The sequence below is a fragment of the Desulfotomaculum copahuensis genome, from assembly GCF_001655685.1.
Taxonomy (GTDB): Bacteria; Bacillota; Desulfotomaculia; order Desulfotomaculales; family Desulfovirgulaceae; genus Desulfotomaculum_G; species Desulfotomaculum_G copahuensis.
Genome location: NZ_LYVF01000167.1, coordinates 1 through 49,214 on the forward strand (window position 1 = coordinate 1; position 49,214 = coordinate 49,214).

Sequence of the window (49,214 nt, forward strand, 5' to 3'; positions counted from 1 at the left end):
ACCTCGGTGATCGAGTAGCGCTACGGCAGGGGGGCATTCCCGCCCTCCTGCCCGTCTTGTACCGGCGAAAGGAGGTAGACAGGTGAAAAACCAGAAAATCAGAATCAGGCTCAAAGCCTTTGATCACCATATGCTGGATCAGTCGGCGCAAAAGATCGTGGACACGGCCAGGCGGACGGGAGCCAGTGTGGCCGGGCCGATTCCCCTGCCGACGGAAAAAAACATTTACACCATTTTACGTTCACCGCATGTAAACAAGGATTCCCGGGAGCAGTTTGAAATGCGTACGCACAAGCGGTTGATTGATATTCTGGAACCCACGCCCAAGACGGTGGACGCCTTGATGCGTCTGGACCTGCCCGCGGGTGTGGACATTGAGATCAAGTTATAGGTGCAGTCAGGTGGAGGAGGTGTGATCAGTACGATGCCAAAGGGCATTATCGGCAAAAAAGTAGGCATGACGCAGATTTTCACCGAGGCCGGAAAAGCGGTGCCGGTGACTGTGGTCGAGGCGGGTCCCTGTTATGTAGTGCAGAAAAAAACCGCCGCCCAGGACGGGTATGCGGCCATTCAGCTGGGCTTCGGCGAAAAAAGGGAACGCCTGGTCAGCAAACCGGCAAAAGGCCACTTTACCCGGGCCGGTGTCAAGCCGTTGCGCTTTTTAAGGGAATTCCGGGTGGAAGATCCGGAAAGCTATCAGGTGGGCCAGGAAGTAAAGGCCGACATTTTTGCTCTCGGTGAAAAGGTGGATGTGGTCGGAACATCCAAAGGACGCGGATTTGCCGGCGGGATTAAAAGACACGGTTTTCACCGCGGACCGATGGCTCACGGTTCCAAATACCACCGCCGGCCAGGTTCCCTGGGGGCAAAAGGCCCGGCCCGGGTGTTCAAGGGCAGGAAACTGCCCGGACATTACGGAGTGGAAAGGGTAACGGTGCAGAACCTGGAAGTGGTGCGGGTGGATGCCGGACGCAACCTGCTGGCCATCAAGGGAGCCCTCCCCGGACCGCGGGGCGGCCTGGTGCTGGTGAAAAACACCACCAAGGCGCGTTGACAAGCAACGGAAGGAGGAAGCACGATGCCTAAGGTAGCGTTGTATAATATCAGCGGCGAGCAAGTTGGTGAGATTGAATTGAGTGACGGTGTTTTTGGTATTCCCGTGCACCGGCAGGCATTGCACGACGCTGTGGTGATGCAGCAGGCCAGCCGCCGGCAGGGCACCCATGATACCAAAACCCGGGGTGAAATACGGGGCGGCGGCCGCAAGCCATGGCGGCAGAAAGGTACCGGACGCGCCCGGCACGGCAGCACCCGCTCCCCGATCTGGCGGGGCGGCGGTACGGTTTTCGGCCCGCATCCGCGGGACTACAGCTACAAACTGCCCCGTAAAGTATACCGGTTGGCTCTGCGGTCGGCACTCTCGTCCAAGGTGGAGGACGGTAAAATCCTGGTCCTGGACGAGCTGAAACTGACCATGCCCCGGACCAGGGAAATGGTGCGCATCCTGGACAACCTCAGGGTTGACGGACCGGCGCTGGTGGTGATCTCCGGCCGGGACGAAAATGTGATTAAATCGGCGCGCAACATTCCCGGCATCAAGCCCGTGTCCACCGAGGGCCTGAATGTTTACGACCTGCTGGCACACGGTATGCTGGTCATTACCAGGGATGCGGTGTCCCGGGTGGAGGAGGCGCTGGCATGATGAAAAACCCGCGGGATATATTAAGACGCCCGGTGGTCACCGAAAAGAGCATGGCCCTGCAGGCTGAAAACAAATATACCTTTATCGTGGACCCGGGGGCGAACAAGGTTGAAATCAAGAAGGCGGTCGAAGACCTGTTCAAGGTCAAGGTGGAAAAGGTGCACACCCTGCGTGTAAAAGGCAAGCTCAAGCGGGTGCGCAATGTGTGGGGCCGCCGGCCGGACGTGAAAAAAGCCATTGTGACCCTCAAGGAAGGGAATAAGATCGAGCTTTTTGAAGGAGTATAAGGTTCCTTTCCCGGCGCCGCCGGGCAGGGGACTGCTTTAAGGAGGTAACCCGGGTGGCAGTCAAGAAATTCAAGCCGACGTCTCCGGGACGCCGGTTTGTTACCGTATCGACCTTTGAAGAAATCACCAGCACCGAGCCGGAAAAATCGTTGCTTCAACCATTGAAGAAAAAGGCCGGCCGTAACGACGGGGGCCGTCTGACCGTGCGTCACCGCGGCGGCGGTCATAAGCGCATGTACCGCGTCATTGATTTTAAACGGGAGAAGGATGGCATTCCGGCCAAAGTGGCCACTATTGAATACGACCCCAACCGTTCGGCGCGCATCGCGTTATTGCATTATGCGGACGGCGAAAAGCGCTACATCATCGCCCCGTTGGGCCTGGAAACGGGCATGACGGTGGTTTCCGGTCCGGATGCGGATATCAAGACGGGGAATACGCTGCCCCTGCGCAATATTCCGCTGGGCACCATGGTGCACAACATCGAACTGTATCCGGGCGGCGGCGCGCAGCTGGTCCGCTCGGCCGGAACGGCGGCGCAGGTGATGGCCAAGGAAGGGAAGTATGCCCACATCCGCATGCCGTCGGGGGAAATGAGGCTGCTGCTGCAGAATTGCCGGGCCACCATCGGCCAGGTCGGCAATGTGGAACACGAAAATATCACCATCGGTAAAGCGGGACGTTCCCGCTGGCTGGGCATCAGACCGACCGTACGCGGTGTAGTGATGAACCCGGTGGACCACCCGCACGGCGGTGGTGAGGGGCGTTCCCCGATCGGCCGCAACCCGGTCACTCCCTGGGGCAAACCGGCCCTGGGCGCCCGTACGCGGAAGAAGAAACCGAGCGATCGCCTGATCGTCAAGAGAAGAAGCAAGTAGCGTTGAGGGAGGTGTGCAAAGATTATGGGTCGTTCCTTGAAAAAAGGCCCTTACTGTGAAGAAAAACTATTAAAAAAGATTGAGGATATGGAGGCCAGGGGGGACAAGCGGGTGATCAAAACCTGGTCCCGCCGTTCCACCATCTTTCCTCAAATGATCGGCCACACCATTGCCGTTCATGACGGCCGCAAACATATCCCGGTTTATATTACCGAGGACATGGTCGGGCATAAGCTGGGTGAATTCGCCCCGACCAGGATGTTTCGCGGTCACGGCGCGCATACCGAACGGTCCACTTCGTTGAAGTAGTGTTTTTACCGGAGACTTGCCGGTATATGACGGCGGCAAAGGAGGTCTTGTAAATGGAAGCCAGGGCAATGGCCAAATATATCCGCATCTCGCCCCGTAAAGTGCGCCAGGTGGTCGATCTGATCCGGGGCAAGGATGTTTCGCAGGCGCTGGCCATCTTGAAGTTTTCACCCCAGCGTGCTTCGGTGCCGGTGGCCAAGGTGGTCAAATCAGCGGCGGCGAATGCCGAGCACAATTTTGAAATGAACCGGGATGATCTTTATGTTGCGGCGGCCTATGTAGATCAGGGGCCGACACTGAAGCGATTTCAGGCCAGAGCAATGGGGCGGGCGGATGTTTTGCGCAAAAGAACCAGCCACATTACCGTGGTGGTCAAGGAAAAAAACAGCTAAAGGAGGGATAATGTGGGCCAGAAAGTACACCCCAAGGGACTGCGTATCGGCATTATCAGGGACTGGGAAGGCAAGTGGTTTGCCGACAAAAAGAATTTTGCCGGCCTGTTGCATGAAGACGTCAGGATTCGTAAATATATCAAGCACAAGCTGTTTGCGGCCGGCATTTCCCGCATTCAGATCGAACGGGCGGCCAACCGCATCCGGATTGCCATTCATACCGCCAAGCCGGGCATTGTGATCGGACGCGGCGGCGCGGAAGTGGAAAACCTGCGCCGTGAGCTGGAAAAAACGACCGGCAAAAGCGTGCATATCAATATCGTGGAAATAAAGACGCCGGAAATCGACGCCCAACTGGTGGCGGAAAACGCCGCCGCCCAGTTGGAAAAAAGGGTTGCCTTCCGGCGGGCGATGAAGCAGATTATTTCCCGGGCAATGAAAATGGGCGCCAAGGGTGTGAAAATCTCCTGCAGCGGCCGGCTGGCCGGTGCGGAGATTGCGCGTACAGAATGGTACAGCGAGGGCAAAGTACCCCTGCACACCCTGCGGGCGGATATCGACTATGGATTTGCCGAGGCCAAAACCACCTACGGAAAAATCGGGGTTAAAGTTTGGATTTATAAAGGAGAAGTACTGCCGGAGGCGAAGCAAAAGGTTGCTGCCGGCCAAGGAGGCGAATAGGCGTTGCTCATTCCCAAGAGGGTAAAATACCGCAAGCAGCACCGGGTCAGAGATTTGAGCGGCCGGGCCAAGGGCGGCACCGAGGTGCATTTCGGCGAATTCGGACTGCAGGCGCTCGAACCGGCCTGGATTACCAACCGTCAGATTGAGGCGGCCCGTATTGCCATGACCCGTTACATCAAACGTGGCGGCAAGGTGTGGATCCGCATTTTCCCCGACCGGCCGGTGACGGCGAAACCAGCCGAGACACGTATGGGCAGCGGCAAGGGCGCACCGGAATACTGGGTGGCGGTGGTCAAACCGGGCCGGGTTATGTTTGAACTGGCCGGCATCAGCGAGGATATCGCCAGGGAGGCCATGCGCCTGGCGGCCCACAAGCTGCCCATCAAGACCAGATTTGTGAAACGCGGGGAAGTGGGTGAGGTTAATGAAGAGTAAGGAACTGTGGGAAATGACAAATGAGGAATTGCTCAAAAAACTGGACGATTCCAAGGATGAACTCTTCAAACTGAGATTCCGGCTGGCCACCAACCAGCTTGACAACCCCATGAAAATAAAGGAAACGCGCCGTGACATCGCCCGCGTGAAAACCATCATCCGGGAACGGGAACTGGGCATTAAACGGGCTTAGAGGAAGGGGGTAAAAAGGAATGGAGGAACGCAATCAACGCAAGGTACGCACGGGCCGGGTGGTAAGCGATAAAATGGATAAAACCGTGGTGGTGGCGGTCGAAACATTGGTCAGGCACCCCCTGTATCAGCGTACCATCCGCCAGACTAAAAAATTCAAAGCACATGACGAGGAAAATGCTTGCCGGACCGGCGATAAAGTGCGCATCATGGAGACCAGGCCCCTGTCCAAGGATAAACGCTGGCGGGTGCTGGAAATTCTGGAGCGGGCCGAGGAACTGTAAGCCGGCCCCCTTAAACGGATTGCCGTATTGGAGGTGTAGGGATTGATTCAGGAACAGACCATGCTCCGGGTGGCGGATAACACCGGTGCGCGCCGTCTGATGTGCATCCGGGTGCTGGGCGGCAGTCTGCGCCGTTATGCCAGTCTGGGCGATGAAATAGTTTGTTCGGTAAAAGAGGCCACGCCCGGCGGCGTTGTTAAGAAAGGCGATGTGGTCAAGGCGGTGGTGGTGCGCACAAACAAGGAGGTGCGCCGTCCCGACGGGTCGTATATCAAATTTGACGAAAATGCCGCAGTAATCATCAAGGATGACAAAAGCCCCCGGGGAACCCGTATTTTCGGACCGGTGGCCCGGGAACTGCGTGATCGGGACTACATGAAGATTGTTTCACTGGCTCCCGAGGTCATCTAGTCATTCGGAGGTGTTTTAGGATGCCCAAAGTACACGTGCGCAAAGGCGACACGGTGCTGGTACTGACCGGTAAAAACGCCGGCAAGCGGGGCAAGGTGCTGTCAGTGGAACCCGCCAAAAGCCGGCTGATCGTGGAAGGCGTCAATGTGGTCAAGCGGCACACAAAACCGACGCAGCGCATGCCCCAGGGGGGCATTGTGGAAAAGGAAGCGCCGGTGCACAGCTCAAATGTGATGCTGGTCTGCAACAAGTGCAGCAGCCCCACCCGGATCGCCAAAAAGGTCTTGGACGATGGCAAGAAGGTGCGGATTTGTAAAAAATGCGGGGAAACGCTTGGATAACCCGCCGGAAGGGAGGGAGCGGCAATGCCGAGGTTGAAAGACAGGTACAGGGATGAAATTATTTCTGCCATGATGCAGAAATTCGGCTATAAAAATGTGATGCAGGTGCCCCGCCTGGAAAAAGTAGTGCTCAGCATGGGTGTGGGCGAAGCCATTCAAAATAGTAAGGTCATGGATGCGGCGGTAAATGACATGATGTATATTTCCGGTCAGCGTCCGGTGGTTACCAAGGCTAAAAAATCCATCGCCGCCTTCAAGCTGCGTCAGGGGATGAGTATTGGATGCAAGGTGACCCTGCGCGGCGACCGGATGTATGAGTTCGTGGATAAGCTGTTCAATGTGGCCCTGCCACGGGTGCGCGATTTCCGCGGAGTCTCGCCCAGGTCTTTTGACGGCCGGGGCAATTATACGATGGGGATAAAAGAACAGCTCATCTTTCCCGAGATTGAATATGACAAGATCGACAAAGTGCGTGGCATGGACATTATTTTTGTCACCACCGCCCGTACGGATGAAGAAGCGCGGGAATTGTTGAGGCTGTTGGGCATGCCTTTCAAGGCGGCGTAAATGGCCTGCAGCGCAAAGGGCGCAGTTTTACCGGCCCGCTTTTCCGCGACGGGTTTCATGGCAAAGGGGGGAAAACAGTGGCCAAGAAATCGATGATTTATAAAGCCATGAGTGAGCCGAAGTTTAAAGTGCGCAAATACAACCGGTGTAAATTATGCGGGCGGCCGCATGCGTATATGCGCAAGTTTGGCATTTGCCGCATCTGCTTCCGGGAACTGTCCTACCGCGGTGAGATTCCCGGTGTACGCAAGGCCAGCTGGTAAAAGGGGGTAGTTTACATGGTCATGACGGATCCTGTGGCCGATTTCCTGACCCGTATTCGCAATGCCAATACGGTTTATCATGATACAGTGGAAGTTCCGGCGTCCAGGGTGAAAAAAGCCATTGCCGGCATTCTGAAAGAAGAAGGATTGATCCGGGATTACGAATTTGTGGAAGATGGTAAACAGGGTGTGGTACGCGTTTATCTTAAATACGGGTCGAACAAGGAACGGGTAATTACCGGACTGAAACGGATCAGCCGCCCGGGATTGCGTGTTTACGCCCGGAAGGATGCCATTCCGAAAGTGCTGGGCGGTTTGGGAATTGCCATCTTGTCCACCTCCCGGGGGATTGTATCGGATAAAAAGGCCAGAAAATTGGGTGTGGGCGGCGAGGTTATCTGTTACGTATGGTAGCGGCCCGCAAAAAACAACCGAACAGGACGTAAACAGGAGGTGTGAGGCATGTCCAGAATCGGCAGACAGCCAATTCCCCTGCCCCAGGGTGTTGAAGTGGAGGTTGACGGCGCGGCGGTAAGGGTTAAAGGTCCGAAAGGCCTGCTGGAGAGAGAACTGCACCGGGATATGAGCATCCGGGTGGAGGACGGCCGGATCGTGGTGGAACGCCCGTCGGATGACAAATTGCATCGTTCCCTGCACGGCCTCACCCGGACACTGATCAACAATATGGTGCTGGGTGTGACCCGGGGCTTTGAAAAATCACTGGAACTGACCGGAGTGGGTTACCGGGCCAGCAAACAGGGCAACAAACTGGTGTTGGCGGTCGGGTATTCGCATCCGGTGGAGATTGTTCCCCCGTCAGGGCTGGAAATTGACGTTCCCGCTCCGACCAAAGTGGTTGTCAAGGGTATGGACAAGGAAAAAGTGGGCGCGCTGGCGGCAAATATCCGGGCGGTTCGGGAACCGGAACCATACAAGGGCAAGGGAATAAAGTATGAAGGGGAACGGATCCGCCGCAAGGCCGGCAAAGCCGGCGGTAAGGGCAAGAAGTAGGGGAAAGGAGTTGAACGGCAAAGATGATCACCAAACCAGACCGGAAAAAAATACGGGCTAAGCGTCAGCTGCGCATACGCAACAAGATTGCCGGCTCGGCCGGCCGGCCGCGTCTCAACGTATTCCGCAGCCTGCAGCATATCTATGCCCAGCTTATTGACGATCAGCACGGCACTACGCTGGCCAGCGCTTCAACCCTTTCGCCCGAGTTGAAAGGACAGTTCAACGGCAACAGCAACCGGGCGGCGGCTGCGGCGGTAGGCAAACTGCTGGCCCAAAAGGCGCAGGAAAAAGGAATCAAAGCAGTTGTTTTCGACCGTGCCGGTTATGTCTATCACGGCCGGGTCAAAGCCCTGGCCGAAGCGGCCCGGGAAGGCGGGCTGGAATTTTAATTTGTGTCGAAAAAGGAGGGAAACATTTGTCCAGGATTGATGCCAACAAACTGGAATTATCCGAGAAAGTAGTATATATTAATCGTGTGGCCAAAGTGGTCAAAGGCGGCCGCCGGTTCAGCTTTTCAGCGCTGGTGGTGGTCGGCGACGGCAGCGGCCGGGTGGGGAGCGGCCTGGGCAAGGCGGGCGAGGTGCCCGAGGCCATTCGCAAAGGAGTTGAAGATGCCAAGAAAAACATGGTTCCGGTTCCTCTGGCGGGAACAACCATTCCGCATGAGGTGATTGGTGTGTTCGGCGCCGGCAAGGTGTTGCTGCGTCCAGCCGCCCCCGGTACCGGCGTGATTGCCGGCGGACCGGTACGTGCCATTCTGGAACTGGCCGGCATCCGGGATATCCTGACCAAATCGCTGGGTTCCAATAATGCCAACAATATGGTGCACGCCACCATGGTGGCCCTGAAGAGCCTGAAAACACCGCAGGAAGTGGCCCGCTTGCGGGGCAAGACGGTGGAAGAATTGCTGGGATAGGGGGAATGGTTATGGCCAAGTTGAAAATTACTCTGGTGAAAAGCCTGATCGGCCGTCCCGCGAACCAGCGGATTACCGTGCGCACGCTCGGCCTGGGTAAACTGAACAGTTCGGTGATTCAGGCCGATACACCGCAGATCAGGGGTATGATCAACAAGGTTTCTCACCTGCTTAAAGTTGAAGAGGCATAACGGTTCGGGGGAAAATGCAAAAGAACATAGCAGGAGGTGTTAATGTGGTCCAACTTCATGAACTGAAACCAAACAAAGGGGCGCGTAAGAAGCCCACCCGCAAGGGGCAGGGGGTCGGTTCCGGCCTTGGAAAAACCGCCGGGCGGGGGCAAAAGGGACAGAAGGCGCGATCCGGCGGCGGAGTGCGGCCGGGCTTTGAAGGCGGCCAGATGCCGTTGCAGCGCCGTTTGCCCAAACGCGGTTTCTCCAATGCCCCGTTCAAAAAAGAGATCATTGCCATCAACCTGGATATGCTGAACCGTTTTGATAACGGCGCGGTTATTACACCTGAAACGTTGCTGGAAGCCCGGGTAATCAAGAAAACCGGTGACGGGGTGAAGATCCTCGGCCAGGGGGAACTGGAAAAATCGCTTACCGTTCAGGCGCATGCTTTCAGTAAAGCGGCGGCGGAGAAGATCGTGGCCGCCGGCGGCAAAGCCGAGGTGATCTAGTTGCTGGAAAGCATGAAAAACGCCGTCAAGGTGGATGAACTGAGGAAGAAATTGCTTTTCACCGTGCTCATGCTGCTGGTTTTTCGCATCGGGGCGCATATTCCAGTGCCCGGGGTGAACGCGAAAGTATTTGCGGATCTGGTCAATAAGGGCGTACTTTTTGGTTTCTTTGACACCATCTCCGGCGGGGCGTTCAAAAACTTTTCCGTTTTCGCCATGAGCATCATGCCCTACATTAACGCCTCGATTATCATTCAGCTCCTGACGGTGGTCATACCCACACTGGAGCGTCTGGCCAAGGAAGGGGAAGAAGGACGGAAAAAGATCACCCAGTACACCCGTTATTTGACGGTGGTACTGGCCTTTATCCAGGCTTTCGGCATGACCGTCGGTTTGCGGAACCAGCACGTGCTGATTTCGCCTAATGTATTTTCTTATATTCTGGTGGCGCTCACCCTGACCGCCGGTACGGCCTTCCTGATGTGGATCGGTGAACAGATTACTGAAAAAGGAATTGGCAACGGCATTTCGTTGCTCATCTTCGCCGGTATTGTATCCCGCATACCGGCCGGCATCGTGCGTACGGTACAGTACCTGCAGGCGGGGACAATCAACGTGGTCAGTATTTTGTTGTTGTTGATCATCGGTGCCGTGGTAATTGCCGCCATTGTCACCGTGCAGGAAGGACAACGGCGCATACCGGTGCAGTACGCCAAACGGGTGGTCGGCCGGCGGGTCTACGGCGGACAGAGCACCCACCTGCCGCTGCGGGTGAACCAGGCCGGTGTGATTCCGGTGATTTTCGCCGCATCGATTATGATGTTTCCCCAGCAAATCGCCACCTGGTTTCCCAACAACTGGTTCGCCACCTGGTACCTGAACTACTTTGCCTGGGGAACGGCGTTGCATAGCATCTTATATGCCCTGCTGGTGATAGGCTTTACCTATTTTTACACCGCCGTGATTATGAATCCGGTGGATATAGCCGACAACATCAAGAAATACGGCGGCTTCATTCCCGGCATCCGTCCCGGGCGTCCGACGGCGGAGTACATCAGCCGGGTGATGAGCCGGGTGACACTGGCCGGAGCCGTCTTCCTGGCGCTGATCGCCGTATTGCCGAACTTTGTGCTGGTGGCCACCCGGATTCCGAATGTATATTTCGGCGGCACATCACTGCTCATTGTGGTTGGTGTGGCCCTGGACACGATGAAACAAATGGAGTCCCACATGCTGATGCGCAGTTACCAGGGATTTATCAAATAGATGGAGATGGCCCTGATGATTACCGTAAAATCACCGCGCGAACTTTCCTATATGCGTGACGCCGGGCATATAGTGGCAGGAGTGCTGGATGAACTTTCCCGGGCCGTTAAACCGGGAGTAACTACCGGCGAACTGGATCGCCTGGCCGAGGACTTTATCGTCGCCAGGGGGGCCAAACCGGCGTTTAAAGGCCTGTACGGCTTTCCGGCCACGATCTGCGCCTCGGTCAACGAGCAGGTGGTGCACGGCATTCCCGGTTTAAGAGCGCTGGAAAATGGAGATATTATCAGTATTGATGTCGGAGCGGAAATAAATGGCTATTTTGGTGATGCAGCGGCGACTTTTCCAGCCGGCGAGATCAGCCCGGAGGCCGGGAACCTGTTAAAAGTAACCGAGGAATCGCTTTTTGCCGGCATTGCCCGGGCGCGGGAGGGGAACCGGCTTTCCGACATCTCGCATGCCGTGCAAAGTTTTGCGGAAAGCCGGGGTTATTCCGTGGTCCGGGATTATGTCGGGCACGGCATCGGCAGGAGCATGCACGAAGAACCACAGGTACCCAACTTCGGCAAGCCCGGGCGCGGACCAAGACTGAAGGCGGGAATGACATTAGCGGTTGAACCGATGGTCAATGCGGGCACTTATGAGGTGCGCACACTTGCGGATAATTGGACGGTGGTTACCAAAGACGCCCGGTTGTCGGCACACTTTGAGCATACAGTGGCTGTTACCGGCGGTAAACCCGAGATCCTGACCCGATTGTAGCCGGAGGTGGCCGGGATGAATACAAGGATTGCTCCCGGAAGGCTGGTTGTTTCCACCGCCGGCAGGGACAGCGGAAAATTCTACCTTATCCTGGATTTGGCCGGTGACAATATGGTCTGGTTGGTCAATGGCCGGGATCGCAAGCTGGCGGCGCCGAAAAAGAAAAATACCAGGCATATCAAAGTGTATCCCCGGTTGGCGGCAGAAGTGGCAGCCAAAATTGCATCCGGTCAGCGCGTAAATGATCAGGATATTCGCAAGGCGTTGACACATTTACTGAACGGTCCGGAACAAAATCCGGATCCGGAACCCGGCGGCCGGTAGCCCGGGTAACGCTGACCGGTTATTGCCCAGTAAGGAGGTTTGCCCAAACTAATGTCAAAGCAAGATGTGATTGAAGTTGAAGGTACCGTGATTGAGCCGCTTCCCAATGCCATGTTCCGGGTGGAGCTGCAGAACGGGCACCGGGTGCTGGCGCACGTATCCGGAAAAATCCGCATGAATTTTATCCGCATTTTATCCGGCGACCGGGTGATGGTGGAGTTGTCGCCATATGATTTGACCCGGGGCCGGATTGTGTACCGTTATAAATAATCATGCCCAAAAGAGGTGGGTTAAATGAAAGTCCGGCCCTCTGTAAAACCGATTTGTGAAAAGTGCAAGGTAATCAAGCGGAAAGGTAGAGTTATGATCATTTGTGAAAATCCCAAACACAAGCAAAAACAGGGTTAAATATGTTTGCCGGAGAATTATCAGGAGGTGTGTGTAAAAGGTGGCACGTATTGCAGGGGTGGACCTGCCCCGGGATAAGCGGGTGGAGGTCGCCCTGACCTATATTTTTGGCATTGGCCGGCCGACCTCCCGGAAAATTTTGACTCAAACCGGAGTCAACCCGGATACCCGGGTGCGGGACCTGACGGAGGAAGAAGTAACCCGGCTCAGGGAGAGTATTGAAAAGAACCACCACGTGGAAGGCGATCTGCGCCGGGAAATCGCCCTGAACATCAAGCGGTTGATTGAAATCGGCTGTTACCGCGGCCTGCGTCACCGCCGCGGCATGCCTGTACGTGGCCAGCGCACCAAGACCAACGCCCGTACACGCAAAGGACCGCGTAAAACGGTGGGCGTCAGACGTAAGAAATAAGGAGGCTTGTGGATAAATATGGCACGCAGACCTGTGCGTACGAAGCGCCGCGAACGTAAGAACATTGAACACGGGGTGGCACACATCCGGTCCACCTTCAACAATACCATTGTAACCATCACCGACACCCGGGGCAACGCCCTTTCCTGGGCCAGCGCCGGCACGGTCGGCTTCAAGGGTTCCCGTAAAAGCACCCCTTTTGCGGCCCAGATGGCTGCTGAAACTGCGGCCAAAGAAGCCATGGAACACGGTTTGAAACAGGTGGAAGTAATGGTCAAAGGGCCAGGCGCGGGCCGGGAGGCGGCGATCAGATCCCTGCAGGCCGCCGGTCTGGAAGTAAACATGATCAAGGATGTTACTCCCATTCCCCATAACGGGTGCCGGCCGCCGAAACGCCGCCGGGTATAATGTTTACAATAAAAAGGAGGTTTTGATTATTTAGATGGCCAGATATACAGGTGCGCAATGCCGGCTCTGCCGTCGTGAAGGCGCTAAACTCTATCTGAAGGGCGACCGTTGTTATACGGGCAAATGCGCCATCGACCGGCGTTCTTACGGACCGGGCATGCACGGCCAGTCCCGCAAGAAGGTCAGTGAATACGGCGTGCAGCTCAGGGAAAAGCAAAAGACCCGCCGTATTTACGGGGTACTGGAAAAGCAGTTTAGCAATTATTTTGAACGGGCCGAGCGTCAGAGCGGGGTAACCGGTGAAAACCTGCTCCGTCTTTTGGAACGGCGCCTGGACAATGTGATCTACCGTTTGGGACTGGCCAGTTCCCGTACGGAAGCCAGGCAACTGGTCCGGCACGGCCATTATACCGTAAACGGACGAAGAGTGAGTATTCCTTCCTTCTTGGTCCGGGTTGGGGACGTCATCACAGTGCATGAAGGCAGCAAGGAATCCCCGCGCATTAAAGAGTTGCTGGAGCGGGCGGCCGACAAAACCCCGCCGGCCTGGCTGGAGTATTCAGCCGGGCAGGCCACGGGGACAGTGGTAGCTCTCCCGGCGCGTGACCAGATCGATGCCCCGGTGCAGGAACACCTGATTGTGGAGCTGTATTCGAGGTAAGCCGGCCTTTTACAATGAGTCGGCAAAAACCGGTCTGTCCGGGCGCGGTCCGGCTAAAGGGGGTTACCATGTATGCTGGAAATTGAAAAACCCAGGATCGAATGTGTGGAAGCCAACGATGAGGAGCATTACGCCAAATTTGTAGTGGAACCGCTGGAAAGGGGATACGGCATTACCCTGGGCAATTCGCTGCGGCGTATTTTGCTGTCATCCCTGCCGGGGGCGGCTGTTACCTCAGTGAAGATTGAAGGGGTGCTGCACGAGTTTTCCACCGTACCGGGAGTCAGGGAAGACGTCACCGATATTATTCTCAACCTGAAAAACCTGTGCCTGAAAATGTACAGTGACGAGGATAAAATTGTGCGTGTGGAGTCCCGGGGAGAGGGTGCTGTAAGAGCGGGTGATATTATCCACGACTCCGATGTGGAAATTTTAAACCCGGATTTGCATATCGCCACCTTGTCCAGCAATGCCCGCCTGTTTATGGAAATAACCGTAGCCAAAGGGCGGGGCTATGTTTCCGCCGAGCGGAATAAAAAGGGAGATCATATTATCGGCGTTATTCCGGTGGACTCGGCCTTTACGCCCATCCGCAAGGTCAATTTTACAGTGGAAAACACCCGGGTGGGCCAGCGCACTGACTATGACAAGCTGACCCTGGAAGTTTGGACCAACGGCAGCATCCGCCCCGACGAGGCGGTCAGCCTGTCGGCCAAAATCCTGGGCGAGCATTTGCGGCTGTTCGTCGGACTTACCGAGGCCGTGGACGACGTGGAGATTATGGTCGAAAAAGAAGAAGAGAAAAAAGACAAGATCCTCGAAATGAGCATCGAAGAACTGGATCTATCCGTACGCTCCTATAATTGTCTTAAACGGGCCGGGATCAATACAGTGGAAGAGCTGATTCAACGCAACGAAAATGAAATGATGAAAGTACGGAATTTGGGCAAGAAATCGCTGGAAGAGGTCATAAACAAGCTGCATGAATTGGGTGTGGACCTGCGCAACACTGATGATTGAGGAGGGATGGAGATGGGATATCAAAAGCTGGGCCGGAACACCGGTCACCGGCGGGCCATGTTACGCAACCTGGTTACTTCCCTGTTCCGGGACGACCGCATTCACACCACGGAAACCCGGGCCAAGGAAGTGAAAAGCGTTGCCGATAAAATGGTCACGCTGGCCAAAAGGGGTGATCTGGCCGCGCGCCGCCAGGCATTGGAATATATCTATGACGAACGGGTGGTACGCAAGCTGTTCAATGATCTGGGGCCGAAATTTGCCGAGCGCCCGGGCGGTTATACACGCATAGTCAAAATGGGTTACCGGCGGGGTGACGCGGCGCCGCTGGTAATCCTGGAGCTTGTCTGATCCGGTTGTCACCGGGCAACTGCCGCCGGCCGGGGAGCCATTGATTGAAATCCGCGGCCTGCACTTTGTTTATAACCAAAGCGCTGCCGGATCCGGGGCGGCATTAAAAGATATTCACGGCGATATCCGCCGGGGCGAGTTTCTGGCCGTAATCGGTCCGAACGGTTCGGGTAAATCCACCCTGGCCAGGCAGCTCAATGGACTGCTATTGCCCACTGCCGGAACTGTGAAAGTGGCCGGCATGTATACCAACGATCCGGCCCGCTGCTGGGAAATCCGCCGCCGGGTGGGGATGGTTTTTCAAAACCCGGACAACCAGCTGGTGGCGGCCGTAGCAGAGGAGGATGTGGCCTTCGGTCCGGAGAATCTCGGCCTGCCGCCACCGGAAATTCGCCGCCGGGTTGACGGGGCGCTGCGTTTGACCGGTCTGGGCGCTCAACGGCTGCAGGCGCCGCACCTGTTGTCCGGCGGCCAGAAACAGCGTCTGGCTATTGCCGGTGTGCTGGCTATGCGCCCCTGCTGCCTGGTGCTGGATGAGCCGACGGCCATGCTGGATCCGGCCGGCCGGCGGGAAGTGCTTCAGACCCTGCGCGGTTTGAACCGTGAGGAAGGCATCACGGTGGTGCTGATCACCCACTTTATGGAGGAAGTGCTGTTCGCCCACCGGGTTTGGGTTTTGTCGGACGGACGGCTGGTCATGGAGGGAACACCGCAGGATGTTTTTGACCGGCGGGAAAAACTGCAGGCAGTTAATCTGGCCCTGCCGGGGGCGGTGGAATTGGCCCGCCGGTTGAGAAACGCCGGTTATCCGGTGCCGGCAAATGTTTTGACGGCGGATGAACTGGTTGAAGCGCTGGCCGGTCTGGCCGCCGGGCGGTAGTTGGCCGCTCCGGAACCCGGACGCCGGCAACCGGTGCAATGAGGTTGCGGTGCCTTCAGCGCTCCAGTTGCCCGACGATTACCGGCTTGCATTTGCCTTTCCCGTGACCGCGGCCGGCGGACGGGCGGTGTTGACGGAGGCGTAAGGCGTGATAACGGTAAACAATCTGACGCATATCTATGCGCCGGGAACGCCCCTGGAAACAATTTCGCTGCGAAATATCAACCTGCAGATCAGCCGGGGGGAGTTTGTTGCCCTGGCCGGACCCACCGGTTCGGGTAAATCCACCCTGGCACAGCATTTTAACGGGCTGCTGCTTCCCTCGGCCGGCTGTGTGCTGGTCAATGGCATGGATACCCGGGATAAGAAGAAACGCCGCGAATTATGGCGGACGGTGGGACTGGTTTTCCAGTATCCCGAACAGCAACTCTTTGAAGAAAATGTTTTTGCCGAGGTGGCCTTCGGACCGCGCAACATGGGCCTGGACAGGCGGGAAGTGGAACGGCGGGTGCGGCGGGCGCTGGAAATGACCGGGCTTGAATATGATACCGTCAAAAGTATGTCCCCGTTTATGCTTAGCGGCGGCCAGCAGCGCCGGGTGGCCCTGGCCGGCATTCTGGCTGTTGAACCGCCGGTGCTTGTTCTGGATGAACCGGCGGCCGGTCTGGACCCGGCCGGACGCCGGCACTTGCTGGAACAAATCAAGGCGTGGCAACTGTCCCGCGGCACAACAGTTATTTTAATTACTCACAATATGGAGGACGCAGCCCGCTATGCCGACCGGATGGTGGTGCTGCTCAAGGGGGAAAAATGGCGGGAGGGCACACCGCGGCAAATTTTCGGCCAACCGGAAGGGTTGCACGAGGCCGGCCTTGATTTACCCCTGCCGGCCGGGGTGATGTTCGGTTTGAAAGAAAAAGGACTGGCCGTGCGCTGCGACACCCTCACCCTGGATGAAGCGGAGCAGGAGATTAAAACCGTGCTGCCCGGCGGGAAGTGAGAGCATGTTTGACGGCCTGACGATCGGACAATTTATACCGGGTGATTCATTAATTCACCGCCTGGACCCGCGGACCAAAATTGTCACTACCATTTTGCTTGTCGCCGCAGTCATGCTGGCCGGAAGCTGGCCCGCTTACCTCGTTCTGAGCATCCTGCTCCTGGCTGTGTTTACACTGGCCGGTATTCCGCCCGGCATGCTGTGGCAAAACCTGCGCCCGTTCTGGTTTATCCTGGGAATCACTTTTTTGCTGCAGATTTTTTTTACGCCCGGGGAAGTTGTTTTTACCGCCGGGCCACTGCACGTGACCAGGCCTGGTCTCGCACTGGGCGGGCAAATATTGTGGCGTTTGACGGTTTTGATCCTGGCCGGTTTCCTGCTTACGGCAACCACTTCGCCGTTAAAGCTGACCGCCGGTCTGGAGTGCCTGCTTGCCCCGGGTAAGCGTTTTGGTGTGCCGGCGCATGAACTGGCCATGATGATGACCATCGCCCTGCGTTTTATACCCACCCTGTTCAGTGAAGCGCAAACAATCATGAAAGCACAGCAGTCCCGGGGGGCGGATTTCATGCAAGGCGGACTGTGGGGGCGGGTCAGGGGCATTGTGCCCCTGCTGCTGCCACTTTTTGCCGGCGCCTTCCGGCGGGCGGAGGATCTGGCCACGGCCATGGAGTCCCGCTGCTACCGGGGGGGCGCGGGACGCACCAGGATGGAGGAGCTGTCCCTGAGGGGTATTGATTTTGGTGCGCTGATCCTGTGCGTGGCGTTGTTCTCACTCATTTTGGGATTGCGCTGGCGGGGCTGGTAACGGTGCGTAATATCAAGTTGATCATAGCATATGACGGCACCGGATATCACGGCTTTCAGGAGCAGCGGGGCAGCGGGCTGAAAACAGTGCAGGAAGTGCTTGAAAAGTCCCTGTCCCGTCTGGCCGGCCGGTCCGTGCGCGTGATCGGTGCCGGACGCACCGATGCCGGAGTGCATGCCCGGGGCCAGGTGGTCAACTTTGACGCGGCAGGTTGGAACATACCGCTGGAACGCGTGGCGCTGGCCGTAAACGGACTGCTGCCGCCGGACATAGCGGTTTTAAAGGCGGCCGAAGTGGAAGAAGGTTTTCACGCCCGTTTTTCTTCTACAGCCAAGACGTATTGTTATACGTTGTACAACAGCCGCGTGCCGTCACCTTTTTATCACCGTTACAGCCTGTTTGTACCCCGGCCGCTGGATTTGGCCGCCATGCAGGCGGCCGCCGGACAACTGGTGGGGGAACATGACTTTGCTTCCTTTCAGGCGGTGGGCACGCCGGTCAAAACCACCGTACGCACATTGTACAATGCGGAGGTGGGTGCGGAAGCGGATCTGGTCCGCCTGATCTTCCGGGGAAACGGTTTTCTTTACAATATGGTGCGGATAATGGCGGGCACATTGCTGGAAGTAGGCCTGGGAAAACGGCCGTCCGGAGAAATAGCGGCCATTCTTGCCGCCCGTGACCGCACCCGGGCCGGGCCGACGGTACCCCCCCGGGGGCTGTGCCTGGAGGAAGTGGAGTATGGGCGGGAAGGCAACCGGCTTGACAGAGCGGGTCGGCGGTATTAAAATACTAACATGTGGTTTTTTGCGATTTTGACCGGCCTTTAGCCCCGGGGCCGCGCGCCGCAACAGCACACCAAAACGGACAGTACCGGCCCGGCGGGCCGTCGTACCGAGGAGGAAGTCGGAAGTGAAAACATTTATGGCCAAGCCAGGAGAAATAGAACGCAAATGGTTTATCATTGACGCCGAGGGCAAACCGCTCGGCCGGCTGGCCGCCGAGGCGGCACGCATTCTGCGCGGCAAGCACCGGCCGCAGTTTACTCCCCATGTAGATACCGGCGATCATGTAATTGTGATTAATGCGGAAAAAGTGGTGCTCACCGGCAACAAGCTGCAGCATAAAAAGTATATCCATCATTCGGGCTATCCCGGCGGCTTGAAAGTGACGGGCTATGACAAGCTGATGCAAACCCGTCCGGAACTGGCCGTGCAAAAAGCAGTCACCGGCATGCTGCCGCACAATAGCCTGGGTGCGGATATGGCCAAAAAACTGCGGGTTTACCGTGGGACGGAACACCCGCATCAGGCCCAAAAACCGGAAGTCTGGTCCCGGTAACCGTTTAACAAGGAGGAAAGAAAGTGGCTCAAGCAAAATTCTACGGCACCGGGCGGCGCAAAAATGCCATCGCCCGCGTTTATCTGGTCCCGGGCGAAGGGAAGATGCTCGTCAACCGGCGGGAAGTGGCCAATTATTTCGGCCGCAAGGTACTTGAAATGTCCGTGCGCCAGCCGCTGGAATTAACCGGTACGGGCGGCCGTTTTGACGTCATCGTGAACGTATCCGGCGGAGGGGTCAGCGGCCAGGCCGGCGCGGTCAGACTGGGCATCGCGCGGGCGCTGGTTCAGGCCGATCCCGGCCTGCGCCCGTCGCTTAAAAAGGCCGGTTTTCTCACCCGTGACCCGCGGATGAAGGAAAGAAGAAAATACGGCCTCAAAAAGGCCCGGCGTGCGCCGCAATACTCCAAGCGTTAAATCAAGGAAGGGCAACCTTCCTTTTTTCTTGCAGAAAAATACCGGTTATCAAGAGCTTGCGGAATCAAGGGGCCGCAACCGGCTTCCGGCGGCATGACGGATATTGCCGGCAAGCCATATTGTGCCGCGCCCGGTGTGCAGCCGGCTGATATTGTGCGGAAGAAACGGTCCTGGTGGAAGCATTGGAACAAGGATGGATCTTCATGTTTGGATGGGAAACGGTTACCGGGAGGGATTGTCTTGCACAGGAATAAGAAAAAATATTTGGGTTTGCTCATGGCGCTGCTCTTGCTGGCGGCAACCATTGCCGGTTGTGCCCGTAACGTGTCCGTACCTGGTTTGTCTCCAGCAACGGATAATACTGCCGCAAGCCGGCCGGTGGTCTATTTTCCGCGCGCCGGGCAGGATCCCGCCCCGGTGCTGGCCGGCATGTATGACGGTGCGAAGAAGAGTCTTGATGTGGCTGTGTACAGTTTAACCCACCCGCAAATTGTCAAAGCAATTATCAACGCTCATAAACGCGGTGTGCAGGTGAGAGTTATCACCGACCGCGAACAGGCCGCAGGTGCCAGCCAGAAGCATGCCATGGCGTCACTGCTGCTGGCCGGAGTGCCGGTTATGGTTAACGACCACAGCGGGCTGATGCATTTAAAAATGAGTATTATCGACGGGCGGGTGGCCACCACGGGCAGTTACAACTATACCCGGTCGGCCAGTGAACGCAACGACGAAATGTTCGTGGTATCTGCGGATCCGGCATTTGTAAATTCCTGCCGGACGGAGTTTGAGCACATGTGGGCGGATCAAAAGAAATTCGCCCGGTTGAAAGGCACCGGGTATTGAGAAACAACAGCCCGGGCGGTATCGTCCCGGGCTGTTAATTCAGCGTTTTCTTTTCCGGGCGAACAATGCCGATAATAAAACGGCGGCAACCACACCGGCTGCCATGCCCGGCGTATCAGCCATACCCAGTTTGAAGGTAGCCAGAAAATATACGCCCACCGCCCCGGCCGCAGTGATCATCATGGGGAAAAAGCTCCTGCTCAATGTTAGCCGATCCTTTCTGCACGGAAGAATATTGCCGCTGGTTGCCAGCAATCTATTTTCATTGCCTTGCCCGCGGCGGGTTTATCACATTGCAACCGTGCACAACCTGACGGGAAAGTCAAATCAGCCGGTTCACGCGGCTGTCTTTAGTAATATAACACCTTTGTCGCGGGCTGTAAATCATTTCCCGCGGAATGATAGACTTCCGGCCAAAAACCGGATCGCCAGCCACGCCTAATAACTAGGCGAACTTTTCACAAACGCTGCAGCCGCTGGTGAAAAACAGTTTTGTGAAACCGTCGACTATATATGCTTGAGCAACGGGGTACTGATCCGGCTTTTTGGCGGAAAGTCATTTAATTTACCTGCCTCCTCCGGCATAATAGGATCAGGTCCGGCAAGAGGGGGTTGAATAAATGCGGCATTTCATAGCCGGTTTGTACAACGAAACCGTGGAGGCGCTTTTTTCCGCACTGGTGTTGGCCGGTGGTTATCTGGCCGTTTGTTTTGTACTGGTCGACGTACTCAAGGCAAGGTGAAGCATTTTAAAACTCCAGACTGCCCGGGGATGGTTTTTCCGCCCGGCGGGCTGGAGTTTTTGGATTAAGCGGTAGCAAGGGGGGTGGGTTTGCTTGTCCCGCTGCGAAGAAGAAAAATACCTGCGTGCAGTACTGACAGCCGGGCATTGTTATTTACGAGCAGGCGCTTAAAAAGGCCATATGCCGGGCGGCATTCCGGGGTATTCCTATATGATTATACTGGTGTTCCTGGTCATGGTTTTTGTGCCCCTGTTTACCGGGGGAGCGGCGGAAGACAGTTTGCCTCCCCGGATGAAGCTGTATTCCAAACATATGCAATAATTGCCTATCTCCGCGAAAAAGCCGCTGGCATATAAAATGGCGCACCAATGCTCGCCGCTCAGCGGTTTGGTGCGCCACCCGCCTGTCATTTCTGTTTTGGTGCGGCAACAGCGTGCAGCCAGGTTTTTAACTCACGCACAAATCCACAAAACGGAAATTCACCGTGTCCACCAGTCCCCGGTTGGTCAGGCGCAGTTCCGGCAGTACGGGCAGAGACAAAAGGGCCATGGTCATAAAAGGCGAGACCAGCGTGCAGCCCAACTCCTTCCAGGCACGGTCCAGGGCACTCACCTTTTCCTGTACTTCCTCCACCGGCCGGTCGGACATCAGTCCGGCGATCGGCAGGGGCAAAAGGGCCAGCACCCGGCCGTCCTTTACGGCTGTCATGCCGCCGCCGCACCCGGCCAGGGTGTTTGCCGCCAGGGCCATGTCGGCGTCATTCATGCCCAGCACCAGCAGGTTGTGGCTGTCGTGGGCCACCGTGGAAGCCACGGCGCCGCTTTGCAAGCCGAATCCCCGGACCAGGCCCAGGCCCGTGTTGCCCGGGCCGCCGTGCCGTTCGATGCAGGCCGCCTTGGCCACGTCCCGCTCCCGGGAAGCATGCAGTTCCCCATTCTTGACAGGCAGATCCAGTTGGCGGTGCAAAGTACCGACCCTGGCTTCAATCACTTCGATCACCCTTACGGCGGCGTTTTTCACGCCGGACGGCGCGGCGATGACGAAGTCGCCGGCTTGTACCGGAGCACGCAGGCGGACGGAATGTCGGGCCGCCTCGGGATAATTTACCGGCGGCAGCTCAGGTAACATACGGCCCGCTTCGGCCACCACGACGCCGTCCACCATCACCCGGTCCACTTTCATCTGCGCTAGATCCGGGACGAACAATATGTCGGCGCAGCGTCCGGGGGCGATGCTGCCCAGGTTGCGGGCCACGCCGAAGTACTGTGCCGTGTTGATGGTGGCCATCTGAACGGCGCGCAGGGGATCCACCCCTTCCTGGATCGCCCGGTGTACCACGTGATTCATGTGTCCCAGGGTGAGCAGCGTTTCCGGGTGGGTGTCGTCGGAAACCAGCATGGCCAGGCGTGAATCCACCCGGCTTTCCGTGATGCACTTGATGGTGGCGTGCAGGTCATGCCAGGCCGAGCCCTCCCGTATCTGGGCGTACATGCCCAGGCGCATGCGCGCCAGGGCGTCTTCCGGCCGGGTGGACTCGTGACAGCAACTGATGCCGGCGGCAACGTAGGCGTTCAGCCCGGCACCGATATCCGGAACGGCATAGTGGCCGGTGACTACTTTGCCCGCGTCCAGGGCGGCCTTTAATTCCCCGTGTACCAATGGATCCCCGGCCAGCACGCCGGGGAAATTCATCATTTCCCCCAGGCCGGTCATACCGGGCCAGGTCATCGCTTCAGCCACCTCGGCCGGGCCGATGGATGCACCGGCGTCTTCAAAACACGGCGCGGCGGGGACGCAGGAGGGCATGGTGGTGAATACCTTCAAGGGCAGGTTTTCCCCTTCCTTCATCATCAGGCGGATACCCTCCGTACCCAGTACATTGGCGATTTCATGCGGATCCATGAAGATGGCGGTGGTGCCGTGGGGCACCACCGCCCGGGCGTACTGGGTGACGGTGACCATACTGCTTTCCACGTGAATGTGACCGTCCAGGAATCCCGGCACCAGATAGCAGCCGGCGGCGTCAATAACTTCCGTTTCCGGTCCGGTGGCATGCGTGGCGCTTCCAATGAGCACCACCCGGCCGTGTTTGATCGCTATGTCCCGGCCGGTCAGGATTTCGGCGGTGTGTACGTTGACCAGGCGGCCGTTTTTGATCACTGTATCGGCGGGTATCCCGCCCAGGGCGGCCCGGGCCAGATCGGCGGTAATTTCCGCCAGTGGGCGGCGGTTTGGCTGGTAAAGCAATTTTCTCCCCCCGTTAATTGAATCATTTCAATATAATTACCGCGCGGATGGGAATAATACCTGCATATAAGCACCCGGGGCGGCATTTTTTATCCCGGGGTGGGGAACTGTCTCCGGGCCGGTGATTTTCAGTTTAGCCAAGGAGGGGAAGCTTCTTTGCCGGAAAAAGAAGACGAGATGCTGCGGAAAAAGGTGCAGGCGGTGCTTGACGGCAATGTGCACACCCGGGAATACGGGTTGAAGGCCGACGTGGTTGACGGCAAGGCGCGGGTGACCGGGGTGGTGGACACCCTGGCGGAAAGGGAGCAGGTACGGCAACTGGTATCGCGCCTGAACGGTATCCGGGCGGTGGAGAACGGAGTGGCTGTCAGCACCGACGGCGCGATTACCGACGATGACGTGACTTTTGAAGTGGCGGAAGAACTGGCGGCGGATCCGGAAATCAACCACCGCGGGATAAGCGCCAAAAGCGTCAAGGGCGTGGTTTACCTGCAGGGTACGGTGGACAGCGAGGAGGAGCAGGAAGCGGCGCTGGCCGCGGCCACCCGTGCCCGGGGAGTGAAGGAGGTAATCAGCCGTCTAAAAGTATCCCGGCCGGGCGCTTATGATACGGATAACCTTGAGGAGATTTTCCATCACCAGGTGAATAATGATTACGAGGATGAAGACAGACCGGGAGTGTACTGAACAACCCGGGACGGCGGCCGCCGGATGGACGGCCGCCGTCCCGCTGTATACAGGTGCGGTCCGGCGAAGTGTGCATACTCCGTTCGCTTATTATATTTTCCCTGCGCCTGACCGGAAAAGCGTGATCAGTATTTAATCCGGAACAGGTGGAAAACTGTCCGTTTGTCCCAGCCCATATCCCAGGGGCAGTGATACCGGTCCACTGTGTGGGCGTTGACCAGGGGATAGCCGTGGCTGTCGGCGCCCACCACGACGGCAAAGTGCTCAATATGTCCTTTCTCCTCGTATCCGATGACATCCCCCTTTTGCAGTTCCCGCACCGCACCGCGGGGAAATTTGACGCCGGGCCGGTTTAATTCATTAAAGCCGCCCTGGGCCAGGCGTTCCGCCCGGCCGCTATAAAGCAGCCAGGAGGCGAAAGCCTCGGTCTGCACCCAGGCCCGGCTGCCCGATCCGCCCCGGCGGTCATGGCGGTAATACCATGTGCCGTCCATGGGCAGTTTGCCGCCCTCCCGATCGCCCAGGCATTGGGAAACAAAATTGGTGCAGTCGCCGCCGTTGCCGTTCAAATCGCGGTAATGCGGGTTGTACTGATGTCTGTTGCCCGCGCCCCAGGCCAGGCCGGCATACTTGTCGGCATATCCGGCGGCGCCCGGGCGATCATAAAGGCCGCTGCCGCCATTGACCGCACGGAGCGGCGGACCGGAGCGGGAAATACGGCCGGCGCAGGCGGGGCCGTCGGCCGGCGTGGGTTTGGGCACCAGCGTATCGTCACCCAGGCCGTCGGTGTAAAAGTCGCGCCGGATGAGCCAGCGGCCGTCTCTTTTGACCAGCTGCAGCCAGTGGCGGGTGCCGATGCCGAAATGATTGACCGTTTTTTCACCCGGATAGACATAACCCAGCTGCAAGGTTTGCTTGATCTGAAATTCGGCGGTGTTCCCGCGCACCTTTGACCAGGGGACGGATATGGTGGAAGCAGCCCCGGTAATCCGTACCCCCCGCTTTTGCGCCCAGGCCTGAATGAAACAGAGTTTGCTTTGTTCGTGGGAGTAGGCCCACTGCCCGTATTTGGAGCCGGTGTCGTAACCGGCCAGGGCCGGGCCGGGATCGGCGCCGGTAATGACGGCCCGGGCGCGGGTGTCAAAGATTTCCTTTACTCTGGCCGGCAGTTCATCTTCCGGTGCCGACAATACCGGCCTGCCGGGTGTGTTGGAAGCGATCACCAGAATTGTCGCGGCGATCACCGATAGAATCGCGATTTTGAACGGGTGCATGGTCATTTCCCCTTAAATGTTTTTTCGGGTATTATTTTTCCCCTTGCCGGCGGCGTGCTTTCAAGTTTTTAATTGGCATTACTGGTAGCGAAAAAAGCAAAAACCGCCGTCAAAAGCGGTCAAAGCAGCGGTTTGGACCATGCATCTTTTTTTTGGGGTGCACCCGTCAGGAGGCGGTAACTTCCTGCAACACACGGATCCAGGCGTCGGGACTTACCTCCCGGTATTTTTCCGCACCGATGAAAAGTTCCTGTCCCGGCAGCGCCTTTTTGCGTAAAATTTCCGGACCGTTGCCCCGGATGGCCTGGTAGAGGGATAAAACATTGCCTGTTCCCAGATTGGAATGTACCCGCGTACTGAAGAGCCAGGCCAGGTAAGGAACCTTCACCAGTACCGCCGGTTCAATCAGACGCGCGGCAAGGGTGCGTATTTCCAGTTGTAAATCCATGCGCTGACCGGCATAGCCGCCCTCGAACACATCCAGCAGGGAAGTCCTTTTACCGTTCATGATCACCGGTCCCAGGGCGCGGCTGACCTGTTCCAGGGCGTCCTGACTGATATCCACGTAATTTTCGATTGGTACGCTAAACCTGTCTTCCAAAAAGGCGGTGATGCCGTCCCGTCCCTGTTTACGGTAAAGATCGCTCAGGGTAATCAGCCGGCCGTTTGCTTCAATCCGGGTATTTACCGGAATGGCTACAATGCCCACCGGTTTTTGCCCGGGATGAACGGCCATTAATGTAACCGCTTTTAGCTCCGGGCCGTTGGTCCAGAAAACCAGGATATTTTCCGTCCGGCCGGCCGCCGGCTGTGTTCCTGGCTGACCGGCGCAAACCGGGCCGGCGAGCAGGTTGAGCAAGCATAAAACCAGGCAAAATCTGCGGCAAATAACCGGCATTCCTGTTTCCTCCTTTTTCACCAGGTTTATTCTGGAACAGCGGAATAATTTTTATACGCCGTTACCTATTGACAGATAAAAATAAGCTGCGTTATACTGTACCGGGGTTTTATATAGTGACATATCAGCATATTAAAGTACTGTAGCGGGAGGGCGTGCTAAATGATATTGCGTCTCGGTTTACCCAAAGGCAGCCTGCAGGAGTCGACTTTTGCCCTTTTTAAGCGGGCCGGTTTCAATCTGGCCATACGCAGCCGTTCTTATTTTCCCAAAGTGGACGATCCGGAGCTGGAAGTGGTGCTCATGCGGGCGCAGGAAATTCCCCGCTATGTCAATGAAGGCGTGCTGGATGCCGGGATCAGCGGCCTGGACTGGATCATGGAAAATGAGGCCGACGTGGTGGAAGTGGCCGAACTGGTTTATTCCAAACAAACCACCAACCCGATCCGCATGGTGCTGGCGGTGGCCAATGACAGTGACATCAAAACAGTGCGCGATCTGCAAAACAAGCGCATCGCCACGGAGCTGGTCCGGGTGACCAAAAATTTCCTGGCTGCACACGGGGTGCAGGCCACAGTGGAATATTCCTACGGGGCGACCGAGGTAAAAGTGCCCAACCTGGTGGATGCGATCGCCGATCTGACGGAAACGGGCAGCTCGCTCAAAGCCAATAATTTACGCGTGATTGCCACCATCCTTACATCCACTCCCCGGCTGCACGCCAACCGCGCCGCCTGGGAAGATCCCTGGAAACGGGAGAAGCTGCAAAACCTTTCCGTGTTGCTCGAGGGCGCCCTGCGCGCCGACGACAAGGTGGGCTTGAAGATGAACGTGCCCTGCCGGTTGCTGGACGATGTGCTGTCCGTACTGCCGGCGATGAAGCATCCGACTGTTTCCCGGTTGGTTAACAGCGACTGGGTGGCGGTGGAAGTAATTTTGGACGAAAAAAAAGTGCGTGATCTGATCCCGGCCTTAAAACGCGCCGGCGCCGAAGATTTGATTGAATACCCGCTGAACAAGGTAATTCCCTGAGGGTGGAAAGAAGGACAGCTGGTTGGCTGAAAATATTTTGTTTCCCCCGGCCGGGCCGGGGGATTTTTGTTTCCCGCCGCGGCAGGTTATTCTGAATCTTTGCAGAAATAAAAACAAAAGCTGCCCCGGCGGGTGTAATTTCCCCTGGCGGGGCGTCGATATCCAGTAAGAACCGGAGGGATGGAACACATTGCCGAATGATAAGCTGGCTATCCTGGACAGATTGTTTAACCCCGCCGGCGTGGCCGTAATCGGGGTGACCGGCGACCCCGACCGGGTGGGCTATTGCCTGCTGGAAAGCCTTGTTTACGCCGGTTTTAAAGGCCGGATTTACCCGGTGCACCCGCGTCTGGACAGCTTGTTGGGGTTGCCGGTCTACCGTTCCCTGGATGAGTTGCCCGGGCCGGTGGACCTGGCGGTGATCGGGGTCAATCAGTACGCCACGGTGGATATGGTGGAGCAGTGCGGTCAAAAAGGCATACCGGGCGTGGTCTGCATTGCCGGCGGTTACCGTGAAATGGGCGCTGCCGGGGAGGCGCTGGAGGAGCGGCTGATCGCCGCCGCCCGGCGTTACAACATGGCCCTGGTCGGACCGAATACTCTGGGGATAATCAATACGGCGGCCGGTTTGAACACCTCCTTTTATCCCATGCGCCTGCCGGTCGGGCGGGTCTCTTTGATCAGCCAGAGCGGCGGTGTCGGGCTGACCATCCTGCAAAAGGCGTCTGACGAAGGCCTGGGGATTAACAAGTGGGTTGGCGTGGGCAACCGTAGCACGCTTGAATTGAGCGATTACCTGGAGTATCTGGCCCGGGACAGGGAAACCGGGGTGATCGGCATATTTCTGGAAGGCACCGATGACGCCCGCCGCCTGGTCAAGACGGCCGCGGCGGCCGCCCGGCAAAAGCCGGTGGTGATCTACAAAGCGGGACGCTCGGAGGCGGTTAATTTTGCCGCCGTGAGCCATACCGGCAGTATGGCCGGCAGCTACCGGATATACCGCCAGATTTTCGCCCAGCACGGCCTGCTGGTGGCGGAAAGCGTGGCGGAACTGGTGGCCGCCTGCAAGGCGCTGGCCATAGCACCCCTGCCGGCGGGCAACCGGCTGGGTGTGATCACCCACACCGCCGGTCCGAGCATAGTCATGCTGGATGAAGTTGTCCGGCGTGAGGTGGAAATATCCTCCTTTCAGCCGGCGACGATAGAAACTATTAAAGCGGCGCTGGGCGAAAATCCGGCCGTGGTGATCAAAAACCCCCTTGATGCAGCCGGGCACGGCATGCTGGCTGCCTCCTTCGGCCGCCTGGCGGATGCGGTGGCGGGTGATCCGGGTGTTGATTTGGTGGCGGCCGTCTACTGCCTGCATTTGCACTGGCGTTTTCCCTCCCGGGAACTGCTGGCCGTACGCCGGCGTACGGGTAAGCCGTTGCTGGCCCTGTATGTCGGCACGCAGGCGGGGGTGCGGGAGGAAAGGGATTACCTGCAGGCCGGGGGCATACCGGTTTATCTGACGGCTGAGGAAGCGGCCTGGGGGGCGGCGGCGCTGGCTCATTACGGAATTCGCCGGAGGGGGGAGAATTAATGGAAGCCGGTAAGATTATTGCAACGGCCAGGGATGAAGGACGCCATTTTCTGTTTGAAGACGAGGCCAAAGCGCTGCTGGCCGCATCCGGCATTCCGGTCACCCCTTGCCGGCGGGCCGGAAGCGAAGAAGAAGCGGTCAGCCTGGCGGCGGAAATGGGTTATCCGGTGGTGCTCAAAGTGCGTTCGGCATTGATTCAGCACAAATCGGATCTGGGCGGGGTGGTCTTGAACCTGGCCGATGAACAGGCGGTGCGCCGTGCCTTTCAGGATATTTTACAAAGGGCGGCTGCTGTCGATGCGGCGGCTGCGGTGACGGTTCAGCCCATGGCCCCGCCGGGGATTGAGGTGATTACCGGCCTGGTCGCCGACCGGCAGTTCGGCCCGGTGCTCATGTTTGGCCTCGGGGGCGTGTTCACCGAAGTGCTCCGGGATGTTTGCTTCCGTCTGGTGCCGGTCACCCCGGCCGAAGCCCGGGAAATGACCACCGCGATCAAGGGTTCGCGCCTGCTGGACGGATTCCGGGGCGGTCCGCCGGCGGACCGGCAGGCGCTGGCAGACCTGTTGCTTGCGGTATCCAACCTGGCCGTGGCGGTTCCAGGAATCAAGGAAATGGATTTAAATCCGGTGACGGTTTACAGCAAAGGCTTGCTGGTATTGGACGCCCGGGTGTTGCTGGCGTAAGCCGCACGGAAGGCGGGTTCTTTGCACGCTTTATAAAGCCGGGACACTTGTCGCCCGGCTTTTGCGTATTATGTGAGAGGCTGGTTTCAGGTTATAATTTTACTGCCAGTCTTGTCAAATAAAATCGAAAAGGTTATATTCTAAAGGTACCAGGTACCCCACCCGTGGAAAGGAGCATGCCGATGATTCCCCTGCGCGACAGCGTGCGTCCCCGGCGTCCGCCCTATGTCAACTGGCTGCTGATTCTGATTAACTTTCTCGTTTTTTTTCAAGAACTTGGCCTGACCCAAAGTCAGCTCAACCGTGTCTTTTTCGCCCTGGGTGTGGTGCCGGCCAAGGTTTTTTACCTGCTCAAGACGGGGGCGCCGCTGGAGGTGCTGGCCCTGCCTTTCTTTACGGACATGTTTTTGCATGGCGGCTGGATACATATTTTGGGCAACATGCTTTTTCTGTGGGTGTTCGGGGACAATGTGGAGGACCGGCTGGGACATTTCCGTTACCTGTTGTTTTACCTGCTCACCGGTATAATCGGCAGCGTTGCCCATGTACTGGCCAACCCGGCTTCCACGGTGCCCATCATCGGCGCCAGCGGGGCTATCGCGGGCGTATTGGGCGCGTATCTGGTCAGTTTTCCGCGGGCCAAAGTGCTCACTCTGGTGCCGATATTCTTTTTCGTCACTCTGGTGGAAATACCGGCGGTAATTTTCCTGGTCATCTGGTTTGTCATCCAGGTATTCAACGGCGCCGCCTCCCTGGGCGGAGAGGCCAATCCGGTGGCCTGGTGGGCGCATATCGGCGGGTTTGCCTCCGGAATTTTGCTGGTCAAACTGATGGCGCCCCGGCCCGCTTTCCGCTGGTAAGGTGTGCATCATATGTGTTAAAAGGAAGGGGTTGGCATGGTTGCAGTCGCTTCCCGTAGTTGTGTGCTCCGGCAGATATGTAAAATGGGAAGGGGCGCCACCCTTCCCTGGTAAATCTACCGGGCAAAGACATGATTGCCGATCCGGGCGATGATCGGCCGCGACCAGATCCAGGGACTGGCGGCCTTGGCCGGATTCCAGTAATACAGCGCCCCGCCGGTCGGATCCTGACCGTCGATGGCGTCCCGGGCCGCCTGGACGGCGCCGGTCGTCAGGGGACGGTCATACTGACCGTTGCTGACGGCTTGAAAAGCATCGGACTGATAAATCACCCCGGCGATGGTGTGCGGGAATTGCGGACTCCTGGTACGGTTCATGATTACCGCACCGACCGCCACCTTGCCGGTAAAGGGCTCGTTGGCGGCTTCGCCTTCGATCACCCGGGCCATCAGATACACGTCATCCCGGTTTACGGTGCCGCCGCGGGATACCTCCGGTGCGGGGGAAGCGGCGTCATGTGCCGTGATCACAGCCGGCTTCCGGGTCGCCGCCTGCTCATTTCCGGTGGTCGCCCCCCAGGCGCCCGGCAGTACGGCCAGGCTGATCACCAGCAAGGCCAGGGCGGCCATGCCGGTCAGGAGGGCGGGTTTGTTTTCTTTTCGTTTGAACCAAAGGAAAAAAGCCATCGTTTCCACTCCTTTCGTTGTTTCACCGAGGCTCAGTAACAAGTATAACGTGCAGCGGGAGGACAATCAACCGTTAAATTTTGCCGGGTTGCCGGTTGAATCCGAAAACTGATTATTGAAGGGTAGGAGCAGATTTGGAACCGGAAGCTGTTACCATCGCCAGTGATTTCTTGGGCACCATGACCACATTAATCCTGACCGGAGTACTGGCGGCAAAATTAGCCCATTGGGTTAAGATTCCCGATGTAGTGCTGTTTCTGTTGGCCGGTATGGGCATTGGCCCTTCAATGTTGAAGTTGGTGAACTTACCCGCTGACAGTGTGGCCAGTCAAATCATTCTGATTTTCGGTTCGGCGTTAATCCTGTTTGACGGCGGTTTGAGCCTCGATTTTCAGGTGCTCAAAAAAGTCTGGCGGACCATTGTGCTGCTGGCCACACTGGGGGTGGTTGTCACCACTCTGATTACCGGCCTGGCCGCCCGTTTTTTACTCGGGTTGCCCGTACTTCCGGCGCTGCTGCTGGCCGCTGTAATCGCCTCTACCGATCCGGCCACGCTGGTGCCAATTTTTCAGCAGATTAAAATCCGGGAGCGGGTGGCGCAGACGGTTTTGAGCGAATCCGCATTCAACGACGCCACCGGCGCAATCTTGACCTTCAGCCTGCTCGGGGCGCTGACCACCGGTGCTTTTTCACCAGGTAAAAGCATCCTGATGTTCCTGGGTATGGCCGGCGGCGGATTGCTGGCAGGTATTGTGATCGGATTGCTGGTTGCCTACCTGGTTGCCCACCATAAAGTGGGCATACTGGGTCCTTATTCCGCCGTGATGGTCGTTCTGGCCGTGCTTGCCGCCTATCTGACTGCCGGCAGGATCGGCGGCAGCGGTTATATGGCCGTGTTTGTGACCGGCATTATTCTGGGCAACCTGCCCACTTTTAAATTGGAGCATCGTGATGCCTATGCCACCGAACAGCATTACGTTCTTATCAACCTGTCCCTGGTTATGCGCATGCTGATTTTTATTTTACTGGGTACGCAGGTGAACTTTACGGTGATCGGCAAATACTGGCTGGCCGGACTGCTGGTCATTGCGGTATTTATGCTGGTCGCCCGTCCGGCCACGGTGCTGGTTTCAGCCCTTCCTGACCGCGTTGCCCGCTGGGAGAAAAATGAACTGTTTTTTATGTTCTGGACACGGGAAACAGGTGTGATCCCGGCCGCATTGTCCGGCATCCTGATCGGGATGGGAGCACCCCATGCCGATGTAATCGCCGCGCTCACCTTTATAGCCATTCTGGCCACTTTGTTGATCCAGGCCGGCACGACCGGGTTGGTTGCCCGGAAACTGGGGTTGCTGCTGGAGGGGGCGAAAACGGGGGGGGGAAGGTAGTCGTCAAACCGGGGGCTTTCCGGACATACCGATATCCTGAAGGAATCATTTTGATCTTTAATCTTCCGGCGTGACCAACCGGGCGGGAAAGCACTCTCCCCTCAAATGAGCACAATTGTCATACCGGGCCGGCCAGCAGACGGTAAAACAAGGCGCCCAGGGCGGCCGACGCCGGCAGGGTGAGCAGCCAGGCCAGGACAATGCGGGAGACGGTGGCCCAGCGCACCAGGCCGCGCCCGCCGCCGGCGCCCACACCGGTGATGGAAGAGGAGACCACGTGGGTGGTGCTTACCGGCAACCGGCACGCGGTGGCCCCCAGAATCACCAGGACCGAGGCCAGGTCGGCGGCAAAGCCGGTCCGGGGGGTGAGCCTGGTGATACCGGTGCCCACTGTTTTAATGATCCGCCAGCCGCCCAGGGAGGTTCCCAGGGCCAGTGCCAGTGCTGAGGCCAGCCTGACCCACAGGGGCACATCGAAGGTGGCCTGCCGGCCGGCCGTCACCAGCGCCAGAGTAATCACGCCCATGGTTTTCTGGGCGTCGTTGGTGCCGTGGGCGAAGGCCTGCCCGGCGGCGGCCAGTCGCTGCAGGGCCAGCAGGCGGCGGGTGGACCGGGAGGTGCGGTATCCCGGTCTGGAAAGGCGCAACACCCCGCTCACCGTGAACCCGGCGGCGAAGGCCAGGGGAGGGGAAAAAAACAGGGCCTGCAAAATAATGCCAAAGCCACGGCCGCTGATGCCCTGCGGCCCGGCTGCCAGGCAGGCGGCGCCGGCCAGCGCTCCTATCAGGGCGTGGGAGGAACTGCCGGGCAGGCCGAAGAACCAGGTGAGCAGGTTCCAGACGGTGGCCGCCATCAGGGCGGCCATTATAATATTCAAATCGCCTGCCGGGCCGGCCGGATTGATAACGCCTCCGGCCACGGTACCGGCTACACCGGTAAAGGTAAGCGCACCCAGAAAATTCATGGCTACGGCAAGCAGAATTGCCGTGCGGGGATTTAGCGCGCCAGTGGCCAGGGAAGTGGCCACCGCGTTGGCCGTATCATGAAAGCCGTTGACAAAATCAAAAGCCAGGGCCAGTAAAACGGCCGTAAATAAAAGTGTATCCACATCCGGCACCGGTTTTTACCCCTTTTCCTTTTTGGCTAAATATATGAGCGCTGAGCAGAACACTTGCCTTTAAATGGAATTATTGGGGCCGCTTTCCTGCCGGTGGTCCCCAAATAGGAGTGGGATTTTGGGAACGGACTGTTTTTACCCGGCGGCAAAGCGGCTAAAAACCGCCCGCCGGTAAATAAAAGTGGCAGGCAAGGCAAATACTAGTACTGTCAGTCATATTAAAATGTTTGCGGGAAGAGGGGTTGGAAGTGATGGAACAGAATATTCATGTGGTCGGTATCGTGGTGGATCAGCGCGCCTCGCGGGCGCCGGATGTGCAGCAGGTGCTTACCCGCTACGGTTCGCGCATTATCAGCCGCTCCGGCGTGCCCGATCCCGGCCGGGAACGGGGTATTATCACCCTGACCGTACAGGCCGGTGATGATGAATGCCGGCAGCTGGAACAGGACCTGCAGCAAATCAGCGGGGTGCTGGCCAAATCCATCAACCTGGGACCGGCCTTGACAGCGGACTGCCGTTAAATGCCACTTGCCGGCCGGTCAAGAAAAGGTTATAATTTATTATTGCAGCGCGGCGAAATGACAAAAGCGCGGTGAGTGGTCGCTGTCCGGCAGGGCAGAGGAAAGTCGAGACACGCACACCGCAAGGTGTAGTATGGTGCCCGGCGCAAGCCGGGGCGGGGCGACCCGACGACGGCAAAAGAAACTCCCGCAGTTTCCAGTAGCCATAAAGTGCCACAGAAACCAGGGCACCGGGCGACCGGTGCGTGCAAGGGTAAACTCCACCAGCGTGCAACCCAAATAGGCGGGTTTCTTGTGGACCCGCGGGTAGGGGCGCTCCCTTTACGGGAGAGGAAGGGTGCAAATCCTTCTTAGAAAGATGACTGCTTGCAAAACAGAATCTCGCTTACAGCCGCACTTTTGTTTGCCGGCGTGCAATAATGGAAAAAAGGCTTCCGGTTTTAGACCGGAGGCCTTTTACTGTTCCGGCAGGAAAGAGACTGATTTTTGTGGAAACTAAATATCAAGCAAAGGGGGATGCGGACGTTGAAGGCAAAAAATATTCACCTGCCGGAAGATTTAAAACAAAAAATGTTGAATGATCCCTTTCCCGAGCATCTCGGGGTGGAGATACTGGAATTAAGGCCCGGATATTCACGGGTGGGCCTGCCGGTGGGCGCGCACATGGCCAATATTCACGGTATCGTGCATGGCGGGGTGATCTTTACCCTGGCCGACGTGGCTCTGGGTACGGCCAGCAATTCCCGGGGCGTACCGGCGGTGGCCATTAATATGAATATCAATTACCTGAAAAAGGGCGGTTTGGGGGATTACCTGGTGGCCACGGGGCAGGAGGAAAACCTGACCCGGCGCACCGGATTGTACCGGATTACAGTGGAAAACCGGCAGGGGGAACTGCTGGCCGTGGCTCACGGCCTGGTTTACCGTCAGGGGCGGTAGCCAGGTATACGGGCGGGCGGTTTGCCGGGCGGGCCGGTTGTAGCCGGCAGGTTGCGCGGAAATGAACAAAAAGCACCCGGGCGGCAATACCGGACGGCAGTATCCGCAACCAAACCGGGCGGGTTGTCTAAAGAACGGCGTTATTATCACTGGCGCTTGTGCTTGAGGGGAGAACCGGCGGGCGGCTTAAGTTTTGGGCAGGGTTTTTTCGGCCTCGAGCAGGTGCTTTCTGGTCTTTGCCTCGGTAAAGGTGAAAAAATCGCGCAAATCCGCTTCCACCAGCTCACCGGCGCGGCAGATGAGTGCAGCTGTCCGTTCGATATCAATATGGATGCGGTGCCGGTAAAACATTTGCACGTCAAATTTGACTGCCAGCGAACGGGCGGTGGGACTGGAAATTTCAATGTAGTGGGAAAAGTTGTGCATCCGCTGTTTCACTTGCTGCGGTTTTACCGCATAATAGGGCGCCAGCCGCCGGCTGATCTGTTCAATCAAGTCTTCGTTGCGGAAGGCCGCACTGATCGCACTGCCGTAATCACTGGTGCTGAAACGCAGCTCGATGCCCATTTCCACGATATTGTGGGATTTCCACCAGCCCATGCGGGGCGGCAGATTGCAGGCCCGGATGGTTTCCGCCACCAGCGGACGGCTTTTTTCAAAACAGTAGCCCCGTTCGTACTGCAGGTATTTTTCGTCGCCGTAGTAATCCAGTCCCGCCGGGTTGATGCCGTGTGTAATCACGCCCCGGGCGAAGTCGTAGAGCGATGGATCGTTCCCCAGGCCGGCCAGGAGTTCCCCGCCCTTGCCGTGGCTTTCCTGCCGGTTGGAGGTAAAGGCTGCCGCCATATCCGGAAAGATACTGCCCAGCACCAGGGCGTCGGATAATTCTCCACATACACGGTGAGTAAAATAAACATGAGTTTGTGGATACATATTTTATACCTCCGGCAGGAGCGCCGGTGGGATATTTCCGGCGCCGTAATCGACATCCGCAATTCTTTGCCCGGATTCCCCGGCGCGTTTTGCCGCACGGCTTGCAACGCGTGCCGTTGCTTTTGCCGGGAAGCGGCCGGCTATTAAACCGGTGCGCCATACCGGTGTCCGTTCCCCGGGCGCATACGGCCGGACGCCGGTGTTTCCGCGCCCGGGGATGGACTGCGGCTGCGGTTGTCATAAAATATGTTCTACACAGGTCCCTTTGTTCCTGCCGGCTGTTTGTCAGAATATTTTGCCGATCAGATACCCGGCGGCGGCGAGGGCCAGGGCGCAGGCCGCCAGGCCATAGCAGCAGTATTTCAGGCGTGTTAAATCCTTTTCCACCCGGGACAGCCGTGCGGATATCTCTTCATGACCGGCGCGGTTGCTCAGCCGTTCCCGGGTCATTTCCTCAAGCAGCCTGCTTTCCAGTTGACGGACTTTTTCTTCCCCGGGCGCCAGCAGATTGTCCCGGATCGCCCCGGCCAGGGAGTCCACCAGCGCGGTTTCAACGGCACCGGACTGACTGGACATGCCTGCTCACTCCCGTTCGGCCCGCTGTATGGCATCGCGCAGGGCGGCAAGCACCAGCAGGGGGTTTTCCCGGATTTGACCCGCCAAACTGTCCAGCAGCGCCCGGGTTTGGCTTTGCCCCTCCTGCAGCTTTTGGATCTCCTGTCCCAGGCGGCGGGTTTCATCCAGAACGGGACGGGTAATCTTTTCGATCATACTGAGCATTATTTCGCGCATCAGTTTTTGCAGCGGTTCATCCGCGGCCGGGAGGTTCAGTTTGTCGCTGTTCATTCTTTTGGCCTCCTGTCAGGTGATTGGTCCCGGATTTGCCGGGGTTACATTTGTTTCAGTGTTTCCTTGAGCAGGTTCAAAGTACGGGTCAGCTCCTGCCGCGTGTTGTTCTGTACGATTGTCGTCACATCCCGGGCCAAACCGGCCAGCAGGTCCTTTTTTATTTCCCGGCCGGTTTGGCCGCTGATTTCCCGGATGATGCCTTTCAAACGGTCTTCCAGGGCGCGGGCGTTTTCCATCGGCGATAACCTCCCGGCATAGTTAGCATCTGTCTGATTTCCTGCAACTCTTTGCGGTATTGCTCCCGGTTGTTCTTCCCGCCACCGTCCGGTAGCCTTTCGTCCAGCAAACGCTCCATCCGGGCCACGCGGCCGGCCAGCACGCCTTTACCCCGGCGGGCCAGGATGGCCTGTTCCAAATGACGCAGGAAACGCTGAAAGGCGCCGTCGTCGTTCCCCTCCAGGGCGGCCCGGGCGGAGAGCAGGTGTACCTGCGCCCAGGGCAGTGCCGAGCCCGGACGGGTATCCGGGGCCAACCGGCGCCGTACGTGGTTGACCACCCGTTCCTTTTCCACCCCGTTCAACGTATCGGCAAAATTGACCAGGAAGAAGAAACGGCTGCCGCCATCGGCCGCTTCACCATGCCCCAGATGTTGCAATTGCCCGGCCAGGGTATCCAGCAGTTTCCGGTGGGTTTTTCCGGCCAGGACATGCCGGCCGTGTAAAAAGACCAGACCGAGATCGCTCTTTTCCAGCCAGCCGGCACTTTTTAGCCGGTGCAGTCCGTGCACCGAGTCAATGCCCGGCGTATCCACGAAAGTGGCCAGTTTGAGCAGTTCGGCCGGGTAATATATGTCCACCGTTTTCAGCCGGCAGGCCTGTGCGGAGGATAGCAGTTGCCGCAGCCGGTTTGCGGCCGGCGGTTCAACCAGGCTGAAAGTTTCCCGGCCGGTGTGGCGGAAGGTCAGGCGCACTGCGGAAGGCGCTGCTGCCAGCCGTTTGGCGGAAACAAGGCGGGCCAGCGCCGGGACCGGGCCGTCCCGCCCGGGTGACAGATAGCGTGAAGCAAAAATATGTGCTGTTTCCGCCAGTGCTTTCTTTAAGCAGACAGGATCCGTACAGGTGAATTTTTCCCCCCGCAAAATTTCTGTTCCGGTCAAACCGGCGATAAAAGCGGGGTCGGCCAGCCATTCCCGCAGGATGCGCAGCTCTTCAAGGCAGGGCTGAAATGCCTGCCCCTCCGGCCGGAAAAGAGGAAGCGTAATTTGCGGGTCGTAGTTCAAGACGGCGGTTTTTTCTTCCCCGTAATGAAGCCGGGTGATGCAGGCGGTAGTCGGCTTATCCTGCACCGGCAGTAGGGCCTCTTTAAGCAGTGCGTTGAAAAATGTGCTTTTCCCCGAGGAAAACGAGCCGCAGGCGGTGACCATAAAATCATCCCGCTCCACTGTGGTCAGTAGATCACGCAGTTCCCGGCCGGAATTTTTAAAGGCGGGATCGGCCAGCAGGCGTCGGATCAAGTTCAACAACCGTTCCTTTATGCCGGTCAGATTCACCGTTTTCAGTTCCCCGCCGGCTTTTGCGGGCGACCCGCCACCGGTGGCGGCCGGGCGGTATGCGTCCAATGCTTCGCGTGCCTGGTGCCGGGCGGCGGGCAGTATTTCCCGGCTGTGCACGGCATCCAGTATTTCCCCGGCTTCGGCGTGTATTTCCCAAAAGCGCAGCAGAAAATCTCCGTCTCCGGAAATGCCGGGCAGTTTTTTCAGGCGGCCGGGAATGAGGCGATCCAGCTGTTTCAGTGACTCCCACTGATCTTCCAGTGCCCGGGCGGCCAGTTCAACCGTCAGGTATTGTTTGAGCCGGCGGATGCCGGATCGGTCCATGGTGTCCAGGTAATAAAGCGGAATTTCCCGGCCGAAGATTTCCCCCAAAGCGTTCCGGGTGGCGGAGAGTGCGGTACCGTCCGGCCGTCCCAGGTTGCAGTTGATCCAGAAGGAAATGTCCCGTTTGCGGCCGCGCTCTTGCTGCAGCCATTGCAGAAAGCGGCGGTCGCTTTCATCCATGCCCCGCTGGTGAAAGAGGTAAACGATTAATTCTGCTTGGGCGACTGCCGTCCAGAAAGAAGGAACCCTTTTACCCGCAGCGTTGTTTTGCGGTCTGTAGCTTTGTTGTCCGGCCTCAAACGGGATTTCTTCCGGTGAAAGTCCGTTTTCCCCGGCCGCGCTGTCTGTGCCCGGTGTGTCCATCAGGCGGCAAAATTGCATCCAGGGCTGGGGCAGGGTGACGGTAACCAACTGCAGTTTCTCCCGCCGGTCCGCGCGGCGCAGATAAACGGACAACTCGCGGACGGTGGCCAGTTCCCGTTGCTGCCGGCCCACGGTCAGGCGGGCGCAAAAATTTGCCCCATATTGAAAAATAATCGGGCAGGGGGTGGCCGGCAGCACATCAACCGGAGAAATTTCCCTTTCCAGCAGGCTGTTGACCAGTGACGACTTCCCCGCATTAAAAGCTCCGGCTACCGCCACAAGGGGGGCGGCGGAACCGTCCATCCTCCGCCGGCTGAACACGCACCGGAAAAGTTCGTCCGGCAGAAGATTGTTTTCCGGCCTGGTTGGTGCAGTCGGCGGGAGCGGAGTTGGCACGCTGAATCCCTCCTTCACAGCGGCATGACTGTGCGGTCCGGTTGCGGCGCTTTAAGAGATGCCGCCGGTCCGGGGCGGCGTCCGGTCCCTGACGGCGTGTCGCCGGGCCCGAACCGGCACTGCCGTCACGCCGGACAAGTCTCTTATTAGCTATATATTAGGATGGCGGGATAAATATGACTAAAGTAAGCCGCCCCGCCGCCGGGCGGGGCGCCGCATTACGGGTGGAGCGGGGAACAGGCCGGCATAATGCCCGCCGGCAGGGGGCGGGGTGTGGATGAGACGGGGAAAGCGGGCGCGGCATGGCGGGAATGGGGTTTGTTTGCGGCCTTGCGCCGGAAAATGGTTTGCCTGTGGGCAGGCTGTTTCCGGCAGTAAACGGTCCGGCCGTTAAGCGGGCGGCGCCATTTTTTGCAGCACCTGGATCACCTGTTTGGCCCGCCGGTCGTGTTCCTGGACATGGGTGAAAAAATCGAGCAAAAATTGTCTTATCTTTTCGTCTTTGGCCACCGGCGGCTTGAGCAGGTGGCGGATCAGCAGGATCATGGATTTAAGATGTTCCGTCAGTTCCCGGTCGGGCCGGCCGGACAATTCCATGTTGCGGATCTTGGCCGCGCAGGCGCGGCTGATCTCGGGCACGGTCTTGTCTTTCAGGCCGCCCATAAAGGCCATAAAATTATAGAGATCAGGACTCATCATCATGGTATGCTCCTTAATGCCTTTGCCGCGTAATGGCACGTTCTGTGACCGGCCGCCGTTCCCGCGCGCGCCGTCCGTTAATTTTGCCGGTTATTTGATCACTCGGCACTTTTCACGGGCGATTGACAGTGCCAAAAAAATATTTTTTTAGCAGCCGGGCGTCAAGACAAGCCCGGCTGTTTTCCGGTATTGTCGCCAGGTTCCCGTAAGCGGATTCAGCGCAGCAGGTTGGGCAGGCTGAGCAGGATCTCCAGCAGAAACAGGGCGACAATGGCCAGTTCCAATACCGTGGATTGCTGGTTCACCATCCGGTTGCTGAGCATGGTGTAGTTTTGCAGTACCACGGACAATTTTCGCTCGATGCTTTCCATCCAGGCCCGGGTGCGGAAAACGGTCAGCGCCGCCCCGTAGACCCGGGCGTAAAACACGTCCTCGGTCACTTTGAGCGAATTCTGGATGCGTTCGGTAATTTCATTCACATCCACCACCAGTTCCATCAACCGGTTCATGATATGCCGGTACTGGTTCAAACGCCGGAACCGGGTAACTGTCTCGGCATCCTCGATGGCGTCGTACATACGGGCCATTTCATCACTGAGCAGGCTGTCGTAGTAGCGCAGCTCAAGCAACTGGGTGGCGGCAAACTCGAGCAGGTCCGGGATGTCGTAGCTTCCGGCGGCGTCATAAACCAGCGCCGAAGCCCAGGTGATAATGGCCAGGTCGTCCGGGCCGTAAGAGAAAGAATGACGCAGTGTTTCCCGGCGCACCTGTTCGCTGACCGGTTGTGCTTCGGCCAGCAGCAGGGGTACCGGGTCCCAGTCCGGTTGCCAGTCCTGAAAATAAAAGATGGTGTAGTCTTCCTCAAATCCCTGGACGCCGGGATGCTTCATGGTGCCGGCCAATTCCTTTTGTATCCGGCACAGCCTGTCCTGGAAGATCCCGGCGCAGCTGCCGGAATCATTGAGATAAATGGCCAGGGAGCGGATTTGGTCATAGCCGGTTTCCGGGGGCAGGGAAACTTGCATGAGCAGGCTGATGACCCCCAGATCATATACTTTGCCGGTGAAGTTTACGGTAAAATTCCGCCCGGCGAGACTGACTTGTTCATCCCCCAGTTCCACCGTCACCGGCGGATTGGGTATGTGGACGGCCCGGGGACGGGCGATGGCCAGGCGCAGGCGGGAAGTCGGCCTGCGCCTGGACAGGATCTGTTCCACCTGTTCCAGGCTGATTTCCTCGGCTACGTCAAACAGCCGGTAGAGTAAAATGGAGTTGGACATAAATTCCTTGATCCTTTCCAGCGGGTGATTTTCAGCGCATCAAGCACTGGTTTGAATTGCAGCTATCCGTAATTCCGCGCGGCCCTTCCGGCTTTGATATATTATTTCCTTGACAAACGGCCGGCATGAGTCATATAATTGTAAATGTAACGTTGTGTCGGAGTGGCGGAACAGGCAGACGCGCACGTTTGAGGGGCGTGTGGGAAACCGTGCGGGTTCGAGTCCCGCCTCCGACACCATCCGCAACCAAACCGTTTGCATGGTTGCTTTTCCAGCGCTACCGTTGTCGCATATGGTTTAGAAGTTAAGCGTCATGTTCACCCGATCAGCAAGAATTTTATTCGTGGGCCTGCAGGCCCACGTTTTATTTTGAACCGGGGACAATGCAATTTAATGAAAGGTTTTTTCATGTTTTCCGTTTCTCCTTGATACGGGTGGCGAGTTTGACAAGCTCAAACCACATCACGGCGGCAAAGGCAATTACAATGGCGAGCAGGAATTGGCGGCCTGTCAACGGCGCCAGTTTCAGAAATCTGGAAGCCGGCGTATAAATCATCAGAATCAGCCCGGCAAATGTTCCTACTGAGACCACCCACATTACCCAATCTCCGGCAAGCCGCTTCATTGACTGGACAGCAAAGTCGGTATGTGAACTGTTGACCTGTACGAGCAGAATGTTGCAGAATAATATGATGGCGATACCCATAGTGCGGGCAACAGCTGCATTTTCTTGTGGATTGGCCTGTAAAACGGCCAAATAGGTGCCAAATGAAGCCGTAAAAACTGCAATGCCCTGCAACAGGAATTTAGTGAGGCTTTTGGCATTTAATATCTTTTCATTTGGATTGCGCGGCGGACGTTCCATGATACTCCGCTCGGCTGGTTGGCGTTCCAGCACTATTGAGCATGTCGGGTCGATAACAAGTTCCAGCAGTACGATATGTACCGGTAAAAGCATCAAACCGGACGGATTGATACCAAGCAGCGGTGCAAACAAAGAAGCACAGGCGATTGGAATATGGATGGAAAAAACATAGCCCACGGCTTTTTTGATATTGTCGTAAATTCTTCTGCCGTCTTTGATTGTATCCACAATCGTCGAAAAATTATCATCCAGCAATATTAAATCGGCTGCCTCCCGGGATACCTCGGAGCCGCGCTTGCCCATGGCGATACCGATATCCGCATACTTGAGTGCCGGGGCGTCATTGACCCCGTCGCCCGTCATGGCAACCACCTCGCCGATGTCTTTGAAGGCCTTGACGATACGCATCTTGTGTTCCGGTACGACGCGGGAAAAAATATTGACCTCCCGGACACGCGCTCTGAGTTCTTCATCCGGGATGCTTGCCAGCTCGTCGCCCGTAATTATTTTGTCGCTGTTTGGCATGCCGACCTGCCTGGCAATAGAACTGGCGGTGACGCCATTATCGCCCGTGATCATCACAACCCGGACGCCGGCCCCGGTACAGCGCTTGATGTCTTCCCTGACGGATTCTCTTGGCGGGTCGGCCAGTCCGATTAAACCACGCAACTGCAACCGGCAGTCAGACAGCGCGGGAGGAACATCATTGGCGTTGCCGGTGTTCATTTGTCCCACTGCGATTACGCGCAGACCCTTTTGTGACATTTCAACGGCTTTCTCCTCCGCCCGTTTTCGTTCCTCCGGAGTGAGTTCGCAAATGTTCAGGATGCGTTCCGGCGAACCTTTGGCGGCAATTATGAAGCTGCTGCCACGCTTCCAGACATGTCCCATCATTTTTGCTTGATTAGTAAACGGGTATTCCGTCACCAGTTCGCCGGCAAAAAGCTGCTCTCTGGTGATATTCATATTTTCACAATGGTCAAGCATAGCCTTTTCCATCGGGTCATAAGTTTCAATTTCACATGCCATACCCATAATTTCGCTCAGGCGCTTTTCATCGCCATCCAACGCCCATGTTTCACGAACTGTCATTTGATTGAGGGTGATTGTACCTGTTTTGTCCACGCAGAGCACAGAAACTGCGCCAAGGGTCTCCACAGCCGGCAGTTTGCGTACAAGTGAATGCTTCTTTGCCAGACGCCATGCGCCCATGGAAAGAAAAACAGTCAAAATAACCGGAAATTCCTCCGGGATCATGGCCATGGCCAGGGTGATGCCGGACAGCAGGCTCTCAACAAGCCGGTCTTTAAACATATGGCCGGGAATATTAAACCAGGTGATACAACCCACCAGGGCGAAAAGAACTGCAGCCATACCCGCGGAAAACTTTACCAGTGCGCCGGTTTGCTTTTGCAGAGGGGTCGGGTTTTCCGGCGCATTTGCGATATGCGTGCCGATTTTTCCATATTCAGTTGCCGCGCCGGTTTTTTCCACCATTACCGCCGCACTGCCCTGGATGACAAGTGTTCCGGCATAGCAGCAGTCACGACGCCAGTAATCCCCGGTCTCCCGGCCGGCACTCCCGGCAGCGGCCTTCCATACACCTTCAGCCTCGCCGGTAAGGGTGGATTCATCAACGCAAAGGTCATTTGCCCGGATTATTTTGCCATCAGCGGGAATTTTTACGCCTTCGGCAATCAGCATGATATCGCCGGGGACCAGATCCAGGCTGTTTATTGTTTTTTCTTCACCGTCGCGTATAACTTTGATCTGCGGTGCGGAAAGCTCTTTTAGCGCCATCAAGGTTTTGTCCGTTTTCCATTTCTGGATAACATCGATACTGATGATGCCAAGGACGAAAACGAGCATGATCGCGCCGTCATGCGGCTCACCCAGGGCAAAATAGATCACGGCAGCCGCGAGCAGCAGCAAAAACATAGGCTCGGACAGGGCTTTTAAAATCTCATGATAGATGTTTTCTTTTTGCCCCGGGGTTAGTTCGTTTTTACCGAATTTCTTTTGAAGTTCTTTGGCTTGTTCGGTTGTCAGGCCACTCGGGCGGGGATTGTCATTTTGTCCGGTCATAATAATTATCAGCCGTTCACCCGTTCCTTGTATAATATGGCCGGCAGGGTTTCAGCCGGCCGGTCCTTGTTATCTTGAGCACAATATACAGTCTTCCCGGGAGTAAGTCAAGCAATTTGTTGGCAGCGTGTTTCGTTTCCTGATTTGTACCGGCTGCTGCTTCCGGTTCCGCCCGCCGTCCCGGGAGCAGCCCGGTTTTACATCAGGCCGGCAACCACTTGACTGCATCAAGTGGTTGCCGGCCTGGTTGAAGATATTAGTTTGAAGATGGCGCTCCAAAAGGCGGTGGTCGTCCGGCCTTTTTCACCGTGGATTGTGCTCGAAAGATCACGGCCGTTAGCTATACTGCCGGTACGCCAGTAAATTAGCGGTGCGGTCGCGAGCGACGGGCAGTTACGGTTGTATCCCGCTTATTTTTTTAACGCGTTTACGATCACCGCCGCCGCTTCCGCCCGGGTGGTTTTCCCTTTGGGTTTGAATGTCTTGTCCGGGTAACCATGCATAATCCCTTGTCCGACAGCTGTAATCACGGAGTTTTTGGCCCAGGATGAGATTTCCGCGCGGTCGGTGAAGGCAAGTTCTCCCGCGGCCGGGCCAAGTTTTGCCGCTTTGCCGATCATGGCCGCCATCTGCTCACGGGTGACCGGTTCGTCCGGCCCGAAGTTCTTTTCATCATAACCACTGATTATTCCATAGGATGCCGCCGTGGCAATGGTGTTTTTAGCCCAGTGGTTTGCCGTATCGGTGAACACTTTGCCCGTCTTGGGTTCAAGCTTGAAAGCCTTGACCAGCATGGTGACGAACTCCGCCCGGCTAACCGGCTTGTCCGGCTTGAAGGATCCGTCCGGGTAGCCTGACACAGCACCCATGCCTAACAGTTTCTTAATGCTGTTTTCCGCCCAGTGGTTGCTGATGTCTTTCAATGTTGCCGCCGGTTGCGCCGGCTGTTTTATTGCCGTGGTGGATGCCAGCACGGCAAATTTGGTGAAGTGGTCGACGTTTACGGTAATCGTATTGCCGGAGACATTACCGCCGAGATTGACCCAGTTGGAGGATGCTTCATCGTAATAAAATACCGCCGGTTTTTGGCCGGGGGACAATGCGGCCGGGTCGAAGCTGAAAGTCAGGGTGACCGGCTTGTTGAAGCTGTAGTTGTTCTTGCCGTCAACGCTCAATTCGAACATGCCGCCGGCCAGTTTGAAGCCGGCAGGCACCGCCAGGGCATTGGTCACTTTTTGTATGCTGACCTGTACGTTGGAAGTTCCGTTCAGTGCACCGGCCGGGATGGAAATGACGGCATCACTGCCCAGGCTGACGGTGCCGCCTGTGCCCGGGGTAAGGGTGGCTGATCCGGTGCCGGGATTGGCCGTCTGTGTGGCGGTACCGCCGCCACTGCTGCCACTGCTGCCGCCGCTGCCGCCACTGCTGCCGCCGCCACTGCTGCCGCCGCCGCTGTCACCGCTGCCGCCGTTGTTACCGGAACCGGTTTCCTGGGTCACGGGCACCTTGGCAATAGACCAGTATTGTTCGGTCACCGGTGAAACCGTTTTGTTGTCCTGGACATACTTGATTAACAGGTTCCTTACCTGCCCGGCGTCGCCGAGTGTCTTCATTGAATCATATATGGCCCCTTGCCCGGGAGTGAGCCCCGCGGCCGCCATAAATCCCCCGCCGCCGTTGTAACGGTAGTTGTTTATCGCCACGGTGAATTCATCGGTATCCTTGACCAGTTGGCCGTTGTATTTGAGGTTCTTGATGCGGCTGCCGGCCGGTTCGGTCAGATCGATGGTATAACTGGCGCCGTATAACTGGTCCAGATTGTAATCCGGTATATTGTAAACCGCGTCCTTGACGGTGGGGTCGTTGGGGCTTGTCACCTGTTTGTAATAACGGGCCGAAAACTCCAGCCATTTTTTCAATTGCGCCCCCGTCATCTTAATGCTGTACAGGTAGTTCTCGTAAACATAAACTGATGAGATGTCTTTAATGGTCACGTCACCCCGGGGAATCAATGCCGTAGAGCTCAAAGGGGCGGCGATGGACAGTTGTGCCCCGGATGCATCCTTTTGCACTTTGTTGATCAAATCCATGATCGCTGTTTCTTCCACTGTCTGGGTGGCCCCGCTGAACGGTCCGGTGGCCTGCCCGATAACTGTCCCCAGGTATTGGATGGTCTGATCCTCGTCAGGCTTGTCCAGCGTATCCGTAATGTATGAATCCGCCGGGATGGAAGAATCCATGGCCACAGTTTTGGCGGACTCGCTTTTTATAGTCCACCGGTTGTTTTCCTTGCTTAAACCAAATTTCAACTGCGATACATATTTGCCCCAGCTTGAAGGTTCGGTAACAAGCACCGTATTCCCTGACGGGTTGGTGAAGGTGTCCTGCGGGATATTCGCGTGCGTATGACCGGCCACGATGGCGTCGATGCCGGACACCCCTTGGGCCACGGCCTTGATCTGGTTTTCCGGAATTATGTCACCGGGGCCTTCCTCTCCGCTGTGAATCACCGCCACCACAATGTCCGCTCCGGCTGCTTTTACCTGCGGCACCCACTTTTGGGCCTCATCGACCAGATCATTAAAATGCAGCCCTTGGTAATTATCAGGGCTTTCCCAGTCGGGAATGCATTTGGTGGTTAAACCCAGGATGCCCACCTTGACCACATCACCGTTTAATTCCGGAACAGATTTGATGTAGTAGGGATCCACAAAATTACTGCCGTCGCTTTTATAGGTATTGGCTGATAGAACATGTATGCCGCCGGTTTTGGCCTGATCAACCACCTTGTTCAGCATGTCCAGGCCGTAATTGAACTCATGGTTGCCCAATGTCCAGGTGTCATATTTCATGTAAGCCATGGTTTTTATCATCGGGTTGGGGGATGTTTTGTCGATGGTGGCATAATAAGTGGCCAACGGCGAACCCTGAATGGTATCCCCGTTGTCGACCAGGATCAAGTTCGGATCGAGTAGCCGCTGTTGATTGACATAAGTTGACACTTTGGCCAAACCATAGTCTGCCGCCGTTCCGGTATAATAGTCATAGGGGTAAATGTGACCATGCAGATCAGACGTCGCCAGAACATCTACATAACTTAGATTTGGGCTGTTGGAATTCTGAGCATTCTTAATCCTTCCCTGTAATTGGGCGGTAACATGTCCGTTCTGCTGTATATTTTGAGCCAGAGCATCCCTGACCAAAATGTTGGTGTCAAAAGATGTCACTGTTTTGTAGATGACAAATCCGTCACCGCCGCCGGACATGAAGTTGTTGGTAGCGACTTTGTACGTTTTGCTGTTATCGGTCATATCGACGGGGGTGCCGTCGGTTTTGCTGATGCTCACCACCCTGCTGCCGCTTGGTTTGGCGGGGTCGTAAGTAAACGTCAAACCGGCGACCTGGATGCCCTTGCCGCCGTCACCAACAGCCTGTTCCAGCAGGGTTTTGATTTGGGCGCCGGTCATACCGGCGGTGGTAATGGTGTTGTCAAAGGGCATAAAGGCATACAGAGTGCCCATGGTGATGTCGCCCTGGGGAATGTCAATGCGCAACCCGCCGTTGTTTGTAAATGCAAAATCGGTGGCTGCCGCTTTATTCATTGCATCGCAGGTCCAGTCGCCGGCCAGGGACTCGCCATAGGGAGAATCCGCCTGCGCCCTGGTCAACGCAACATCGGCGGTGCCCAACTTCTGGTTGAGAATTGGACCGACCTGGGTTTTGGCCTTGCTGACGATATCGCTTACCGCTTGATCAACTGCAGGGGATGGGGCTTTATAACCGTAAGGGAAAACCGTGCTGGTTGTATCGTCTGGAACATAGGAACTGTTGAAGGAAAGCGTACCGTTGTCATGCCTGGTGATTTTCAAATCAATGAAGCCCTTGCCGTAACAGTTGGCAATGGCCACCGGCGTGCCGTTTGCCGCCGTGGTGTTTACCAGATCGTGCGTATGTCCGCCCAGTACGGTGTCAACAAGGCCGCCGGGACCGCCCAGTTGATTGGCGACATCAAAGACGGGCCCGGTCTTGCTGTCGTAATTGTCCCCGGCATGAAGCAGGGCGATTACAATCTGCGCCCCGTTGGTCCGGGCATCTTGTGCCGCCTGCCTGATATTGTCGACGATGCTGCCGACGTCATAATCCTTGACATTGTCCGCCAGCACGATGTCCGGTAAGTCCTCGGTAATCGCGCCGACAACAGCAATTTTCACGCCGTCTTTAGTAAAAATTTCATAAGGGTCGAATACGCGATTTTTGGTACCTTTATAAAACAGGTTGGAACAAATGATTGGATAATTGGCAACACCGGGGGTAACATCTTTGGTTACTGTATCTAGACCCCAGTCAAATTCATGGTTGCCCAGTTCGGAAACCGCTACTCCAAGATTATTGAAAACATTCATTACCGGGACGCCTTTGAGCAGGTTGGAGGTAGCCGTTCCCTGATAATTGTCGCCGCCGGAAACGATCAGTGTGCGGCCGGGGTTGCCGTTAACAACATCTTTAATGTTATTGGCCATTACCGCAGCCACCGGGTTGCCGCCGGTGTCTTCCAGGTAGCCGTGAAAGTCCGTGATTTCAACAACGTCAAAAACCTTGTCGCTGCTATCGGCAAAGGCGTTGACGCCCGGCGCGGCCAGGCTGAAAATAAACGCTATAAGTATTAAAAGCGATAACAATCCGGAACGTTTCCTGGAAGTAAACATTGTTTCACCACCCATATAAATTTTTGTTGTTTGCGGGTATCTGCCGGCCTGTGCAGTCTCCCGGCAAACCTCCTTTCCGGCCGGCGGTTTTTTGCCCGAAGCGGGCAATTACACGCATATTTTATTTTAGAACCTTTAGGGATTTATTAATTGGTTGTAAGAAAACGGTTAAGTTATAGTAACGAGCGGGTTAACAGACTTGCGCCGGAGGGAAGCGGGACAGCCCGACTGGGGTGGACCCATTTGTC

General features: G+C 56.9%; 62 protein-coding genes, 1 tRNA gene and 1 other RNA gene. 49 read left to right on the top strand and 15 right to left on the bottom strand.

The window, feature by feature from the left end:
* The first annotated feature begins 82 nt into the window (after positions 1-82).
* The 38 genes from rpsJ (at position 83) to A6M21_RS11705 (ending at position 20,257) form a co-directional block, all read left to right on the top strand.
* The gene (gene rpsJ, locus A6M21_RS11515) at positions 83-391 is read left to right on the top strand and encodes a 30S ribosomal protein S10 (protein ID WP_066668943.1); all 309 of its coding nucleotides are present in this window, start codon (positions 83-85) and stop codon (positions 389-391) included.
* 33 nt (positions 392-424) lie between these two features.
* Positions 425-1,054, top strand: coding sequence for a 50S ribosomal protein L3 (rplC, locus tag A6M21_RS11520; protein WP_066668945.1), 630 nt, complete (start codon positions 425-427; stop codon positions 1,052-1,054).
* A gap of 24 nt (positions 1,055-1,078) precedes the next feature.
* Entirely contained in the window at positions 1,079-1,702 is a 624-nt protein-coding gene (rplD, locus tag A6M21_RS11525) for a 50S ribosomal protein L4 (protein WP_066668947.1), read from the top strand.
* A complete protein-coding gene (gene rplW / locus A6M21_RS11530) occupies positions 1,702-1,989 on the top strand; it encodes a 50S ribosomal protein L23 (protein ID WP_066669045.1) in 288 nt (95 codons plus the stop codon). Before rplD ends, rplW begins: the two co-directional genes overlap by 1 nt.
* Positions 1,990-2,042: 53 nt before the next feature.
* The gene (gene rplB, locus A6M21_RS11535; protein WP_066668949.1) at positions 2,043-2,867 is read left to right on the top strand and encodes a 50S ribosomal protein L2; all 825 of its coding nucleotides are present in this window, start codon (positions 2,043-2,045) and stop codon (positions 2,865-2,867) included.
* Positions 2,868-2,891: 24 nt separating this feature from the next.
* Entirely contained in the window at positions 2,892-3,176 is a 285-nt protein-coding gene (rpsS, locus tag A6M21_RS11540) for a 30S ribosomal protein S19 (protein ID WP_066668951.1), read from the top strand.
* A gap of 53 nt (positions 3,177-3,229) precedes the next feature.
* Positions 3,230-3,568 (top strand): 50S ribosomal protein L22, encoded by a 339-nt coding sequence (gene rplV, locus A6M21_RS11545; protein ID WP_066668953.1) that lies wholly within the window; start codon positions 3,230-3,232, stop codon positions 3,566-3,568.
* 12 nt (positions 3,569-3,580) lie between these two features.
* A complete protein-coding gene (gene rpsC, locus A6M21_RS11550; protein WP_066668955.1) occupies positions 3,581-4,249 on the top strand; it encodes a 30S ribosomal protein S3 in 669 nt (222 codons plus the stop codon).
* A 3-nt stretch (positions 4,250-4,252) separates the two neighbouring features.
* The gene (rplP, locus tag A6M21_RS11555; RefSeq protein WP_066668958.1) at positions 4,253-4,687 is read left to right on the top strand and encodes a 50S ribosomal protein L16; all 435 of its coding nucleotides are present in this window, start codon (positions 4,253-4,255) and stop codon (positions 4,685-4,687) included.
* Positions 4,677-4,880 (top strand): 50S ribosomal protein L29, encoded by a 204-nt coding sequence (gene rpmC / locus A6M21_RS11560; RefSeq protein WP_066668964.1) that lies wholly within the window; start codon positions 4,677-4,679, stop codon positions 4,878-4,880. Before rplP ends, rpmC begins: the two co-directional genes overlap by 11 nt.
* Before the next feature lie 19 nt (positions 4,881-4,899).
* Positions 4,900-5,163, top strand: coding sequence for a 30S ribosomal protein S17 (rpsQ, locus tag A6M21_RS11565; RefSeq protein WP_066668974.1), 264 nt, complete (start codon positions 4,900-4,902; stop codon positions 5,161-5,163).
* A 42-nt stretch (positions 5,164-5,205) separates the two neighbouring features.
* Positions 5,206-5,574 carry a 50S ribosomal protein L14 gene (gene rplN, locus A6M21_RS11570; RefSeq protein ID WP_066668976.1) on the top strand — a complete coding sequence of 123 codons (369 nt, stop codon included), beginning with the start codon at positions 5,206-5,208 and terminating at the stop codon, positions 5,572-5,574.
* 20 nt (positions 5,575-5,594) lie between these two features.
* Positions 5,595-5,915, top strand: a complete 321-nt coding sequence (gene rplX, locus A6M21_RS11575; protein WP_066668978.1) for a 50S ribosomal protein L24 — start codon at positions 5,595-5,597, stop codon at positions 5,913-5,915.
* A gap of 24 nt (positions 5,916-5,939) precedes the next feature.
* Positions 5,940-6,482 carry a 50S ribosomal protein L5 gene (gene rplE, locus A6M21_RS11580; RefSeq protein WP_066668980.1) on the top strand — a complete coding sequence of 181 codons (543 nt, stop codon included), beginning with the start codon at positions 5,940-5,942 and terminating at the stop codon, positions 6,480-6,482.
* A 77-nt stretch (positions 6,483-6,559) separates the two neighbouring features.
* Entirely contained in the window at positions 6,560-6,745 is a 186-nt protein-coding gene (locus tag A6M21_RS11585) for a type Z 30S ribosomal protein S14 (protein WP_066668985.1), read from the top strand.
* Between the two features lie 15 nt (positions 6,746-6,760).
* Positions 6,761-7,159, top strand: a complete 399-nt coding sequence (rpsH, locus tag A6M21_RS11590) for a 30S ribosomal protein S8 (RefSeq protein WP_066668986.1) — start codon at positions 6,761-6,763, stop codon at positions 7,157-7,159.
* A 48-nt stretch (positions 7,160-7,207) separates the two neighbouring features.
* A complete protein-coding gene (gene rplF, locus A6M21_RS11595; protein WP_066668987.1) occupies positions 7,208-7,756 on the top strand; it encodes a 50S ribosomal protein L6 in 549 nt (182 codons plus the stop codon).
* A 23-nt stretch (positions 7,757-7,779) separates the two neighbouring features.
* On the top strand, positions 7,780-8,148 hold the full coding sequence (gene rplR, locus A6M21_RS11600) for a 50S ribosomal protein L18 (RefSeq protein WP_066668988.1): 369 nt from the start codon (positions 7,780-7,782) through the stop codon (positions 8,146-8,148).
* Between the two features lie 26 nt (positions 8,149-8,174).
* Entirely contained in the window at positions 8,175-8,675 is a 501-nt protein-coding gene (rpsE, locus tag A6M21_RS11605; RefSeq protein WP_066668989.1) for a 30S ribosomal protein S5, read from the top strand.
* A gap of 11 nt (positions 8,676-8,686) precedes the next feature.
* Positions 8,687-8,866: a 50S ribosomal protein L30 gene (gene rpmD / locus A6M21_RS11610; protein WP_066668990.1), complete on the top strand. Its 180-nt coding sequence runs from the start codon at positions 8,687-8,689 to the stop codon at positions 8,864-8,866.
* A 14-nt stretch (positions 8,867-8,880) separates the two neighbouring features.
* On the top strand, positions 8,881-9,357 hold the full coding sequence (gene rplO / locus A6M21_RS11615) for a 50S ribosomal protein L15 (protein ID WP_066668992.1): 477 nt from the start codon (positions 8,881-8,883) through the stop codon (positions 9,355-9,357).
* On the top strand, positions 9,358-10,623 hold the full coding sequence (gene secY, locus A6M21_RS11620; protein WP_066668995.1) for a preprotein translocase subunit SecY: 1,266 nt from the start codon (positions 9,358-9,360) through the stop codon (positions 10,621-10,623).
* Between the two features lie 15 nt (positions 10,624-10,638).
* Entirely contained in the window at positions 10,639-11,385 is a 747-nt protein-coding gene (gene map / locus A6M21_RS11625; protein ID WP_066669048.1) for a type I methionyl aminopeptidase, read from the top strand.
* A gap of 15 nt (positions 11,386-11,400) precedes the next feature.
* On the top strand, positions 11,401-11,709 hold the full coding sequence (locus A6M21_RS11630) for a KOW domain-containing RNA-binding protein (RefSeq protein WP_066668997.1): 309 nt from the start codon (positions 11,401-11,403) through the stop codon (positions 11,707-11,709).
* 51 nt (positions 11,710-11,760) lie between these two features.
* The gene (infA, locus tag A6M21_RS11635) at positions 11,761-11,979 is read left to right on the top strand and encodes a translation initiation factor IF-1 (protein ID WP_066668999.1); all 219 of its coding nucleotides are present in this window, start codon (positions 11,761-11,763) and stop codon (positions 11,977-11,979) included.
* A 24-nt stretch (positions 11,980-12,003) separates the two neighbouring features.
* Entirely contained in the window at positions 12,004-12,117 is a 114-nt protein-coding gene (rpmJ, locus tag A6M21_RS11640) for a 50S ribosomal protein L36 (RefSeq protein WP_015617468.1), read from the top strand.
* Between the two features lie 40 nt (positions 12,118-12,157).
* On the top strand, positions 12,158-12,529 hold the full coding sequence (rpsM, locus tag A6M21_RS11645) for a 30S ribosomal protein S13 (RefSeq protein ID WP_066669001.1): 372 nt from the start codon (positions 12,158-12,160) through the stop codon (positions 12,527-12,529).
* Between the two features lie 18 nt (positions 12,530-12,547).
* On the top strand, positions 12,548-12,937 hold the full coding sequence (gene rpsK / locus A6M21_RS11650; protein ID WP_066669003.1) for a 30S ribosomal protein S11: 390 nt from the start codon (positions 12,548-12,550) through the stop codon (positions 12,935-12,937).
* A gap of 34 nt (positions 12,938-12,971) precedes the next feature.
* Positions 12,972-13,598 (top strand): 30S ribosomal protein S4, encoded by a 627-nt coding sequence (gene rpsD, locus A6M21_RS11655; RefSeq protein WP_066669005.1) that lies wholly within the window; start codon positions 12,972-12,974, stop codon positions 13,596-13,598.
* Positions 13,599-13,670: 72 nt separating this feature from the next.
* Entirely contained in the window at positions 13,671-14,618 is a 948-nt protein-coding gene (locus tag A6M21_RS11660) for a DNA-directed RNA polymerase subunit alpha (protein WP_066669007.1), read from the top strand.
* A gap of 12 nt (positions 14,619-14,630) precedes the next feature.
* Positions 14,631-14,969, top strand: coding sequence for a 50S ribosomal protein L17 (gene rplQ / locus A6M21_RS11665; protein WP_066669009.1), 339 nt, complete (start codon positions 14,631-14,633; stop codon positions 14,967-14,969).
* Positions 14,962-15,849, top strand: coding sequence for an energy-coupling factor transporter ATPase (locus tag A6M21_RS11670; protein ID WP_242868834.1), 888 nt, complete (start codon positions 14,962-14,964; stop codon positions 15,847-15,849). The genes rplQ and A6M21_RS11670 overlap by 8 nt, the downstream gene beginning before the upstream one ends.
* A 148-nt stretch (positions 15,850-15,997) precedes the next feature.
* A complete protein-coding gene (locus tag A6M21_RS11680; protein ID WP_066669013.1) occupies positions 15,998-16,849 on the top strand; it encodes an energy-coupling factor transporter ATPase in 852 nt (283 codons plus the stop codon).
* A gap of 4 nt (positions 16,850-16,853) precedes the next feature.
* Positions 16,854-17,657 carry an energy-coupling factor transporter transmembrane component T family protein gene (locus tag A6M21_RS11685; RefSeq protein ID WP_066669015.1) on the top strand — a complete coding sequence of 268 codons (804 nt, stop codon included), beginning with the start codon at positions 16,854-16,856 and terminating at the stop codon, positions 17,655-17,657.
* 2 nt (positions 17,658-17,659) lie between these two features.
* Positions 17,660-18,445 carry a tRNA pseudouridine(38-40) synthase TruA gene (truA, locus tag A6M21_RS11690; protein WP_078060603.1) on the top strand — a complete coding sequence of 262 codons (786 nt, stop codon included), beginning with the start codon at positions 17,660-17,662 and terminating at the stop codon, positions 18,443-18,445.
* Positions 18,446-18,581: 136 nt separating this feature from the next.
* Entirely contained in the window at positions 18,582-18,998 is a 417-nt protein-coding gene (rplM, locus tag A6M21_RS11695) for a 50S ribosomal protein L13 (RefSeq protein WP_066669058.1), read from the top strand.
* Between the two features lie 23 nt (positions 18,999-19,021).
* Positions 19,022-19,414: a 30S ribosomal protein S9 gene (gene rpsI, locus A6M21_RS11700; protein ID WP_066669017.1), complete on the top strand. Its 393-nt coding sequence runs from the start codon at positions 19,022-19,024 to the stop codon at positions 19,412-19,414.
* Positions 19,415-19,654: 240 nt separating this feature from the next.
* Entirely contained in the window at positions 19,655-20,257 is a 603-nt protein-coding gene (locus A6M21_RS11705; protein WP_201721883.1) for a phospholipase D-like domain-containing protein, read from the top strand.
* Positions 20,258-20,296: 39 nt separating this feature from the next.
* Here A6M21_RS11705 and A6M21_RS18950 read toward each other — a convergent pair whose 3' ends face one another.
* On the bottom strand, positions 20,297-20,440 hold the full coding sequence (locus tag A6M21_RS18950; RefSeq protein WP_201721884.1) for a hypothetical protein: 144 nt from the start codon (positions 20,438-20,440) through the stop codon (positions 20,297-20,299).
* A gap of 437 nt (positions 20,441-20,877) precedes the next feature.
* On the opposite strand from A6M21_RS18950, the gene A6M21_RS19295 reads away from it, so the two are divergent.
* A complete protein-coding gene (locus tag A6M21_RS19295) occupies positions 20,878-21,000 on the top strand; it encodes a hypothetical protein (RefSeq protein ID WP_282434543.1) in 123 nt (40 codons plus the stop codon).
* 447 nt (positions 21,001-21,447) lie between these two features.
* Here A6M21_RS19295 and ade read toward each other — a convergent pair whose 3' ends face one another.
* On the bottom strand, positions 21,448-23,247 hold the full coding sequence (ade, locus tag A6M21_RS11710) for an adenine deaminase (protein ID WP_066669018.1): 1,800 nt from the start codon (positions 23,245-23,247) through the stop codon (positions 21,448-21,450).
* Positions 23,248-23,403: 156 nt separating this feature from the next.
* Here ade and A6M21_RS11715 point away from each other — a divergent pair, with 156 nt between their 5' ends.
* A complete protein-coding gene (locus A6M21_RS11715) occupies positions 23,404-23,934 on the top strand; it encodes a BON domain-containing protein (protein WP_078060604.1) in 531 nt (176 codons plus the stop codon).
* Between the two features lie 125 nt (positions 23,935-24,059).
* On the opposite strand, the gene A6M21_RS11720 is transcribed toward A6M21_RS11715, so the two are convergent.
* The gene (locus A6M21_RS11720) at positions 24,060-25,208 is read right to left on the bottom strand and encodes an amidase domain-containing protein (RefSeq protein ID WP_151191914.1); all 1,149 of its coding nucleotides are present in this window, start codon (positions 25,206-25,208) and stop codon (positions 24,060-24,062) included.
* 166 nt (positions 25,209-25,374) lie between these two features.
* On the bottom strand, positions 25,375-26,106 hold the full coding sequence (locus A6M21_RS11725) for an LCP family protein (protein WP_066669020.1): 732 nt from the start codon (positions 26,104-26,106) through the stop codon (positions 25,375-25,377).
* A 162-nt stretch (positions 26,107-26,268) separates the two neighbouring features.
* Between A6M21_RS11725 and hisG the strand changes: the two genes are divergently transcribed.
* From hisG to A6M21_RS11745, 4 genes are all read left to right on the top strand, one after another.
* A complete protein-coding gene (hisG, locus tag A6M21_RS11730; protein ID WP_066669021.1) occupies positions 26,269-27,138 on the top strand; it encodes an ATP phosphoribosyltransferase in 870 nt (289 codons plus the stop codon).
* Positions 27,139-27,328: 190 nt separating this feature from the next.
* Complete coding sequence (locus A6M21_RS11735; RefSeq protein WP_066669023.1) at positions 27,329-28,720, top strand: acetate--CoA ligase family protein; 1,392 nt, start codon at positions 27,329-27,331, stop codon at positions 28,718-28,720.
* Positions 28,720-29,403, top strand: a complete 684-nt coding sequence (locus tag A6M21_RS11740; protein ID WP_066669024.1) for an acetate--CoA ligase family protein — start codon at positions 28,720-28,722, stop codon at positions 29,401-29,403. The genes A6M21_RS11735 and A6M21_RS11740 overlap by 1 nt, the downstream gene beginning before the upstream one ends.
* 182 nt (positions 29,404-29,585) lie before the next feature.
* Positions 29,586-30,263: a rhomboid family intramembrane serine protease gene (locus A6M21_RS11745; protein ID WP_066669025.1), complete on the top strand. Its 678-nt coding sequence runs from the start codon at positions 29,586-29,588 to the stop codon at positions 30,261-30,263.
* A 116-nt stretch (positions 30,264-30,379) separates the two neighbouring features.
* On the opposite strand, the gene A6M21_RS11750 is transcribed toward A6M21_RS11745, so the two are convergent.
* The gene (locus A6M21_RS11750; RefSeq protein WP_066669026.1) at positions 30,380-30,949 is read right to left on the bottom strand and encodes a cell wall hydrolase; all 570 of its coding nucleotides are present in this window, start codon (positions 30,947-30,949) and stop codon (positions 30,380-30,382) included.
* Positions 30,950-31,083: 134 nt separating this feature from the next.
* Between A6M21_RS11750 and A6M21_RS11755 the strand changes: the two genes are divergently transcribed.
* Complete coding sequence (locus tag A6M21_RS11755; RefSeq protein WP_201721885.1) at positions 31,084-32,337, top strand: cation:proton antiporter; 1,254 nt, start codon at positions 31,084-31,086, stop codon at positions 32,335-32,337.
* A gap of 118 nt (positions 32,338-32,455) precedes the next feature.
* Here A6M21_RS11755 and A6M21_RS11760 read toward each other — a convergent pair whose 3' ends face one another.
* The gene (locus A6M21_RS11760; RefSeq protein ID WP_201721886.1) at positions 32,456-33,454 is read right to left on the bottom strand and encodes an inorganic phosphate transporter; all 999 of its coding nucleotides are present in this window, start codon (positions 33,452-33,454) and stop codon (positions 32,456-32,458) included.
* A gap of 251 nt (positions 33,455-33,705) precedes the next feature.
* Between A6M21_RS11760 and A6M21_RS11765 the strand changes: the two genes are divergently transcribed.
* The 3 genes from A6M21_RS11765 to A6M21_RS11775 all read left to right on the top strand — a co-directional run bounded on the left by A6M21_RS11765 (position 33,706) and on the right by A6M21_RS11775 (position 34,914).
* A complete protein-coding gene (locus A6M21_RS11765; RefSeq protein WP_066669066.1) occupies positions 33,706-33,975 on the top strand; it encodes a TM1266 family iron-only hydrogenase system putative regulator in 270 nt (89 codons plus the stop codon).
* Between the two features lie 67 nt (positions 33,976-34,042).
* Positions 34,043-34,368, top strand: an RNA gene (rnpB, locus tag A6M21_RS11770) — RNase P RNA component class B.
* Between the two features lie 132 nt (positions 34,369-34,500).
* A complete protein-coding gene (locus A6M21_RS11775) occupies positions 34,501-34,914 on the top strand; it encodes a PaaI family thioesterase (protein WP_151191915.1) in 414 nt (137 codons plus the stop codon).
* A gap of 186 nt (positions 34,915-35,100) precedes the next feature.
* Here the strand turns inward: A6M21_RS11775 and A6M21_RS11780 are convergent, their stop codons facing one another.
* From A6M21_RS11780 to A6M21_RS11810, 7 genes are all read right to left on the bottom strand, one after another.
* Entirely contained in the window at positions 35,101-35,847 is a 747-nt protein-coding gene (locus A6M21_RS11780) for a hypothetical protein (RefSeq protein ID WP_066669028.1), read from the bottom strand.
* 285 nt (positions 35,848-36,132) lie between these two features.
* A complete protein-coding gene (locus A6M21_RS11785; protein ID WP_066669030.1) occupies positions 36,133-36,423 on the bottom strand; it encodes a hypothetical protein in 291 nt (96 codons plus the stop codon).
* Positions 36,424-36,429: 6 nt separating this feature from the next.
* A complete protein-coding gene (locus A6M21_RS11790; RefSeq protein WP_066669032.1) occupies positions 36,430-36,693 on the bottom strand; it encodes a hypothetical protein in 264 nt (87 codons plus the stop codon).
* 44 nt (positions 36,694-36,737) lie between these two features.
* Entirely contained in the window at positions 36,738-36,932 is a 195-nt protein-coding gene (locus A6M21_RS11795; RefSeq protein ID WP_066669034.1) for a hypothetical protein, read from the bottom strand.
* Positions 36,899-39,331, bottom strand: coding sequence for a dynamin family protein (locus A6M21_RS11800; protein ID WP_151191916.1), 2,433 nt, complete (start codon positions 39,329-39,331; stop codon positions 36,899-36,901). The genes A6M21_RS11795 and A6M21_RS11800 overlap by 34 nt, the downstream gene beginning before the upstream one ends.
* A gap of 390 nt (positions 39,332-39,721) precedes the next feature.
* A complete protein-coding gene (locus A6M21_RS11805) occupies positions 39,722-40,030 on the bottom strand; it encodes a hypothetical protein (protein WP_151191917.1) in 309 nt (102 codons plus the stop codon).
* 215 nt (positions 40,031-40,245) lie between these two features.
* Positions 40,246-41,310, bottom strand: coding sequence for a hypothetical protein (locus A6M21_RS11810; protein WP_066669039.1), 1,065 nt, complete (start codon positions 41,308-41,310; stop codon positions 40,246-40,248).
* 156 nt (positions 41,311-41,466) lie between these two features.
* Between A6M21_RS11810 and A6M21_RS11815 the strand changes: the two genes are divergently transcribed.
* Positions 41,467-41,549 (top strand) — tRNA-Leu (locus tag A6M21_RS11815).
* Between the two features lie 167 nt (positions 41,550-41,716).
* Here A6M21_RS11815 and A6M21_RS11820 read toward each other — a convergent pair.
* Positions 41,717-44,260: a cation-translocating P-type ATPase gene (locus A6M21_RS11820; protein WP_066669041.1), complete on the bottom strand. Its 2,544-nt coding sequence runs from the start codon at positions 44,258-44,260 to the stop codon at positions 41,717-41,719.
* A gap of 410 nt (positions 44,261-44,670) precedes the next feature.
* Positions 44,671-48,966 carry a 5'-nucleotidase C-terminal domain-containing protein gene (locus tag A6M21_RS11825; protein WP_161486054.1) on the bottom strand — a complete coding sequence of 1,432 codons (4,296 nt, stop codon included), beginning with the start codon at positions 48,964-48,966 and terminating at the stop codon, positions 44,671-44,673.
* Positions 48,967-49,214: the final 248 nt, after the last annotated feature.

What these genes read in the sequence shown, in the direction of transcription:
- A6M21_RS11630 (WP_066668997.1), top strand. Translation starts at nt 11,401, where the DNA reads ATGAATACAAGGATTGCTCCCGGAAGGCTGGTTGTTTCCACCGCCGGC.
- rplE (WP_066668980.1), top strand. Translation starts at nt 5,940, where the DNA reads ATGCCGAGGTTGAAAGACAGGTACAGGGATGAAATTATTTCTGCCATG.
- A6M21_RS11790 (WP_066669032.1), bottom strand. Translation starts at nt 36,693, where the DNA reads ATGAACAGCGACAAACTGAACCTCCCGGCCGCGGATGAACCGCTGCAA.
- rplV (WP_066668953.1), top strand. Translation starts at nt 3,230, where the DNA reads ATGGAAGCCAGGGCAATGGCCAAATATATCCGCATCTCGCCCCGTAAA.
- A6M21_RS11820 (WP_066669041.1), bottom strand. Translation starts at nt 44,260, where the DNA reads ATGACCGGACAAAATGACAATCCCCGCCCGAGTGGCCTGACAACCGAA.
- rplR (WP_066668988.1), top strand. Translation starts at nt 7,780, where the DNA reads ATGATCACCAAACCAGACCGGAAAAAAATACGGGCTAAGCGTCAGCTG.
- A6M21_RS11750 (WP_066669026.1), bottom strand. Translation starts at nt 30,949, where the DNA reads ATGGCTTTTTTCCTTTGGTTCAAACGAAAAGAAAACAAACCCGCCCTC.
- rpmC (WP_066668964.1), top strand. Translation starts at nt 4,677, where the DNA reads ATGAAGAGTAAGGAACTGTGGGAAATGACAAATGAGGAATTGCTCAAA.
- A6M21_RS11685 (WP_066669015.1), top strand. Translation starts at nt 16,854, where the DNA reads ATGTTTGACGGCCTGACGATCGGACAATTTATACCGGGTGATTCATTA.
- A6M21_RS11725 (WP_066669020.1), bottom strand. Translation starts at nt 26,106, where the DNA reads ATGCCGGTTATTTGCCGCAGATTTTGCCTGGTTTTATGCTTGCTCAAC.
- rpsS (WP_066668951.1), top strand. Translation starts at nt 2,892, where the DNA reads ATGGGTCGTTCCTTGAAAAAAGGCCCTTACTGTGAAGAAAAACTATTA.
- A6M21_RS11720 (WP_151191914.1), bottom strand. Translation starts at nt 25,208, where the DNA reads ATGCACCCGTTCAAAATCGCGATTCTATCGGTGATCGCCGCGACAATT.
- rplX (WP_066668978.1), top strand. Translation starts at nt 5,595, where the DNA reads ATGCCCAAAGTACACGTGCGCAAAGGCGACACGGTGCTGGTACTGACC.
- A6M21_RS11660 (WP_066669007.1), top strand. Translation starts at nt 13,671, where the DNA reads ATGCTGGAAATTGAAAAACCCAGGATCGAATGTGTGGAAGCCAACGAT.
- A6M21_RS11765 (WP_066669066.1), top strand. Translation starts at nt 33,706, where the DNA reads ATGGAACAGAATATTCATGTGGTCGGTATCGTGGTGGATCAGCGCGCC.
- A6M21_RS19295 (WP_282434543.1), top strand. Translation starts at nt 20,878, where the DNA reads ATGCGGCATTTCATAGCCGGTTTGTACAACGAAACCGTGGAGGCGCTT.
- A6M21_RS11825 (WP_161486054.1), bottom strand. Translation starts at nt 48,966, where the DNA reads ATGTTTACTTCCAGGAAACGTTCCGGATTGTTATCGCTTTTAATACTT.
- A6M21_RS18950 (WP_201721884.1), bottom strand. Translation starts at nt 20,440, where the DNA reads ATGATGATCACTGCGGCCGGGGCGGTGGGCGTATATTTTCTGGCTACC.
- rpsQ (WP_066668974.1), top strand. Translation starts at nt 4,900, where the DNA reads ATGGAGGAACGCAATCAACGCAAGGTACGCACGGGCCGGGTGGTAAGC.
- rplD (WP_066668947.1), top strand. Translation starts at nt 1,079, where the DNA reads ATGCCTAAGGTAGCGTTGTATAATATCAGCGGCGAGCAAGTTGGTGAG.
- hisG (WP_066669021.1), top strand. Translation starts at nt 26,269, where the DNA reads ATGATATTGCGTCTCGGTTTACCCAAAGGCAGCCTGCAGGAGTCGACT.
- infA (WP_066668999.1), top strand. Translation starts at nt 11,761, where the DNA reads ATGTCAAAGCAAGATGTGATTGAAGTTGAAGGTACCGTGATTGAGCCG.
- rplM (WP_066669058.1), top strand. Translation starts at nt 18,582, where the DNA reads ATGGCCAAGCCAGGAGAAATAGAACGCAAATGGTTTATCATTGACGCC.
- rplW (WP_066669045.1), top strand. Translation starts at nt 1,702, where the DNA reads ATGAAAAACCCGCGGGATATATTAAGACGCCCGGTGGTCACCGAAAAG.
- A6M21_RS11795 (WP_066669034.1), bottom strand. Translation starts at nt 36,932, where the DNA reads ATGGAAAACGCCCGCGCCCTGGAAGACCGTTTGAAAGGCATCATCCGG.
- rpmJ (WP_015617468.1), top strand. Translation starts at nt 12,004, where the DNA reads ATGAAAGTCCGGCCCTCTGTAAAACCGATTTGTGAAAAGTGCAAGGTA.
- rpmD (WP_066668990.1), top strand. Translation starts at nt 8,687, where the DNA reads ATGGCCAAGTTGAAAATTACTCTGGTGAAAAGCCTGATCGGCCGTCCC.
- A6M21_RS11745 (WP_066669025.1), top strand. Translation starts at nt 29,586, where the DNA reads ATGATTCCCCTGCGCGACAGCGTGCGTCCCCGGCGTCCGCCCTATGTC.
- A6M21_RS11810 (WP_066669039.1), bottom strand. Translation starts at nt 41,310, where the DNA reads ATGTCCAACTCCATTTTACTCTACCGGCTGTTTGACGTAGCCGAGGAA.
- rpsH (WP_066668986.1), top strand. Translation starts at nt 6,761, where the DNA reads ATGGTCATGACGGATCCTGTGGCCGATTTCCTGACCCGTATTCGCAAT.
- rplQ (WP_066669009.1), top strand. Translation starts at nt 14,631, where the DNA reads ATGGGATATCAAAAGCTGGGCCGGAACACCGGTCACCGGCGGGCCATG.
- rplF (WP_066668987.1), top strand. Translation starts at nt 7,208, where the DNA reads ATGTCCAGAATCGGCAGACAGCCAATTCCCCTGCCCCAGGGTGTTGAA.
- A6M21_RS11740 (WP_066669024.1), top strand. Translation starts at nt 28,720, where the DNA reads ATGGAAGCCGGTAAGATTATTGCAACGGCCAGGGATGAAGGACGCCAT.
- rplC (WP_066668945.1), top strand. Translation starts at nt 425, where the DNA reads ATGCCAAAGGGCATTATCGGCAAAAAAGTAGGCATGACGCAGATTTTC.
- rplO (WP_066668992.1), top strand. Translation starts at nt 8,881, where the DNA reads ATGCAAAAGAACATAGCAGGAGGTGTTAATGTGGTCCAACTTCATGAA.
- rpsD (WP_066669005.1), top strand. Translation starts at nt 12,972, where the DNA reads ATGGCCAGATATACAGGTGCGCAATGCCGGCTCTGCCGTCGTGAAGGC.
- A6M21_RS11780 (WP_066669028.1), bottom strand. Translation starts at nt 35,847, where the DNA reads ATGTATCCACAAACTCATGTTTATTTTACTCACCGTGTATGTGGAGAA.
- A6M21_RS11805 (WP_151191917.1), bottom strand. Translation starts at nt 40,030, where the DNA reads ATGATGAGTCCTGATCTCTATAATTTTATGGCCTTTATGGGCGGCCTG.
- A6M21_RS11785 (WP_066669030.1), bottom strand. Translation starts at nt 36,423, where the DNA reads ATGTCCAGTCAGTCCGGTGCCGTTGAAACCGCGCTGGTGGACTCCCTG.
- rpsK (WP_066669003.1), top strand. Translation starts at nt 12,548, where the DNA reads ATGGCACGCAGACCTGTGCGTACGAAGCGCCGCGAACGTAAGAACATT.
- map (WP_066669048.1), top strand. Translation starts at nt 10,639, where the DNA reads ATGATTACCGTAAAATCACCGCGCGAACTTTCCTATATGCGTGACGCC.